The 57,671-nt window shown below is 59.6% G+C and carries 42 protein-coding genes and 11 pseudogenes (1 of these 53 running past the window's edge); 16 read left to right on the forward strand and 37 right to left on the reverse strand.

The window, feature by feature from the left end:
- Window positions 1-240 precede the first annotated feature (240 nt).
- Window positions 241-496 (reverse strand): annotated as a pseudogene (locus tag AC04SI_RS25425) (IS66 family transposase); the annotation flags it as partial.
- Here AC04SI_RS25425 and AC04SI_RS25430 point away from each other — a divergent pair.
- A pseudogene (locus AC04SI_RS25430) lies at window positions 488-1,404 on the forward strand (ISL3 family transposase); the annotation flags it as partial. The pseudogenes AC04SI_RS25425 and AC04SI_RS25430 overlap by 9 nt on opposite strands.
- A 47-nt stretch (window positions 1,405-1,451) precedes the next feature.
- On the opposite strand, the gene AC04SI_RS25435 reads toward AC04SI_RS25430, so the two are convergent.
- The 6 genes and pseudogenes from AC04SI_RS25435 to ltrA all read right to left on the reverse strand — a co-directional run bounded on the left by AC04SI_RS25435 (window position 1,452) and on the right by ltrA (window position 7,855).
- Entirely contained in the window at window positions 1,452-3,047 is a 1,596-nt protein-coding gene (locus tag AC04SI_RS25435) for a 5-guanidino-2-oxopentanoate decarboxylase (protein WP_488475087.1), read from the reverse strand.
- Between the two features lie 672 nt (window positions 3,048-3,719).
- Window positions 3,720-3,881 (reverse strand): annotated as a pseudogene (locus AC04SI_RS25440) (IS630 family transposase); the annotation flags it as partial.
- Between the two features lies 1 nt (window position 3,882).
- The gene (locus tag AC04SI_RS25445; RefSeq protein WP_488475140.1) at window positions 3,883-4,089 is read right to left on the reverse strand and encodes a helix-turn-helix domain-containing protein; all 207 of its coding nucleotides are present in this window, start codon (window positions 4,087-4,089) and stop codon (window positions 3,883-3,885) included.
- 24 nt (window positions 4,090-4,113) lie between these two features.
- Window positions 4,114-5,958 (reverse strand): recombinase family protein, encoded by a 1,845-nt coding sequence (locus tag AC04SI_RS25450; protein ID WP_488475088.1) that lies wholly within the window; start codon window positions 5,956-5,958, stop codon window positions 4,114-4,116.
- Window positions 5,959-6,168: 210 nt separating this feature from the next.
- Window positions 6,169-6,510 (reverse strand): annotated as a pseudogene (locus AC04SI_RS25455) (IS630 family transposase); the annotation flags it as partial.
- Window positions 6,511-6,595: 85 nt separating this feature from the next.
- Window positions 6,596-7,855: a group II intron reverse transcriptase/maturase gene (gene ltrA, locus AC04SI_RS25460; RefSeq protein ID WP_488475089.1), complete on the reverse strand. Its 1,260-nt coding sequence runs from the start codon at window positions 7,853-7,855 to the stop codon at window positions 6,596-6,598.
- Between the two features lie 355 nt (window positions 7,856-8,210).
- Between ltrA and AC04SI_RS25465 the strand changes: the two genes are divergently transcribed.
- The 3 genes and pseudogenes from AC04SI_RS25465 to AC04SI_RS25475 all read left to right on the forward strand — a co-directional run.
- Window positions 8,211-9,125, forward strand: coding sequence for an IS110 family transposase (locus AC04SI_RS25465; RefSeq protein WP_488475090.1), 915 nt, complete (start codon window positions 8,211-8,213; stop codon window positions 9,123-9,125).
- Window positions 9,126-10,155: 1,030 nt separating this feature from the next.
- Window positions 10,156-11,514, forward strand: a complete 1,359-nt coding sequence (locus AC04SI_RS25470) for an LLM class flavin-dependent oxidoreductase (protein ID WP_488475091.1) — start codon at window positions 10,156-10,158, stop codon at window positions 11,512-11,514.
- A gap of 342 nt (window positions 11,515-11,856) precedes the next feature.
- A pseudogene (locus tag AC04SI_RS25475) lies at window positions 11,857-12,475 on the forward strand (IS110 family transposase); the annotation flags it as partial.
- Between the two features lie 128 nt (window positions 12,476-12,603).
- Here AC04SI_RS25475 and AC04SI_RS25480 read toward each other — a convergent pair.
- Together AC04SI_RS25480 and AC04SI_RS25485 are read right to left on the reverse strand one after the other, a co-directional pair.
- Window positions 12,604-13,635, reverse strand: coding sequence for an IS110 family RNA-guided transposase (locus tag AC04SI_RS25480; RefSeq protein WP_488475092.1), 1,032 nt, complete (start codon window positions 13,633-13,635; stop codon window positions 12,604-12,606).
- 136 nt (window positions 13,636-13,771) lie between these two features.
- Window positions 13,772-14,616 (reverse strand): annotated as a pseudogene (locus AC04SI_RS25485) (D-alanine--D-alanine ligase family protein).
- A 1,447-nt stretch (window positions 14,617-16,063) separates the two neighbouring features.
- Here AC04SI_RS25485 and gmd point away from each other — a divergent pair.
- Complete coding sequence (gene gmd, locus AC04SI_RS25490; RefSeq protein ID WP_488475093.1) at window positions 16,064-17,125, forward strand: GDP-mannose 4,6-dehydratase; 1,062 nt, start codon at window positions 16,064-16,066, stop codon at window positions 17,123-17,125.
- 70 nt (window positions 17,126-17,195) lie between these two features.
- Here gmd and AC04SI_RS25495 read toward each other — a convergent pair whose 3' ends face one another.
- The 7 genes from AC04SI_RS25495 to AC04SI_RS25525 form a co-directional block, all read right to left on the reverse strand.
- The gene (locus tag AC04SI_RS25495; protein WP_488475094.1) at window positions 17,196-18,062 is read right to left on the reverse strand and encodes a radical SAM/SPASM domain-containing protein; all 867 of its coding nucleotides are present in this window, start codon (window positions 18,060-18,062) and stop codon (window positions 17,196-17,198) included.
- A gap of 219 nt (window positions 18,063-18,281) precedes the next feature.
- Complete coding sequence (locus AC04SI_RS25500) at window positions 18,282-19,292, reverse strand: 1-aminocyclopropane-1-carboxylate deaminase (RefSeq protein WP_488475095.1); 1,011 nt, start codon at window positions 19,290-19,292, stop codon at window positions 18,282-18,284.
- Between the two features lie 338 nt (window positions 19,293-19,630).
- Window positions 19,631-19,918: an exopolysaccharide production repressor protein gene (locus AC04SI_RS25505; RefSeq protein WP_488475141.1), complete on the reverse strand. Its 288-nt coding sequence runs from the start codon at window positions 19,916-19,918 to the stop codon at window positions 19,631-19,633.
- 65 nt (window positions 19,919-19,983) lie between these two features.
- Window positions 19,984-20,301 (reverse strand): ferredoxin III, nif-specific, encoded by a 318-nt coding sequence (fdxB, locus tag AC04SI_RS25510; protein WP_488475096.1) that lies wholly within the window; start codon window positions 20,299-20,301, stop codon window positions 19,984-19,986.
- Window positions 20,298-20,501, reverse strand: a complete 204-nt coding sequence (locus AC04SI_RS25515; protein WP_023731885.1) for a CCE_0567 family metalloprotein — start codon at window positions 20,499-20,501, stop codon at window positions 20,298-20,300. Before AC04SI_RS25515 ends, fdxB (AC04SI_RS25510) begins: the two co-directional genes overlap by 4 nt.
- A 25-nt stretch (window positions 20,502-20,526) precedes the next feature.
- Entirely contained in the window at window positions 20,527-20,997 is a 471-nt protein-coding gene (locus AC04SI_RS25520; protein WP_488475097.1) for a NifX-associated nitrogen fixation protein, read from the reverse strand.
- A 338-nt stretch (window positions 20,998-21,335) separates the two neighbouring features.
- Complete coding sequence (locus tag AC04SI_RS25525; protein WP_488475098.1) at window positions 21,336-22,514, reverse strand: TlpA family protein disulfide reductase; 1,179 nt, start codon at window positions 22,512-22,514, stop codon at window positions 21,336-21,338.
- 349 nt (window positions 22,515-22,863) lie between these two features.
- Between AC04SI_RS25525 and AC04SI_RS25530 the strand changes: the two genes are divergently transcribed.
- A complete protein-coding gene (locus AC04SI_RS25530) occupies window positions 22,864-23,121 on the forward strand; it encodes a hypothetical protein (RefSeq protein ID WP_488475099.1) in 258 nt (85 codons plus the stop codon).
- A 731-nt stretch (window positions 23,122-23,852) separates the two neighbouring features.
- Here AC04SI_RS25530 and AC04SI_RS25535 read toward each other — a convergent pair.
- The 9 genes from AC04SI_RS25535 to nifH all read right to left on the reverse strand — a co-directional run bounded on the left by AC04SI_RS25535 (window position 23,853) and on the right by nifH (window position 33,736).
- Entirely contained in the window at window positions 23,853-24,740 is an 888-nt protein-coding gene (locus AC04SI_RS25535) for a universal stress protein (RefSeq protein WP_488475100.1), read from the reverse strand.
- Between the two features lie 107 nt (window positions 24,741-24,847).
- Window positions 24,848-25,552, reverse strand: a complete 705-nt coding sequence (locus AC04SI_RS25540; RefSeq protein WP_488475142.1) for a response regulator transcription factor — start codon at window positions 25,550-25,552, stop codon at window positions 24,848-24,850.
- 108 nt (window positions 25,553-25,660) lie between these two features.
- A complete protein-coding gene (locus tag AC04SI_RS25545) occupies window positions 25,661-26,140 on the reverse strand; it encodes a NifX-associated nitrogen fixation protein (RefSeq protein ID WP_488475101.1) in 480 nt (159 codons plus the stop codon).
- A 17-nt stretch (window positions 26,141-26,157) separates the two neighbouring features.
- Window positions 26,158-26,655, reverse strand: a complete 498-nt coding sequence (nifX, locus tag AC04SI_RS25550) for a nitrogen fixation protein NifX (protein ID WP_488475102.1) — start codon at window positions 26,653-26,655, stop codon at window positions 26,158-26,160.
- Window positions 26,621-28,003 (reverse strand): nitrogenase iron-molybdenum cofactor biosynthesis protein NifN, encoded by a 1,383-nt coding sequence (gene nifN, locus AC04SI_RS25555; RefSeq protein WP_488475103.1) that lies wholly within the window; start codon window positions 28,001-28,003, stop codon window positions 26,621-26,623. The genes nifX and nifN overlap by 35 nt, the downstream gene beginning before the upstream one ends.
- A 9-nt stretch (window positions 28,004-28,012) precedes the next feature.
- Window positions 28,013-29,503: a nitrogenase iron-molybdenum cofactor biosynthesis protein NifE gene (nifE, locus tag AC04SI_RS25560; RefSeq protein WP_488475104.1), complete on the reverse strand. Its 1,491-nt coding sequence runs from the start codon at window positions 29,501-29,503 to the stop codon at window positions 28,013-28,015.
- Between the two features lie 62 nt (window positions 29,504-29,565).
- Window positions 29,566-31,107, reverse strand: coding sequence for a nitrogenase molybdenum-iron protein subunit beta (nifK, locus tag AC04SI_RS25565; RefSeq protein WP_488475105.1), 1,542 nt, complete (start codon window positions 31,105-31,107; stop codon window positions 29,566-29,568).
- Window positions 31,108-31,239: 132 nt separating this feature from the next.
- Window positions 31,240-32,742, reverse strand: coding sequence for a nitrogenase molybdenum-iron protein alpha chain (gene nifD, locus AC04SI_RS25570; RefSeq protein ID WP_488475106.1), 1,503 nt, complete (start codon window positions 32,740-32,742; stop codon window positions 31,240-31,242).
- 100 nt (window positions 32,743-32,842) lie between these two features.
- On the reverse strand, window positions 32,843-33,736 hold the full coding sequence (gene nifH, locus AC04SI_RS25575) for a nitrogenase iron protein (protein WP_488475107.1): 894 nt from the start codon (window positions 33,734-33,736) through the stop codon (window positions 32,843-32,845).
- 1,060 nt (window positions 33,737-34,796) lie between these two features.
- Between nifH and AC04SI_RS25580 the strand changes: the two genes are divergently transcribed.
- From AC04SI_RS25580 to AC04SI_RS25605, 6 genes and pseudogenes are all read left to right on the forward strand, one after another.
- Window positions 34,797-35,951 (forward strand): efflux RND transporter periplasmic adaptor subunit, encoded by a 1,155-nt coding sequence (locus tag AC04SI_RS25580; RefSeq protein ID WP_488475108.1) that lies wholly within the window; start codon window positions 34,797-34,799, stop codon window positions 35,949-35,951.
- On the forward strand, window positions 35,952-37,898 hold the full coding sequence (locus tag AC04SI_RS25585) for an ATP-binding cassette domain-containing protein (RefSeq protein ID WP_488475109.1): 1,947 nt from the start codon (window positions 35,952-35,954) through the stop codon (window positions 37,896-37,898).
- Between the two features lie 625 nt (window positions 37,899-38,523).
- Window positions 38,524-38,649: pseudogene (locus AC04SI_RS25590) on the forward strand (IS6 family transposase); the annotation flags it as partial.
- 1,173 nt (window positions 38,650-39,822) lie between these two features.
- Window positions 39,823-40,356 carry a redoxin family protein gene (locus AC04SI_RS25595; protein ID WP_488475110.1) on the forward strand — a complete coding sequence of 178 codons (534 nt, stop codon included), beginning with the start codon at window positions 39,823-39,825 and terminating at the stop codon, window positions 40,354-40,356.
- A 68-nt stretch (window positions 40,357-40,424) separates the two neighbouring features.
- On the forward strand, window positions 40,425-41,861 hold the full coding sequence (gene rpoN / locus AC04SI_RS25600; protein WP_488475111.1) for an RNA polymerase factor sigma-54: 1,437 nt from the start codon (window positions 40,425-40,427) through the stop codon (window positions 41,859-41,861).
- A gap of 57 nt (window positions 41,862-41,918) precedes the next feature.
- Window positions 41,919-43,136 (forward strand): MFS transporter, encoded by a 1,218-nt coding sequence (locus AC04SI_RS25605; protein WP_488475112.1) that lies wholly within the window; start codon window positions 41,919-41,921, stop codon window positions 43,134-43,136.
- A 21-nt stretch (window positions 43,137-43,157) separates the two neighbouring features.
- Here the strand turns inward: AC04SI_RS25605 and AC04SI_RS25610 are convergent, their stop codons facing one another.
- From AC04SI_RS25610 to hemP, 12 genes and pseudogenes are all read right to left on the reverse strand, one after another.
- Window positions 43,158-43,391, reverse strand: a complete 234-nt coding sequence (locus AC04SI_RS25610; protein ID WP_488475145.1) for a hypothetical protein — start codon at window positions 43,389-43,391, stop codon at window positions 43,158-43,160.
- Window positions 43,358-44,099 (reverse strand): annotated as a pseudogene (locus tag AC04SI_RS25615) (ABC transporter permease); the annotation flags it as partial. The pseudogene AC04SI_RS25615 and the gene AC04SI_RS25610, both read right to left, overlap by 34 nt.
- Before the next feature lie 147 nt (window positions 44,100-44,246).
- The gene (locus AC04SI_RS25620) at window positions 44,247-44,867 is read right to left on the reverse strand and encodes a nitrogen fixation protein NifQ (RefSeq protein WP_488475113.1); all 621 of its coding nucleotides are present in this window, start codon (window positions 44,865-44,867) and stop codon (window positions 44,247-44,249) included.
- A gap of 29 nt (window positions 44,868-44,896) precedes the next feature.
- Window positions 44,897-45,210, reverse strand: a pseudogene (gene fdxB / locus AC04SI_RS25625) (ferredoxin III, nif-specific).
- Between the two features lie 305 nt (window positions 45,211-45,515).
- On the reverse strand, window positions 45,516-46,547 hold the full coding sequence (locus tag AC04SI_RS25630; RefSeq protein ID WP_488475114.1) for an LLM class flavin-dependent oxidoreductase: 1,032 nt from the start codon (window positions 46,545-46,547) through the stop codon (window positions 45,516-45,518).
- Between the two features lie 308 nt (window positions 46,548-46,855).
- Entirely contained in the window at window positions 46,856-48,457 is a 1,602-nt protein-coding gene (locus AC04SI_RS25635; protein ID WP_488475115.1) for an SDR family oxidoreductase, read from the reverse strand.
- Between the two features lie 226 nt (window positions 48,458-48,683).
- Complete coding sequence (locus AC04SI_RS25640) at window positions 48,684-49,268, reverse strand: nuclear transport factor 2 family protein (protein ID WP_488475116.1); 585 nt, start codon at window positions 49,266-49,268, stop codon at window positions 48,684-48,686.
- Between the two features lie 211 nt (window positions 49,269-49,479).
- Window positions 49,480-49,686 carry a ferredoxin gene (locus AC04SI_RS25645; protein ID WP_488475117.1) on the reverse strand — a complete coding sequence of 69 codons (207 nt, stop codon included), beginning with the start codon at window positions 49,684-49,686 and terminating at the stop codon, window positions 49,480-49,482.
- Between the two features lie 40 nt (window positions 49,687-49,726).
- Window positions 49,727-50,944, reverse strand: a complete 1,218-nt coding sequence (locus AC04SI_RS25650) for a cytochrome P450 (RefSeq protein ID WP_488475118.1) — start codon at window positions 50,942-50,944, stop codon at window positions 49,727-49,729.
- 1,484 nt (window positions 50,945-52,428) lie between these two features.
- A complete protein-coding gene (locus AC04SI_RS25655) occupies window positions 52,429-52,833 on the reverse strand; it encodes a TroA family protein (protein WP_488475119.1) in 405 nt (134 codons plus the stop codon).
- Between the two features lie 11 nt (window positions 52,834-52,844).
- Window positions 52,845-53,901, reverse strand: a pseudogene (locus AC04SI_RS25660) (hemin-degrading factor).
- Between the two features lie 22 nt (window positions 53,902-53,923).
- A pseudogene (gene hemP, locus AC04SI_RS25665) lies at window positions 53,924-54,052 on the reverse strand (hemin uptake protein HemP); the annotation flags it as partial.
- Window positions 54,053-54,693: 641 nt separating this feature from the next.
- Between hemP and AC04SI_RS25670 the strand changes: the two are divergent.
- The 4 genes in view from AC04SI_RS25670 to nifV are tightly spaced (at most 52 nt apart) and all read left to right on the forward strand, a layout consistent with a single transcriptional unit that may run on beyond the window.
- Window positions 54,694-55,014, forward strand: a complete 321-nt coding sequence (locus AC04SI_RS25670; RefSeq protein WP_488475120.1) for a HesB/IscA family protein — start codon at window positions 54,694-54,696, stop codon at window positions 55,012-55,014.
- 17 nt (window positions 55,015-55,031) lie between these two features.
- Window positions 55,032-55,733, forward strand: a complete 702-nt coding sequence (locus AC04SI_RS25675; protein ID WP_488475143.1) for an iron-sulfur cluster assembly scaffold protein — start codon at window positions 55,032-55,034, stop codon at window positions 55,731-55,733.
- A 52-nt stretch (window positions 55,734-55,785) separates the two neighbouring features.
- Window positions 55,786-57,003, forward strand: coding sequence for a cysteine desulfurase NifS (nifS, locus tag AC04SI_RS25680; RefSeq protein WP_488475121.1), 1,218 nt, complete (start codon window positions 55,786-55,788; stop codon window positions 57,001-57,003).
- Window positions 57,000-57,671 carry the 5' portion of a homocitrate synthase gene (nifV, locus tag AC04SI_RS25685; RefSeq protein WP_488475122.1) on the forward strand. The gene runs 576 nt beyond the window's last position, so 672 of the gene's 1,248 nt are visible here — the first part of the coding sequence; the start codon lies at window positions 57,000-57,002; the stop codon falls past the right edge of the window. The genes nifS and nifV overlap by 4 nt, the downstream gene beginning before the upstream one ends.

Genomic DNA, 57,671 nt, shown 5'->3' on the forward strand with positions numbered 1-57,671 from the left:
TCGCCCGCGATCTTGGCCTCCACATCTATTCGCGTCGCGCGGCGAGCGGAAAGTTCGGCGAATGGTTCATGGCGGCTCCGCCGCTCATCATCACCGAGCCGGAAATCGACGTCTTCATGGAACTTCTCACCGAGACGTTTCGGATTTTCCAGAGCGAAAGCCGATGAGCCGAGGCGTAGTCAATCGGGCACAATCCGGCTTGGCTAAATTTGGCATGTCGAAACCCCTCCCTCTCCCGCACAGGATGTAATCAGCAAGCATCTGCAGCTCGAAGAACAGATGCCCAATCCACTGCGCCATCAGCGATCGGCTGTGTTCGACGCCATCACGGAGATGGATCGCCTCCTGCCGGTAAAGCGGAAGGCCATCAGCGTATTTCGACACGGCGATATAGGCAAGCAGCCGCTCTGTCGGCAGGGGCGCTTTCGATGATGTGCGCCGGCGCCAGTGCCTGGACCACGCCGTCCCGATCCCGGAAGGCATATTTGGGACTGCGCTCGGCGGCCGGCCGGCGGCTAGTTTCGCAAAGCGGCCGATGGCTCCGGTCAGCAATGACACGTCGTTGCGGGTGGTGCGGCAAGGGGCGCTGTTTACGACAGACCCAATCAAGATTGTCCGCATCGACGACTGGGCCTATCGCCGTAATCATCGCTACGTCACAATCGTCTGCGATCTGGAGCGACGGCGGATCGTGACGTTGTTGCCGCGCGACCGCGGCGGCGGTTACGGCGAAGCCACCGCCAAGGCATTACCAAATGCGGTTCAGGTCGCCGACCGCTGGCATCTCATGGAGAATGCGAGCGCGGCTTTCCTCGACGCGCTCGCAAGTCGATGCGGATAATCCGAATTGCGATCGGCACTATGATGATCAATCCCGACTTGCTCACCTACGTGGAGAAGCTGCAATACGAAGGCTAACCGCGGCGTGAAGAGACAAACGAGGCAATCATGAAACTTGCCGGCGAAGGCATTCCCCATCAAGGAGTAGTGCGCCGCACCGGTCACAGTCGCAAACTCGTACGCCAAGTAATCCGTGGCCAGCGTGGCTCGTGATCATCTGAGCAAAGCCGACACGGTCATGATCGCCGCCATCGAGGCGGGCATGCCCCTGCTGGTGGAAGCACGCAACCTGATCGCCGGTTTCAATTCCGTGATCCGCAAGAAGCTTGCCGATGATCTCGAGCTGTGGATCGGCGCCGGCAATAGCCGCATCGCGTCTTTCGTAAAGGGCATCATTCGCGACCGTGCCGCCGTCCGCGCCGCGATCACGGAAGCATGGCCAATGGTCAAACAGAGGGACAGATCACCAAGCCTAAGCTTGTGAAGCGGCAGATGTATAGACGCGGAAAGCTCGACCTCCTGCTAGCCAGCCTGATCGTGACGTATGATCCCGAACTTCATTGAGAGTGCGTCAGACACAATTTTGCACGCCGATTCACAAGAGCCAGCGACTAGAGGTACGACGCCTCTACAATCTCGATTAGAGAGGGCTTGCTGCGCGCCCTGGCCGCAGCCAGACGCGCGCCAAGGGCGTCCGATCCTGCCAGTATCTCAGCATGCCAGTCAAATGCCTGCGCGAGCTTCTGAAAATCGGGTGTAAAGAGATCGACACCGATCGGCTCGATCCTGGCATTCTCCATATATGTCTTGATCTCGCCATAGCCATTGTTGTTCCAGACGATCATGATGATGGGACAACCAATTTCGGCCGCAGTCGCCATTTCCGGGAGAGTGAATTGAAGTCCACCGTCTCCGATGACACAAACGACGGGCCGGTCCGGAGCGGCGATTTTAGCGCCTATAGCAGCGGGCAGCGCATATCCCAGCGTCCCGTAGCCGATCGCCGAGCAGAAGAAGGTGCCGGGCGCATCGGTCCCGAATGCCATGCAGCCGCCATAGACTGGTTGATTGGAATCACCCACGATGATCGTGTTTGTTGCCTCATCGCGCAACGCCGATAGTAGAGACAGGCCCGCCCGGTTCTTGGGCGTAGTTAGAGCCGCCATCGCTGTCCGCGCCGCAGCGGCGCGTGCACCCCCGCTGCGGCCTGGATCGGAAGGCGCGATCAGCGCAGCGATCTGTTCGGTGGCTTCGGTCGCATCGGCTACGATCGCCAGATCTGGAAACATGCCACGCATCGCCTGTTCAGGGTCGAGATCTATTCTGATGAGCTTGCCAGGGAAGCTGACGCGATCGAGAAGCTTGAAATCGGTCGGGCCAATCTCAGTGCCGACCGCTAAAATTACGTCGGACTTGCTGAGCAGTTCGACTGCGGGCGCGCTGGCCGGAATAATGGGAACAGCAAGCGCGTGCCCCCAAGGCAAAATACCGCGACCGTGCACTGTCATCAATACCGGTGAGTCTAGGACTTCGGCTAGACGCCTGATGGAAACACTGGCACGCCTGGCTCCTCCGCCGGCCACTATCACCGGCCGAACGGCGCTTCCGAGCAGTTCTGCCGCTGCAGCCGCTGCTGCCGTTGCGGGGCCGGGGGCGGCAGGCAGTTCAAAGCGGCGGGCGATGCCCAGGGAAGTGCTGTCGCATCCCAGCAAGTCGACGGGGATCTCTATGTGAACTGGGCGCGGCCGAGCGGAAGCAAAAATCGCGAAGGCTCTCGCAAGAGCCAGTTCGAACTCGCCCATATCCAGAACGGTATGACTGAACGCACTAACTTGCCGCATCAACTGGCGTTGATCGGGCAGTTCGTGAATATGGCCGGCGCCTGAGCCCATCGCGCCGACTGGATTCACCGCGGAGATCACCAGCAGCGGAATCGAGTCGCCATAGGCCTGCCCCATGGCAGTCGCGATGTTAGTCAATCCCGGGCCACTGATGATGAAGCAGACCCCAGGCTTGCCGCTGACCCGGGCGTATCCGTCGGCCATGAAACCGGCGCCCTGCTCGTGGCGGGACGTGACGTGCCGCAAGCCCGTTTTTTGTAGGCCACGATAAAGCTCGATCGTGTGCCCTCCGGGAATGCCGAACACGAGTTCGACACCGTTGGCGGCCAGCAGCTCAACGATGTAGGTGCCAAAGGTTCTTAACATCACGGAGCATTCCTCTATCCGTTTGAAGCTGGACTGGTCCTGAGGCTAGTCAGACATGCCGCAGGTCAGGCGTTCTCGCGGCGCAGTACCGCGTTTAGAAATACGTTGACGTCCGAAATTGTGTAACTCAGCTCGATACTCTGGTTGTCGTTATGACGACCCCTGCGCCATGATCCCGTACTGGTGGGGAGACACCCGTTGCGACCATCTGCCGGGAATGCGCCTTCTCACCTGATGAAGGCCATGACGCCGGACCGCTTCGATGAATAGCGACCAATACGCCTGTGGCTCTGCAATCATGACGATCGATCCTCTTGTCGTTAATTAACCCTTCGTAGTGTGCTGTACAGTGGTCTAAGCGTAAACAGCCATCAGCTTCTTATCCGTTCCTGAACTCCGACTTCTGGTGAAGGTAGCACTCTTAGCGGGCAGCGGTCGCAAAGATTCTGTCAATTAGTTTGAAGGATCTGTTGCAACGTTTGCTTAGCGGCAATGTGGCACGGAGCGTATTGCGAATTTTGGAGGGTTTTTCGATGTTTAAAGGACACGGGTTGGAACAGCTGTGATCATACTTGAGTCCTGGCCTGCAGTCTCAGCCTGCATTAATTTGGATACGATGATGGCGGAATGCGGCATTGCTGCGTTCGAACACCGCAATAGAGCACGTCCTGTTTAATCCGGTTCATATCCTGCGGCTTTGAAGTAGTTGGCACATTCGGCTGGGGTGAAGAGGTCGACGACCGCGCCGACCGCGTCCCATAGAGCCTTGATGGTTCTCTCGGCCTTTGCTCGCAGCAGCGCCTTGAGTTTGGCGAAGGCGTTCTCGATCGTGTTGTCATGATGACTCTCCAGTCCGGATTCCTGTTGAGGCGTGAGATAGGCTGACGAGCCAGATACGTTGTGTCCCCACCTTGGCGATGCGGCCCTTGAGCTTTCCGCGCCGAAGCCAACCGTAGACGGTCTGACGATGGACGCCGAGCTGTTCGGAGAGTTCCTGCAAGGTCATCTCGTCGTCATTCCGACGAACGTTGCCTGACCAAATGGGTCGCTTCTTTCCAAGTCCCTTTCACACCAGAAGCTTCTGGACGATCAGGGCGTCGAACATGGCTTTCTTTGCGGGCGCCCAGCCTTTCGCATTGAGATCGTCAGCAATCTGCCGAGCGGTCGCTCCCTCAGCACGGAGCGCCGCGATCCGGTCCAGTATTTCGTCGTGATGCTCGAGTTGTTCAAAGCGTCTCACGGTTCGAATGATCGGATGTGTCGTCACGACCTCGCCTGCCCAGTGGCATTTTATTTCGGCACGTTCGGTCTCTCCGAACACCCGGATGACCACGCGATCGAGCATCATACGGGCGATGGTCTGTCGGTCTCGCGATGTAGTGGACTGCGCCTTCCACAGGGAAGGCACATCTTCTGCCAACTGGCGAACCGCGTCCTTTTCCTGCGCCGTTAGCCGCTCAGGTTGTCGCGCAAGGGCTCGCTGGTGGTCATCCGCGAGCGCCTGTTTCGTCGCCAGTGCTGCTTCCCAGTCTCGTTCCAGCGTCCGCGCGACCAGGCGGTTGTCAGGGTCGACAGCTTCGTAGCGTCGGCGCGCGAGCGCCGTTTCATAATCCGCGCGTTCCAGTCGCTGCTTCCAGCCTTCGTGCAACTGCTGCCGTTCGAGTTCGATATCCTCGGCAACTTGAAGACTGACGTCGATTGCCGAGGGTGAGAGGGCTTCGAGCATCAACGCGGTCACACAGGTGTCCACCGGACGAGCGCTGATCGACTGGCACCGTGGACCGCCGTAGGTGGTGGCCTCATAGCTGCAGCTATATCGTGCTTCCCGCCCGTCGTCATTGTAGCCGGTCACCATTTTTCGGCTACACACGCCGCACCAGATCAAGCCGCCAAGCAGTGCTGCGCCACCACGCGGGACGCCAGTATATCGCGAACGGTTTGCCGCCATCAACTCCTGGTTCCGCTCATACGTTTGCCAGTCAATGTACGCCGGAAGTGCGCTTTGGTGCAGCACCATCCATTTTTGCGGATCGCGAACAAAGCGTCGGCCGCTGTGAGGTTTGCCAGGAACCCGGAGCCGGCCGTCGTGGCGTCGGCGCCCAAAGACATAGGCGCCGGCATAACCAGGGTGACGAAGCATGTCACCGAGCGTCGCTGTATTAGGCCGGTTCCAGCACACGTCGCCCTTTTCAGGTCCGCTCCGGATTCGATCAGGAAGCGCAATGTCATGGTCCACGAGGTAACGCAGGACACCACTGATCGAGCGACGCTTTTCAAACAAGGTGAAGACCAGGCGTAGGACCCTTTGAACCCCCTCGTCCGGGTCCAATGCCAATTCGCCCGAGGGCTTCAGCACGTAACCGCGCGGTAGACCGAGAATGAGTTCGCCGCGCCGCGCCTTGGCTTTGCGCCCTTCGTGCATACGGGCTTTCAGGATATGGAGTTCAGCCTCACTCATCGTACCCTTCAGGCCGAGCAACAGCCGGTCATTGTAGGTGCTCGGATCGTAGATGCCGTCGGCATCGCCGATCAGCGTGTCGAACAACGCACACATTTCCAAAAGCTGATGCCAGTCCCTGCACGATCGTGCGAGGCGAGATACTTCGATGCCAATGACCATTCCGACATGGCCGAGCCCAACCTCCGCGACGAGGCGCTGGAAGCCCGGCCGATCAAGGGTTGATGCGCCCGAGCGGCCCAGGTCGTCATCGATCACCGTTATCTGGTCACGACGCCATCCCAGTCGGAATGCCCGATCCGCCAAGGCGTATTGAAGCAGCGTTGACTCGCGGTTGTGCTCGACCTGTCGAACCGTCGACTGCCGAACGTACACGATGGCCTGGCGATCATTGTGGCGGCTGTGGATCTTTTCCGGCAACGCGAAGGTGAGCAGGCTCGGTTCCGCATTCATGACCGATCTCCCGATCCGTCGACACACTCCGTTGTATCAGACTGCTGATCATCGCCACGAGGCGTCGACGCCGGTCTGCCGGCAAATCCGTCCATCGGATGTGTGTCCGCTTCTGGTTCATCGCGACTCACTATCCATTGAACCAACAGAATCAGCGCTTTGTGGCCAATGCGTGGTATCAACAGAACCTCACTTTCAGAGGTTCCCTCAATATGCGTTTTCAATCGGATTGAAGTCGGGACTGTAAGGCGGCAGGTAGAGCAGGCTCGCGCCTGCGGCCTCAATCGCGTCGCGCACGCCGGCGGCCTTGTGGGCGGGCAGGTTGTCCATGACGACTACGTCGCCCTCCGACAATGTCGGGACCAGCACCTGCTCGACATAGGCCAGGAACACGTTGCCGTTCATGGCGCCGTCGTAGACGAAGGGCGCAGTCATGCCCGTCAGCCGCAGCGCTCCGGTGAAGGTCGTGGTCTTCCAGTGGCCATGCGGCACGCCGGCCCGGCAGCGCTCGCCGCGCGGCGCTCTTCCACGCATGCGGGCCATCTTTGTGGAGAGGCCGGGGTGGTAGGCCGGAGGGATTTCACCTGCCGGCCTCTCGCAGAACGGTGCGTGAACCTCTCGATTCACACCGCTCCCATCAGGCAAACGTATTCGTTCCGAACGCCTTCCAGTGCACAAACAGTCCTGGATTTTCCCGCGCCAGCTTTCTCACGAAGAGGCTGGCACGCGTCTTATGGGACTGAAAGCGCTTGAACTTCCGCATGATCCACGCCCTGAGCTTCCGGTTGACGTAATCAGCCAGAGTGGACAGGGCCGAACGGCTGTAGCGGCCATAATAGGCTATCCATCCGCGAAGGAGTGGATTGAGCTGTTGGGCGATTTCAGCCAGCGTCCCCGGCGTCTGCCGCGGGATGTTCAAGCTTTTAATCGTGGCCCGCATCGACTTCATTGCCGTTGGGCTGGCCGCAGGCGTGTAACCACAGAAGAACTCATCTCGCCGTGTGTTCGCCACGCGTCGCGGCCGGAACTGATACCCGAGGAAGTCGAACACGACATTCGGGTATTCCCCCCTGCGCCTTTGGTCTTTGCAATAGACGATCTCGGTCTTTGTCGGATGCATTTGAAGCCCGCATGCTGCCAGTCGAGCACCAAGCTCCGCCTTGAGGGCTTCTGCCTGCTGCTCATTCCGGCAATGCACAAGGCCATCGTCCGCATATCGACACCATGGAAGGTCAGGATGCGTCCGGGTCATCCACAGATCAAAAGCATAGTGCATGAAGAGATTCGACAAGATCGGGCTGACAATGCCCCCTTGCGGGGTACCGCGTGTGCGCTCGACGACTTCCCCGTTCTTCTCCATCGGCGCTGCCAGCCATCTTTCGATGTAGAGCAGAGCCCACTTGCATGTGACGTGCTTTCTGACCGCCTTCAGCAGGAGATCGTGCGGAAGATTGTCAAACAGCCCTTTGACGTCGAATTCCAGAACCCAGTCATGCTTCCAGCATCGCTGAAGCGTGACGCCAACTGCATCCAGAGCCGATTTTCCCGGCCTGTAGCCGTAGGAGTCTGGAAGAAAGAGGATATCCAAATCCGGCTCAATCATCTGCTTGACCACCATCTGTGCGATCCGATCGCTGACGGTGGGCACACCCAAAACCCTTTCGCCCCCACTCTTCTTCGGAATGGAGACAGCGCGAACCGGCGGTGGGAAGTACGTCCCTGAGGACATCCGATTCCAGACCTTGTAGAGGTTTCCTGCAAGGTCCTTCTCGAACATCTCCAGGGTCTGCCCGTCCACCCCGGCTGCGCCCTGGTTGGCTTTGACCGCTTTGTAAGCTTCGTACACTTGTCGTTTCGCAATTCGAAACGGCTTGTCTGTCGTATCTTCTGAAGTCATCCTGTTTCCAGTTGTTCCAAACAATACGACCACCTGATCCGGCCCCTTTGCTCCGGCCCCATTACAGGGCCTTCAACGCTCACTGGTGCACCTTTGGGCTGGCGGGTGCGAAGCGATCAAGTGGCGTAGCATCCGCCAGCCCGAGCATCTGCAGTGACGGCCAAGCGCGCTTGCCGGTTGACGGCCCGTATGAGACCCGCCGCACGGCAGGTGCCGGGAGACCGCGACGGACCACAGGGTGAAGCGCCAGTGCTGGCCAGCCAGAGCGCCTGTCAGTGAGCGATCCGTACGATCTCCCAGCTCGGGTGAGTTTATCGCAATCCGAGGAGATCAGCATATGCCATTTCACGCAGGTTTGGACTGGGGCGGCGCAAGCCATGCCCTGTGCGTTATTGACGGCGTCGGCCAGGTCATCGTCCGTCTCGATGTCCGCCACGATGCGGCTGGGTTGGCCGACATGGTAGCCCGGCTCAAGTGCGTGGCGGCGCCGGCCGAACTGCCCATCGCCATCGAGCGACCATCCGGTCTGGTCGTCGATACCTTGGTCGAGGCCGGGTATCCCGTGATCCCGATCCATCCGAACGTCGTCAAGGCCTGCAGGCCGCGCTACCGCGCCGCCGGTGGCAAAAGCGATCCGGGCGATGCCTTCATGTTGGCCGACATCTTGCGCACCGACGGACATCGCTTCCGGCCTCTTGTGCCGGTCTCCGATGACATCCGGGCGTTGCGCGCCCTGGTCCGCGGCCGCGACGACCTGGTGGCCCAGCGTGTCGCATTGGCCAACCAGCTCCGCAATCTGCTCGAAGGCTTCTGGCCAGGGGCAGTCGCCATCTTCGCCGCCATCGACAGCCCGATCGCGCTCGCCTTCGTCGGCCGCTATCCCACTCCCGACAGCGCCAGCCGCCTGGGCGAGAAACGCCTGGCCAGCTTCATGGCGCAACACGCCTACTGTGGGCGCCGTTCGCCTGCCGATCTCTTGGCCCGACTGCGAGCCGCGCCGACAGGGCTGGCCGGTGACGCCGAGGCCGACGCCAAAGGCGAACTCGCCGGCGCATTGGTCGCCATTCTCGAACGCCTCGTCTGCGAGATCGCCAAGCTGTCCTCGCACATCGAGCACGCCGTCGCCCAATTGCCCGACGGCAAGATCGTCATGTCGTTCCCGCGCGCAGGCCGCATTTGCGCCGCCCAGATCCTCGCTGATGGCTTGCGCCGGCGTTTGAGCGGCGGCATGACCGAGCATGGCCGCATTATCGGGGAGGCCAACCAGTGATTGCACTGCGCATTTGTCGAGACGGTTTCGCCGGCCGTCGCTGTTGGTCCGCAACTGCGAAATCTTTATTAGCGCGCCGAAGCCCTCGGCACCAACAAGGCCAAGGCGGCAATGGCGCGAAAACTATGACAATCACGTTCCAATATCTGCGCGCCTGGCGCCCTCACGTCGTGCCGCGAGCGGGCCGGGAGGCCTCCGGATATCCGATTGTTCTGAGGCTGCCTGGCGAGCCCGCCAGTGCCGGGCTGCGCTCCTTCCTGTTTCCGTGAAGGTGGGCTACTCGCGGCAGTACCATCATTCTCTCGTTGCGAGTGTTGTAGCGGAGCGTCGCAGCAGGCGGTGCACTTCCTGCCGGCGCCGGCCGCTTATCGAGAATTAATGCAATCTAACCGTTCTCTTGCACTGATCCCGAAAACGCCCGGCCCCCATAGCGACGCTGCCCAGCTCACCATTATTGAGCCAACTTGGAAGCGCTTCGATGTTTTAGCGCGAAACTAGCGGCTCCGAACCTACATGGTTTCTGCCATGTGAGAAACCCGCGTCGCATCTCCACGAGTCAGGCAGCTTAAGCGTTCCCGGCGCTTCCTGTTCCCCGGTTTCCGCAGCTCGGAAATGGCCTCCGAAACAGTGAAGGCTTTGAGTTTTTCTGAATCGGCGGCGCTACATATCGGGGACACACGAAGCTCTGATGCGCAGAATACTACCACACTTAGTAGGTTCTCGGTTGTCGGTTCTCAGCTAAACGTGTCGAACCATTTCGGGAGACAAGCTCCTAAATAAGCGGCATCCGCCGCAAGTTAGTCTGTCTTGGAAAAGGCGAGGTGACGATGACTTGGAACGATTTGCTAGAGCCCCTCAGCATTGGCTTCGGAGGGAATCAGTGTCGCAGCGAAGTGGTATGACTGTCGTCAAGATCTCGGGTGACCATGAAGAATTGCGTGTTGAGGCTCGTTGTCCTGTGGCGTCAACGAACACAGCCCACCAGCTGAGCCTGTAGCGCGAGGATAGTCCAATTGAACGGAGATGCTGCATGCGACGCAATGATGAAATGACGCTCGGGCTATATCTCACTCGCGGGGCGGGATATCATCCAGGTGCATGGCGCGATCCGAGCACGCCTGCGAACCGCGGAGTTGATATCAACCAATATGCTGATCTAGCAGCACTTGCCGAAGGCGCGGCGTTCCACTTCGTATTTCTCCCCGATCACCAAGGCGTGATAGCTGATCACGCAGCCATAGCTCGTGTAAGTGGTATCGATGGGTTCGAGCCAATTACGCTGTTGTCGGCGCTTTCATCGAGAACACAAAACATCGGCCTTGTCGCGACAGCGACGACGACCTACTCCCAACCCTATCACCTTGCACGCTTGCTCGCATCACTTGACCATCTATCGCGAGGACGCGCAGCCTGGAACATTGTCACCTCCGCAAGTAATTCCGAAGCCCAGAATTTCGGTGAAAAGGAACTTCCAGATCATGACACGCGCTACGATCGAGCGAGGGAATTCGTAGAAGTCGTCAAAGGTCTTTGGGATACGTGGCAGGACGACGCTTTCATTCGCGACAAGCGAAGTGGTATTTACGCTGATGCTACGAAGCTGCATCTGCTTAACCACCGAGGGACCCACTTTTCAGTTAGAGGGCCACTCAACATTGCGAGGCCGCCGCAAGGCTACCCCGTGTTGGTTCAGGCTGGCACATCCGATGCCGGTATTGCGTTCGCTGCAGAAGTGGGTGAGGTCGTGTTCACTGCCGAACCCTCTTTAGAGAGCGGTAAACGATACTACGCGACTCTTAAAGAGAAAGCGCGCGCACTTGGACGAGAGGACGATCAGGTACTCGTGATGCCGGGCATTGTCCCGATCGTTGGGAGGACTAAGCAAGAAGCGTCTGAGAAGCTTCAAAGACTACAATCAGATACGCACATCGATGTTCTAATTGGGGAGGCCTCTGTTTGGCTGGGATCTGTAGTCGACCTGCGTTCAATGGATCTTGACTCGTTAGTCCCCGAGGCTTTACCGCAGACGAATTTCATCCAGAGTCGTCAGAAATTGCTCCTCGACCTGGCTGCGCGCCAAAAATTCACCTGGAGACAACTAATCCGCTTGGTATCGGACAGCCGTGGCCATCGGCTGGTTGTTGGCACGCCGGATGAAATTGCAGACACCATGGTTGATGTATTTGACGAAAATGCGGCTGACGGATTCAATGTATTGCCTGCCACCGTTCCTGGCGGACTCAAGGATTTTGTTGAGCTCGTCGTTCCTGAATTGCGCCGCCGAGGAAAATTCAGATCCAGATACTTCGGAGAAACGCTAAGAGACAACCTAGGTCTCAAGCGGTCACTCAATCGATTCACTCAGGCAAGTGTAAGCAGACGTCCGTGAAAACTGCTAAACGTTGGGCGGGGTTGGGCTTTGGGTTTTGACATTGCAAGCTTTCGGGGTGAGGCTCGGAGCTTGAAATCTTAACTTCGAGATCGAGCGAAGTCGCTGACGAGGTCCTTTGAGGAAAGGTGTAAAGGAGGATCGGATTTATCGCGGCTTCGAGCTCGATCCGCTCGACCAGATCCTCGGCGGCCGCCCATCACCATTCCTGGGATCCGCTAGATGGGGTAACGGGCCTCTGGCGCCTCAGCCAGACTTTCGGTCGAGGCGGTCGTCCCTCACAATGATGGTGTGAACGGCGTCATGGCCGAAGCCAGCGCCAAACATCAACGAGAGACGACCGTGGATTATTATGCCGGGATTGATGTGTCATTGGAATGCTCAAGTGTTGCGTCGTTGATGGGCAGGGCAAGATCGTGCGGGAAGCGAAGGTGGCGAGCGAGCCGGAGGCGCTGATCGCCTGCTGTCGCAATGGCTATTTGCTGGGCTGCAGGCGTCCGGCCTGGCAGTGGAGCTTCTCGAGACGCGCCACGTGCGCGACGCCTTCAAGGCGATGCCGGTGAAGACGGATCGCAAGGATGCGCGCGGCATTGCACAACTCATGCAGCTTGGCTGGTTCCGCCCCGTGCACTGCAAGTCACTGCCGGCACAGGAAGTCCGCGCGCTGCTGACCACGCTCAAGCTCCTGCAGTCGAAGCGGCACGATGTCGAGATGAGCATCCGCGGGGTCTTGCGCGGCTTTGGCCCGACGACGCCGAAGACGTTTGAGCGGCGGGTTCGCGAACTGGTCGCCCATCATGACACGCTGGAGCAGATTGCCGAGGCTCTTCTCAAGACCCGAGCCGTGCTGCTGTGCGAGTTCAAGACGATCGAGAAGCGTCTTGTCGGGTTGGCACGTCGCGATGCGCAGGTGCGCAACCTGATGAGCGTGCTGGGGGTCGGGGCTTTGGTAGAGCTGACAGGTCAATCTAGGAAGCGTGGTTTGCCGAAGCATTCACAGCACTACACACGACCTTGCCAAGCCCTCGTCCCGGCGACGGGACCTCAGGAGAGCGCTGCCGTTTCGGCTCGCTCCGAACGCTCTATCTCCTATGCCATCCCTGCGGCCTTGCTCCAGCCGAAGTCGGTCGCATCCACCCACATGCGATGGAGCACGACGCCCAACTTGCGGGCAAGGGCCACCTTGGCGCGCTTCATGCCCCGGCGTTTCGCCACGTCGAGCGCCCAGTGCTTCAGGCTCGAGAAGCGGGTCGCCCGCGTCAGCATGATGTGCGCCGCTTCAAAGAGCGCGGTTCGCACCATGGCGTCGCCGACCTTGCTGACGCCACCGTCCCGATCGGTCTCACCGGATTGATATTTTTTGGGCGTAAGCCCGAAATAGGCTCCGACCGTACTGGATTTTCCAAACCGCGTCGGGTCGTCCACCGCCGAGCGATAGGTGAGCGCAACCAAGGCCCCGACGCCAGGTGTGCTCATCAATCTCCGGCAAACCTTGTCAGCGCGCGCGATCTTCAGCATCTCGCTATGGAGCTTGGTGAACTCGCACCACAACGCCGTCCGCGCCGTCAGCATCGCACCAATCATCGTCTCCAGAGTGACGTGCCCTGCTGTCAGCTCCCGGATACGCGCCTCAAACCTTCCACGACTGACTTCTCCGACCTTTAGCCCATAGCCGCGCAGGATCCCGCGGATGCTCAGTTCAACGTCGAGAAGCTTGCCTTGCAGAAGCTTGCGTCCAACAGGAAGGGCTCGGCTATCCTTGCAAGTCACCGATTTGGCATGAACCGGACGGTACCATCCCATCCGCAGCAGTTGGGCGATCCCGCGTGCATCTTTCCGGTCGGTCTTCACCGTCATCGCCGAGAGCGCCGCCTTCACGTGCCGCGTCTCGAGCAAAACCGCATCGCGTCCGGCGGCCACAAGCCCGGCATGCAGCCATTGCGACAATGGCCCGGCCTCGAGCCCAATGCGGCCGACAGACAATTCCAGTTCGTCGAAATAGCGGACCAGTGCCTCGGGCTCGCTGGCGATCTTGACCTCGCGCACGATCGTTCCGCTCGTGTCCACAATGCACACGCTGCTCTCTTCCAGAGAGACATCGATTCCCACATAGTGTTCCATGGCTGTTCCTCTCATGATGCTTGGAGCCGATCGCTCGGACTCCGTTTCAACACCATCATTCTGAGGGACAGCCACCCAACCTGGCTATGCTCGCCAAGGCCGGCCCATTACGGCATCTAAACTAAACTAAGGCACCTTAAGTAGGGCGTCGGCTCGATGGGTGTTCAGCCTTGGGAATCCCCATTCCAAAATACCGCGCGTGGGCGACATCGAGGATGCGATTGACCAAGCTCGAGAAGCTGTGTCCGGCGGCCGTCGCGGCCAAGACATAAGTGGTGCACATACCGAGCGCCGGCATCGAGTTAATTTCCAGGACAAAGGGCTGGCCAGAGCGGTCGATCCGGAGGTCGACGCGGGCGTAATCCCGGCACTGGCAGGCATGGAAGGTCGCGACCGAAATATCCCGCAGCTCCCCCGCAAGCTTACTCCCGATTTGCGCCGGGCAAATCCGCTGGGGCGCAGCGACCGCCGTGTTCTTCGCTTCCCAAGTCATCAGACGCATTTCGCGGTCGCCGAAGTCCTGCTTCACCAGAGGCAACACCTCGAGTTCTTCGTTCCCAGCAGCGCGACCCAGATTTCCCGCCCTTCGATGTATTCTTCCACGAGTGCGTCCTGCCCATACTGCGTGACGATCACTTCCACGGCGTGCCTCAACTGAGCGGGCTCATGGACGAGCTGCAATCCGCGGCTGGCGAATCCGTGACGCGGCTTGACCACCACTGGGAATCGCAGGTCGCTTGTACTCTCGGTGCCGCGGCGCATCACGCGAAAGTTCGGCGTCGGCACGCCGGCATCGCGGATGAGCTTCTTGGTGATCACCTTATCGAGCGTCAGCCCACACCCGAGCGGGTTCGATCCGGTGTACGGAACGCCGGCCATCTCGAGCATCGCCGGAAGGTGGGTGGAACGGCACTCGCCCTGAATCCCGTACGCCATATTGAAGACGATTCCGGAGGGACGGGCTCGCGGATCGGGTCGCATGAACCGCTCGAGCGCAGCGAGCAGTTCTTTATCGCCTTCGCACAGCAACGTCTCGTGGCCGCCCTCTTGCAGTGCCGCCACCACGCTTTCGACTGTCACGCTGTCGTAGAGCTTCGGATAACTGACCGAACCGGTTGATCACGCCCGTACGATGATAGTTCCACACGACGGCTACTCGCATGAGCTATTCCCTGGATGTTTGCCCGCTATCACGGTCATATGCTTAATCTGGTTGATCAGGGGAACAGCTCGTCTGGACCCGCGCGAAATTGTTTCTAGAGTTTTCGAGCAAGCGGCGATACTACGGCGTCTGGTAGTTGACGCATCTGCTCGTCGCTCATGAAAGCGCCTGCCAACCAATAAAATCACAAGCTTAGCGCCCGCGCCTGCTCATGTGTGACAGGCGCATACAGCACAGCATATTGGGTGTTGCAGGTCCCATCGGCCGCAACACGAACGTTTCCATGCCTTGGTGCGCGCGCACAGCGTGCGCATACAGCCCGACCTTTCTTACTTTGCCGCGCATCAAGGCGGCTAACTGTCTAACGCAGAAAGAGCCGCCATCGCGATCGACTAGAATCTACAGGAACATTTGACCAATCACCGCTAGGTGCACAAGAGGATGAATTCCGGCGCGCCAACAAAAACATCGGTAGTCGGCGCCCCTTCGCTCTCGTTCGCACTCCCTTAATGATAGAGTTTCATGCCGGACGGAGAGCTAACAGTTCTACCAAAGATCAAATGAGGGAATGTTGACGTTGCCTCCAGTTTTTATACACATTTTGATCTCATTCCTGGCGTTGACTTTGCCCTGATGAGCGGTGTACGCGACGGGCGCTGGCGCGGAGTCTTTCGTATTGCGCGGCGCGAGCGAATATCGCAGTTTGAAGGTCTGTGCAAACTGGGCGTGTTGTAGTCGGCGCCACAGGGCCAGGGAGGCGCGGATCCGAACGAAGTGAACAGCATCTCATTCAACAGTTCGTCCCGCAGGCGGCTAGCGAATCGGGCACTTCCGTCAATGCAGTTTTTATCGATCTGGCGGAAGGAAGTGGCTCTCTCAGCGCCGCCCGATCGTTATTTGGCAATTCGAGGGCGCTGAAAGCTCCTTATGGTCATAGCTATCGATTGTGTGAATGCATTGGATCAATACAATCGATTTTACGAACACCGGCTGACATGAAAAGACTTCGCTCGGAAGGAGGCGCCTACCGCAGGTTTGTCCGATCGTAAGATGGAGGCGACGTCCGCCTAGAACTGATGCTGGCGGTACACCACATCCGCTGTAATCCGCTCGCCTTCTTAATATCATTCGAGGCACAAATTTCAGCTAAGGCGCTTCATACTGGACTGATTGTAGCGCACGCAGTCATCCGTAGGCGCCACTATCTATCCCTGTCAAAACGTTTCATCCCCCGAAAAATCAGGGCTTCATCCACGGAAATCAGGAATGAGTTTACCTCGGCGTACTGCGTTCATTACAGGTATCACCGGCCAGGACGGCGCGTTGCTTGTTGAACTGCTGCTTTCGAAGGGCTACATGGTGCATGGCCTGAAGCGGCGGGCCTCGCTGATCGGGAATACCAAGCGCATCGACCACCTCTATCAAGATCCTCATGAGGATCATCCCGACATGGTTCTGCATTACGGGGTTATGACGGACGCGACAAACCTGATCCGCCTCCTGCAGGAAACGCAGCCCGACGAAATCTACAATCTGGCTGCGCAAAGCCACGTGCAAGTCTCTTTCGAGACCCCCGAATATACGGTCAATGCCGACGCTCTTGGCACACTGCGGCTGCTGGAAGCGATCCGCATTCTTCGCCTCGAGGAAAAAACACGGTTTTACCAGGCCTCTACGTCCGAACTCTTCGGTTCAGTCCAGAGCGTCCCACAGGAGGAGACTACTCCGTTCTATCCGCGCTCGCCTTATGCGGTGGCGAAGCTCTACGCCTACTGGATCACCGTGAACTACCGCGAGGCATACGGGCTCTATGCCAGCAATGGGATTCTGTTCAATCACGAAGGGCCGACGCGGGGCGAAACCTTCATCACGAGCAAGGTGACGCGTGCGGTAGCTGCGATTATGGCCGGGAAGCAGGACTGCCTCTATCTCGGCAACCTGGAGGCAAAGCGCGACTGGGGTTCGGCGCGCGACTATGTCGAGGGCATGTGGCGCATCCTGCAGCACCATGAGCCTGACGATTTTGTGCTCGCGACCGGCGAGACGCATTCGGTCCGTAGCTTTGTCGAGGCTGCCTTCAGGCGGGTCGGCAAGGAGATTGTCTGGGAAGGCGAAGGCGTCGACGAGGTGGGCCGCGAACGCCGGAGTAACCAGGCGCTGATCCGGATAGACAAGCGTTATTTCCGCCCGACCGAGGTTGACCTGCTAATTGGTGATGCCTCGAAGGCGGCCACCAAGCTCGATTGGAAGCCGAAGACCACTTTCGATGAGCTCGTTTCGGAAATGGTCGAGGCCGACTGCCGCGCGTACGGGATCACGCTCGCTTGACGTGAGAAGACAATGATTTCGCCGGACGGCATTGGCGGTCCAAAGCAATTCGCCTCGCTGGCCCGGCCTTTCAGGCGGTCCGTCGGCATCCAGTCAGCATCCGGTCCTTTGGATCGGCATATTCGCACATCCTACAGAGCAGAAAGCCATCCGCTCCATTCATGCGATCGACGATTTCGCAAAAAACTGGGCTTTCAAAGAGATCAGCGTATTCGTCGCATAGAAGGTTGCCCAATACGTGACGCCGTTCAAAATCCATGGAGCAGAGAGTGACGTCGCCGTTTGGTAGGAGAACATTCCGATACTGCCGTTCGTCCACGCATATCAGCGCTCCGACCACTGGCTGCCGTGGTTCAACGATCTTGGGGTCGACGCTTCCACCCCTGCTACTCACTGGTCGTGAGCGAACTAGAGCTTCGGCAGGGATAATGTCGACGATATCGGGATGGGCCTCGCCTAAAACCACGAATCGAATCGAGGGGATCTTCGCGTCGACGAGTTGACGAACCAAATCGCGATACTGGTCTCCGACAAGGCGGCTATTCATGTACGCGCCATCGTCGAAAACATGGACCACGAATACCCGCAAGCGCAGCGCTTGCAAGCGTTGTAGATCCCGCTCCTTCATTCCCACAAGCGTCGTGAAAATCCTGATGCCGTGGCCTCTGGCGGAAGCGTGCTCGACCATTTCGGTGCAGTCCGGATTGAGCCAAGGCTCGGAGTATCCGGCGAAACTAATGTCGACGGAAGTTGGTACGCGCGCCAGACACCGCTTGAAATCTTCAAGACTAAGATGCTTCGAATTAGATACCTTTCTTTGCCGGTCCGCGAACTTGTCCTGCGGACAATATGAACATCCGACGATGCATCCTGTGGTCGTCGTTATCTCCAAAACTCTGCCGGCTGGGATGGCAGAGCGCAGTTCCGGTAAAATCATCTGTTATGACTCCCACTTCTCTCTGGTCCTGCATAACGTCCAGAATGGTGTCGTTCGGCTTCTTGACACCGCCCGTTAGGACGTTGCGAATGAACTCGGCCCATCTTCGCCTTGGCAGCAGTCAACAGCCAGCTTCCTCTTTTTGCCGAGCGGACTCTCAAACGAACTTTGAGCGCGTCGCCGGCACGGCAGGACAGCGCAATCTCAATCTGTCGAGCGTCAGCCATTGCGGAAGGTGTAGCTGTAACCGTTGATCGCCGGCGCGCCGCCGAGATGCGCGTAGAGGACTCTCGATCCCTCCGGAAAGAAGCCCTTCTGGACGAGGTCGATCATCCCTTGCATCGATTTGCCCTCGTAGACGGGATCGGTAATCATACCCTCGAGCCGCGCACACATGCGGATGGCCTCCTTCGTTTCCTCCGACGGGATGCCATAACGCGGATACGCGTAGTCCTCGAGCAACACCACGTCCTCGACAAGTTCCGTTTCGAGATCGACGAGCTCCGCTGTATGCTGGGCAATCTTTAGCACCTGCGCCTTGGTCTTTGCGGGGGTGGCGGAGGCATCGATACCGATCACGTTGCGCTGTCGACCGTCCTTGGCGAATCCGACGAGCGTGCCGGCATGCGTTGACCCGGTGACCGTGCAAACGACGAAATAGTCGAAGGCAAACCCAAGCTGTTTTTCCTGGGTGCGCACTTCCTCCGCGAACCCCACATAACCGAGGCCGCCGTTCGGGTGAACAGACGCTCCGGCTGGTATCGCATAAGGTCTGCCGCCCCTTGCCTTGACCTCATAAAGCGCCTTTTCCCAACTGCGGCGGATGCCGATGTCAAAGCCATCGTCGACCTGATGCACCTCTGCTCCCATGATGCGGCTCAAGAGAATATTGCCAACCCGGTCGTAGACGGCATCTTCATGGGGAGCCCAGCTCTCCTGAACCAGGAGACATTTCATGCCGATCTTGGCGGCGACTGCGGCGACCATTCGCGTATGATTGGACTGGACGCCGCCGACGGTGACGAGCGTATCGGTATCTGACGCGATCGCGTCCGGGATGATGTATTCGAGCTTGCGCAGCTTGTTTCCGCCGAACGCGAGACCGGAGTTGCAGTCCTCGCGTTTGGCGTAGATTTCCACCTTGCCCCCCAGATGCTTGCCGAGGCGGTCGAGCTTCTCGATGGGCGTGGGTCCAAAGGTGAGCGGATAGCGTTCGAACTTTTCCAGCATGTTTTCTCCAGCAACAGATGATCGAAGCTGACCAGCTACGCACCGGTCATTGCATGGCTTTTTTGATTTGAAGCCAGCTGTGTTGTCGGATGTTGCAGCAGGACCCCATCATTATTTCCAGCGCCGACGGTTGTCATCGAGACGAAGCAGCCCGCATGCCGGCCTGCTGCGACGGCTATTATGGCTGCGGAACCCAAGAGCTGCATCTCGCGCCATTAGACGTCCCGGGATGCGGTCACCTCCGCCAAAGCCAAGCACACCTGTTCTTGAACGATCAGCCCAATGTCCGTGGTTCATCGAAGTGGCGTTAACCTGGGCACTGACCTTGTCATGGCCCCTCAAGGGAGTAGCAGCGAGATGGCCAGCATTTGATTGCGCTGGAGCAAATCTGCGGATTCATTCGTCACCTCATTAAGGTCTGGCGGCTCGGATCCAACTTCCTTGCAACTGCCGAAATGCTCAGCCCTTTGGCCAGCTCGGCCAACGCAGCCAGACCGCCAGCTCAGAAAGAGCACGCTTGCGAAATACGCCAGCTGAAGGAGCAGCGAACAAGCCAGCGTGGTGACGACTACTGTGCCGATGGAATGAGAAGCGAAGTAGACAGTCAGTGCGGTGCTGCACAGCACCAGCCCCAGGACGCGACAAAAGATTCTAAAGGGCAACGCCGTTCTCCTGGTTTTGTCTCCTCAGATCATGCTGCGACCTGGTCGGCCGCAACATGGGTCTGGCAGTTCTTCGGGCAGACGCGGGCGCAGGCTCCACAGCCAATGCAGCGGCCTGCATGATCGACGACCATGATCATGCGATTGAGCTCGCCATCGAAATCGTCATCCTCATCGTCGCAGGCGCCGAGGATTTCACCCGCGTCATCGACGCCGTAAAGATGCATGACCTCGCGCGAGCAGACCTTGAAACAGCGGCCGCAGCCGATGCAGGTCGCGCCGTCTATAGTGGTGAGATACTCCGGCATCCATCCGGAGCCGTCGCGGGTGGTGAATGTGCTCCTCATCGTAATTTCTTCATTGCAGCGAGCTCTCTCTTGGCCCCATCCAACTCGGCAAAAACGGCGGACGTTTCCTCGGCAACGTCCTCTATCTCCGTCCATTTTCCCGGGAGATCCTCTGCAAGGTCGCGCAATTTCATCTTGGCAACTGCCGCGCGCAGCTGAAGCTTTCGGACTTTCTTCCCCATCTCATCTAGCTTTGACATAGATCCTTCCTCGAAATCGGTTTCATCACGCCGGCGCCACGTCGGGATAGGCTTCAATGGCTGCGGTCGCATCGTCGACCAGTTTCGTGCCGGCCTCAGCGAGTTTCCGAAGCGTCTCGAAGCCGAACCGGTGGATGTCTCGACAAAGCGACCAACTGCCCGGCCGTGGAAAGCACGCGCCCCAAGTCCTCGTTGATTTCCTCTCCATCATTGGCGATGTTCTCAGGCCGGAGCGCTCCTCGATCGCGAGCCCGACGGCGGTGTAGAACATGTCGAGCCTCCACAGCATGTCCGGATCGGGATCGCCGATGATCGGGATCGCACGGCGCTGTTCCTTCGTGATGACAAAGTCGGCCAGCAGTTCGGTGTCCGATCCGCCTTCCCATGAGCCGTAGGAATCCTGAGCACGGATCAGCCGCACGAGGCATTTGACGAACGGTGTGGCAAGGGCCGCCTCGTCCTCGGCGACAGCAGGGCTAGCCGCGGCATCAGACACTTCGCCTTCTCCTCATCAGTGCTCTACCTCGATGGACGATTTCTGTTTTCGTGGGCGTCTACTTCGGGCGCATTTGCGCAGCCGACGCCCGGCTCGGGGCAGCCGATTCCACGCGATTGATGTCCCCGTGGCCGACCTTGAAGACGTCCTAGACTGCGACGTCTTCCACTGCGGTGCGAATTCGCGTCGAACATCACTCCTGCCGCGATGCGGCTGCAGGTTATCGCAAGATTCGAGTCTCGAACCCGCTGCAAAAGATCCACCTTGTTCTGCATGGACCCTGCTTGCAGCGGCCACGCCTGAAAAATGGAAGAATTGGCCAGTAGACATTCCGACCATCACCCCTTTTTTTGTTTTCTCCTCGGCTTTATCTTTTTCCTCGTCCGGACACGCTTTGGCACCTCGCGAAAATTGTTCTGGGGAGCCGCACAGAGAGCGCCGTAGCAGACGTTTCCACCCCTGTAGTTGGCGAGGGCCTGCAGCAAATCCGGCAGATGCTGCTCTTTCAGTTCAGGCTCCGGACTGTCGAGCGACGTCAGTGCCAGTTCGACCAACTCGATCGCGCGATCATCGTTGCCGTTCTCGTGATAGTATCGGGCGACCGCGGGATACGACCGGAACTTAGGGCTGTCGCCTTGCGGGGGATTCAGCGCCAGGATGTGTTCGGACAGTTCCTTGCCCATGGCGAAGCGCTCAGCAGGGGGAAGGCGCGAATGGTCATTGGCCGGATGGAAAAGTTGGTCTAGCGCCGAAACCATCCAATCCTCGGAATTTTTGTCGATCGCGTCGCGAACCAATTGGCGCATCACGGGCAATCCGGTCCACATGTCTTGTATTTTGTGAAGCAACAGATGTGCATGAGCCAGGCGGAAATTGAGGTCGTCCGGCATAAAGGCGATGCCCTCTTCGATCGCCGTGAGCGCTCTCTTCCAATCCTCTTGCTCTACCGCCGCCCAGAACCTGTCATCGATCGGCTTCTTCAACGCTTGTTCGCGCGCCAGGGGTCCGCTTGTGGCGATCCGCTGCTGATCGGCGGCTTTCGCTTTGTTGCTGGTACGCCAGCTGCCGTTGAGCACTTTCGGCAAAACCTCATCGAGTTGGCTCGGATGACCGATAAAGGCGATGCAGCCGTCTCGGTCGACCACGAACGAGGTCGGAATCCCGACAGAAAAGCTGGGCTCCCTCCAAAGCTTCTTCATTTCGCCTGTGAAGTCGAACGCGATCCGATAGTTCAGATCCGGGCACTTTTCGGTCAGCCATGCGTCCAGCTTGGTTCGGGCCTGAAGGGCCGTTGGAGCGTCTTCATCAGCGGCCACTCCGACGATCTCAAGTACGCTGTCCTTGTATGTCTCCTGCAGATGCACCAGATGGAGCATCTCCGCCACATATCGTCCGCACCAGGTTGCCCAAAATTCGACGATATAGACTTTGCCGGGCTGGAAGTTCGCGAGAGGCTCGCCACGCAGCCAGTCCTCCACTTTGATCGAAGGAGCCGGTGACCCCATCTGCAATACCATGTTGCTCTCCAAAGCTGTTGCCAAAGGTTGCGTGACCTTATGCGTGAGCTTGTTCCCCCTTTCAGACGGGACACGAGGGTTCGAGGAAGGGAGAGCATCGGTCGTCTTGCGCATCTGCCTGCAGTCAGCCTTCACTCAGTGTTGCTGAATCTCAAATCGCAAAGGCCGTGCCAACGCGCTAGCGCGCTCTAAACGCATGATTACACCTTAAAAAACCTCCGGGTGCCCAAGTGGCCGGTTGTATTGGACGCGACATGTTTTCTGCCACTGTCAGGTCTTGGACACGCTTCGCGTCGCCAGAGCGTGGCCACGGACGACTCGACATATATTCGGGCTAAGGGACGAGCAGATGGACATCATGACTGCGTTGGCTACCGCCAGGCTCGTCATCATCCCTCCTCATGCCTTGCTTGAGCTTGCCGTTTCGGTCGCTCAGGCGGTAGCGGAACGCCATGTGCGATTGCAGGGGCCGCTCCATCCGGGCATCGCCTCTGCCCTGCCTTCTTCCGCTTTGCGATTGAATTCCTGGCTAGCGACGCAGGAGTTCTTCACGACGAAGCCGGTCATGTCCGGCTGCGGGTCGCGAATGCCGCCATCGTCGGATTGACGATGATAATCGTGGCGAAGAGGGCCAGCATGAGTGCCGGCATGTGCCGGCACGGTAACCTCTCCCGGATTCCTCCTTTTGTCGTTCTGTGTCCCTGTGCACAGCCGCTACAGGGACCGCCTGGTGCGAATGTGAGCGTTGTCGGAATTGACCAGCCAAAAGACCGTGCGGTCGCGCCACGCGGCTCGGGCCGGACCGACTGAAAACGCCGAAGATGCGGCCGTCCTCGCCGCCAGCCCGGCTACCATTCCGTGATCTTTACCGTCGATTCACGCCCACTACGCCCAAGAGCACGACCGTTCCGACTCGAAGTTGATGGCCTCGGCCACGGCACGGCCATTTCGTTGTTCAGCTCCCAGCCAGGAGTGAGGGAGATCGTAATAGCGTCCATGTGATGCCGCTTCGGGTCCGAACTCGGCCTGCCGCTCTGAAACGACTCTCTTTCTCGGCCTGACGCCGACCTGCGAAGCCGTGGTTTTGACAGCATTGAGGAGCGCCTGCACCTCTGCGCGGCCGTTGGTCTCCGCGTTACGGATCATCTCGGGTGAACAGAACCCCCGAGACCGCGCTAGAGACGTTCGGCAAGTTCTCGGCGACGGCATGTCGCTGATGGGCTCCGAGGAGCTTCGCGAAATTTGCGCATTTGCCGCGACCTTTCTGCGAATTGGCATCGCGATAGATAGACCCAGCAAGTAGAGCGTCGAACAGCATCGGCGCCACTGCGGAACCAGTCAGCGAGCCAAAAACAGCGGCAGTGACGGCTTCCCAACTATCCATCTCGTCACGCCGCCGAAGAGCCGTTCACGCAATCGGCGATTGCCATAAGCGCCCATGACGATCATGTCGGCAGACGTGTCAATTGCGTGCTGCGCGAGCACCGTTGCCGCCGGTTTGCCGGCGCTCGGCAGCAGGTCGACCGACACCCGAGCACCGTGCCGAGTAAGATAGGCAGCGATGTCGGCTCCAGGCTCGGCGCAGTTTCCGTTGCACGTCGCCTCCGGATCGACCAGCGTGACACGAACGTCCTCAGCACCACATAGGAGATCCAGCGCTTCGCGAACCGCGCGGGACGCCTCGACTCGCGAATCCCAGCCGACCAGCACGCGCCGCGGTGAGAGCGTCGCCTCGGCGCCCTTTGGGACGACAAGCACCGGCTTTCCTGTATCGAACAGGCTGCCGTTGATAGCAAAAGGTCCGAGCCTATCGTCGTTGAGAAGCGAGGGGCCGACGATTGTCAGGTCGGCGCAGAGAGCCCGTCTTCGCACCACCTCACCGATGGTGGCCTCATCGCAGTAGTTGGTATCGACGTCATAGCAAAGCCACGTGGCTCTCAGCAGTGTCTGAATTTCCCTGGATGTTTTTTCCAGTCTGGCCATGTCCTGTGAAAATCTCTCGATCTGCCTAAACCGTTTGTCCAGTCTGGCGATGGCCTGTGCGCGTTGTCGAGGCCACTCGGGGATGCCATCGCCGAGCAGCGGAGACGGCATAACGAGCGGGGGAGGCGAAATTACCAATACGGAAAGATACGCGCCGACTTCGGCACACAAGCTGGCAGCTGTTCTGACATCCTGATCGGAGTGATCAGACCCCGTCACACAGAGTATGCTTCTGAAAGCCATTTGACTGCTTCTTTCTGGATATGTCGTCCCTGCCGGCGCGTTTCGAAGCCGCAAGACTTGCCCTCGGCACGGCGGAAATGGGGAGTGGCACCACATTGCTTATCTATTCAGCCGTCCGGCCACTCGAGCGAGTAGCCGGCCGACCTGATCGTACGAATGACGCTGGAGGGCGAGGCCGCCTTCAGCGCCTTTCTGATCCGGCTGATATGGACGTCGACAGTGCGTGGTCCGATATGGATATTGTTCGGCCAGGCCGCGGCGATCAGCTCATCCCGGCTGAAGACCTTGCCGGGAGCCTCAAGAAAATGCCGCAGCATGTTGAACTCGATCGGTCCGAGATGGATGTCGTGGCCATTGCCACGAACCCGGTGGGCGTCGAGCCTCATTTCAAGGTCCCCACAGGAGAGCCAGCCACCGTTTTCAACCCCGTTCGGACCCCGCTTCGTCAGCGCCAGCCTCGCCCGTAGACAGTCGAGCAGCTTGGCCGGGGCGATCGGCCGCACGAAGCTTTCGTCAATGCCTGCCTTTAGGAGATCGAGGTGCTGGTTCTCGGCGCCGGGCGCGATCAGGGCAATAATGGGCAGGCGGCCGGTCCGAGGCTCCCGCTTGAGCCGGGCGCAGATTGCGGACCCGGTTATGCTCGCCGGCCCGCAGTCCAGCACCACGGCCTGGAATTCCCGTTCGTCGGCCATTGCAAGTGCTTCCTTCGCGCCACCTGCCGGTTCACTGGAGAAGCCGTCCACCTCCAGAATGTGGCTGAGGAACAGATAGAACTCCGCATCTTGCGAACAGATCAGGACGAGTGGCTTCATCAGCGCTACCCCAAGAACCGCATCGGCCTGGACCGCGTCGGCTGCGTGGGCTGGCCATTGCTGCTGCTCAAGACCTGACATGACCCCTTTGCTCGAAAATCCGTTTCATCACGCCCGCGCCACGTCGGGATAGGTTTCGATGGCTGCGATGCCATCGCCGACCAGTTTCGTGCCGGCCGCCGCGAGCTTCCAGAACGTCTCGAAGCCGAACCGATGGACGTCTCGCAGGGTCTTCGACAGAACGACCAACCGCCCAGTTGTGAAAAGCACGCGCCCGAAGCCCTCATGGCTCATCTCCATCATCGGCGATGCCATCAGGCCGCAGCGCTCCTCGATCGCAAGCCCGACAGCGGCGTAGAACTTATCGAGTCTCCACAGCACGTCCGGATCGGGATCGCCGATGATAGGAATCGCACGGCGCTGCTCCCTGGTGATGATGAAGTCGCCCAGAAGCTCGGCATCCGGTTTGCCTTCCCATGATCCATGGGAATCCTGAGCACGTACCAGCCGCAGGAGGCATTTGACGAAGGGGGTGGCAAGGGCCGCCTCGTCCTCGGCGACGGCAGGGCTAACAGCGGCGTCAAACATTTCGCCTTCTCCTCGTTTCAGTCCTCGTCCTCGAAGGACGGCTTCTTGTCGGCGACGCCTGCTTCCGCCAGCACCTTGCGCAGCCAGGGCGGAGGACACGTCCTGAGCATCATCTGCGTGCGCAACAGCACCTCTTGGATGCTTTGGGGCTGCGGGACCTTGATTGGATGGATTTTTGCCGAAACAACCTTGGCTGCCGAAGGTCCGCCGATCGCCAGACAAAACAGGAGATGACAGCCCTTCAGCGCCTTCACCTTCGGCGTGATGCGGTCATCGCCCTCAGTCCGATGCTCCCCGCTCTCATCGGAAACGTCATCGAAGGCCACGACTTCCACGAGATCCCACTCCTCGCGCGTCACGTCGTAGATGGCAAAGCGCTTGGCCGACCCGAAATGGGCATTAAGGTCCTTCATGTCTTGCGTAGCGATCGCCACGCGCAATGCACCAGCTTGTCGTTCAAACATCAGACCGTGAACCTCGTCAGTGACGAGTGAGAGGCGGCGGACGGGGCCCATCTGGCGTTTCTCGCTTGCGGAGGGGATCAAGTTCTTCAGGTGTCGGCGCCTGCCGGTTAGACTGGAAAATATTGGCAACCTCGAAAACCAGGTCGCGGGTACCTCGATAGAGGATCGAGAGCTTGTGCTGGCTGCCGAGCCGGTCGAAGATCGGGAAGCCGACGCGCATGAGCGGGATGCCAAGGCGTTGCGACGCCTGGCGTCCATGGGAATGAGTGACCAGAAGATCAGCGCAGTCGGCAAGAGCTTCCAAATCGCCGAGATCGCCGATCTGAACCGACTCCGCCGGTACTTTTTCCAGAATTTTCGACATATCGGTCGTGGTGACTGCCGCCGCGATTTCGGAGCCCATGCCGATGAAGAAGGTCGCGAGTTGGTAGAGTTGGTCCGGTTCAGCAGCGATCGCAATTTTCTTGCCTCCGAAATGGAAATGTCCGTCGAGCAACGCATCCTGCAATTGCGCCCGGCGACGGCGCACCCGGGCCGGCACCGCGGCGCCCGAAATCGCGGACAGCAGCGAGACGAAGCGGTCACCCTCCTGCAGTCCAGTCAGCGACTGGAACAGCACGTAAGGCACGCCGGTCAACCTCCACAGCAGCTCGGCCGGGCGGCGCATATGCTCACCGATAGCGATGCACTGCTCGGCCGTGCCAAGCGCCCGGATATCCTCGACGCTGGTGCCGCCATAGGTGGTCGTGACCCAACGGTCACGAACCGTACCGTCGAGCGAGCCGGAGATATCAGGCAGAATCACGGGCTTCAGTCCAAAGCTTTCAACCATCTCACGCAAATGCTCGATATCAGCCACAGTGAGGTTCCAGCCGGGCAGGATCACGATCTTCTTCGACTGCCGCGCCTGCTTGCCAGGCCGCGTAATCCTTTCGATCATCGCGGTCACAGCCTTAGCCCAGCCATCTTCGATCGCACCGTCGAAGTCCGGTGTGTTGGCTAGCACCACCTCCGTACCCGCGAGTTCTTCCGTGCGCCTCAGCCTGATATTGGCGATATCTCCTGCGCAGTCTTCGCCCCGGGTTTCCACCAGCGCCGTCGTGCAGACCCCGATCAGCTTTGGCTTTGTGCGGGCCTTGAGGTTGAGGATCGCCTCTTCCAGATGCTCTGCCCCGCCGAGGATCGTCGCCACTTCGTCCATCGCGGTGGTCTGCAGGGGGATGGCTTCCTTGAAATGCCGCACGAAGAGCACGAGCGCGAAGCTGGTGCAGCCTTGGCTGCCGTGGAATAACGGCATCGCACCATCGATCCCAAGAAAGGCGAAGGCGGCACCCAGCGGCTGCGACGACTTCAGCGGATTGACCGCGGCGGATTTGGTCTGGGGAAGGATGCCGACCATCGGCTTTCCTCAACACTCGCCGAAATCGTCGGCCGTCGTGCCGGCGAATTTCTTGAGAGCCCGGACAGTCGCGGTCTCGCTCTTCGTGCTCGGCGGTTCATGCTCCACAGCAGGCTGGCAATCCCACGGTGGCGGCTGCCGCACCTGGCACCAGATCGGGTTATGAATGGCGAGGTCGATCTGGCGCACGAGTTCCACCATACCGTCATAGCCGGCATAAGGGTGTTGGCGCTCCTGGTTGATATCGAGCCAGGGTGTCTTGGCTTTCAGCGCGATGAATTGCGTGCGCCCGCCCGACAGCATGATGTCAGCCTTGTGTTCCGAGAGCATGGCGTAAAGCTCGCGCGGTGCCATCTGCTCGAACATGTGGTTGTCGTCCTTCAGGATCTGCTTGATGCGCTCCTTGTCTTCGACAGTGGACTTCTTGACCGAGGTGCCGACGATCTCGATGCCGATCTCCATCAGCGCATGGACGACCGACCAGGACTTCACACCGCCGGTGTTGAGCAGCACGCGCTTGCCTTCGAGCCTAGGCCGGTAGGCCGCGAGCTTCTTCCAAGCGATCGCCTCCTCCTCTGCAATCAATGCCTCGGTGCGGCCGAGGATCTCCGGATCGGCACCCTTGTTCACGAGCAGCTGAGAGATTTGTCGGAGCGCTTCCGAGGTGTCGGTGATGCCGTAGAAGGAGCCCTCGAAAAACGGGATGTCCCAGCGCTGCTCCATCTTGCGGGCGAGATTGATGAGCGCGGTCGAGCACACGATCATAGTCGCCCGGGCGCGGTGCGCGCAGGCAATGTCGAAGTACCGCGCGTCACCCGGAATGCAGGCGCGCACCCGGATCCCGAGCCGATCCAGCAGCGGTTTCACCAGCCAGAATTCGCCCGAGAGGTTGAATTCGCCAAGGATATTGATGTCGTAAGGGCCGGCATCGTCGGGCTCCACCGTGCCGATGACATGATCGAGCAACGCCTCGGCGGCGAGCTTGTTGCCGAGGTTCTTGGAGCCGACCAACCCGGGCGCATTGACCGGCACAACGGCCAAGCCGAATTTTTCCGCCGCGCGCTTGCAGACGGCCTCGATGTCGTCGCCGATCAGCGCCGTCACGCAGGTCGAATAGACGAAGATTGCTGGCGGCGCGTAAGCTTCCTTGATCTCGCGGATCGCTTTGAAAAGCTTCCGCTCGCCCTGCCCCATCACCACGTCGAGTTCGGTGAGGTCGGTTGTGAAGCTCGTGCGCCACAGCGTTGGCCCGGACGAAGCCGCACCGCGGTTGTCCCAGGAATTGCCCTCGCAGGCGAGCGGCGCATGGATCAGGTGCGCGACGTCGGTGATCGGCTGCAGCACGATCTTGGCGCCATCGAAGGCACAGCCGCCGGCTGCCGCTCCCGGCGTCAGCGGCTTTGAGCAGCCCTCTTTACGCGCCCTGGCATCCTTGCCGCGGTTCTTATCGCAGGCGGGCTCGTTGAAGACATCCTGGATTTTCGCACTGAGCGAGGACATTGCGTCGGTCTCCAAAGTCCATTGGGCAATGGACGGCCTCGGCAAAAAGCCGGCCGCCGCTCTTAGCGGGTCAGGTCATAAGAATAGTCCGTCACCCCCGTCACGCTCGTCTCGCGATCGAGCTTGTCGAAGATCTTGTCGAGGATCGTCGTCAGGACGCGCAATCCGCCTTGGTAGCCCATGAGCGCAAAGCGATGGTGATGGTGCCGGTCGAAGATCGGAAACATCAGCCGGATCAGCGGCGTGCCGGTGTCGCGCTCCAGATACTTGCCATAGGAATTGCCGATCAGCAGGTCCACCGGCTCGGTGAAGAGCAGCGAACGCATTGCCCACAGGTCCTTGCCCGCCCAGACTTGAGCGTCCTTGCCGAAGGGCGAGGATGCAAGCAGTTCCTTCAACTCGGCTTCCCATGCCGGGGTGCCGTTGGTGGCGAGGCAATGGGTTGGCTCGCCGCCGGTCTCCATGACGAACCGGGCCATGGCGTAGACAAAGTCCGGATCGCCGTAGATGGCGTATTTCTTGCCGTGCAGCCAGGACTGGCTGTCGGCCATGGCATCAACCAGTCGGCCGCGCTCCAGGCGGATTGCCTCGGGGATTTCCTTGCCGGAAAGCGCCGAGACCTTCATCAGGAATTCGTCCGTCGCCTTGACGCCAAGCGGGTAATGGAACGAGGCTGTCGCGTGTCCGACTTCTTTGCAGTAGTCCAGCGTTTTTCGGGTGTTGTAATACTGCAGCGACAGTGTCGCCTCGGCGTTGAGCGCCTTCTTGACGTCTTCGATCTTCGTGCCGCCGTCATACATGCGGTATTCGCCGTCCGACGGCGTGTCGAACTGGTCAGAGGCGTCCTGGATGAAGGTGTAGGACACGCCCATCAGGTCGAGTAGGCGCTTGAGTTCCCGGTTGTTGCCGACGCAGAAGCCGTCGAAACCCGGAATGATGTTGATGGTTCCCTTGGCTTCCGTGCGCTCCTGGCCTTTCCAGAAGTGCTCCAAAATGCCTTTGACCATGCCGTCATAGCCGTCGACATGGCTGCCGACGAAGGCCGGCGTGTGGGCAAAGGGCACGTCGAAGTCGCGCGGGACTGAGTTTTCGTCCTTGGCGTTCTCGATGAAGCTGTGCAGGTCGTCGCCAATGACCTCCGCCATACAGGTGGTCGAGACAGCGATCATCTTCGGATCGTAGAGCTGGTAGGTGTTGGCAAGCCCGTCGACCATGTTCTTCAGGCCGCCAAATACTGCCGCATCCTCGGTCATCGAGGAAGAAACCGCCGAAGCAGGCTCCTTGAAATGGCGCGACAGGTGCGAGCGGTAATAGGCCACGCAGCCCTGGCTGCCATGTACGAAGGACATGGTTCGCTCGAAGCCCGCGGCCGCGAACACCGCACCGAGCGGCTGGCAGGCCTTGGCGGGGTTCACCACAAGCGCTTGGCGGGCGAGGTTCAATTCGCGGTATTCCCACGTCTTGGTGAATTCGCGTTGATCGGTAACGATCTGATCCGGGTGCGGACATTCGAAATTCAGCTTCTTCTCCGCCAGCATCTGCCTGTATTCCGGCTCGCGGAACAGGGGAGCGTGGTCGAGAATTTTTTCAGCCGACTGCGGCATGGGTGGTTACCTCTTTCATCTGGCCGCGCCATAAGGCAGCTCAGGGACGTCGAGACGTTTCAGGTGTCCCGCGGATCACGCGGCCGCGGGCGTTCGTCGTCTCCCTGGGGAGACTAGGCTAAGGTCAGGCGTTTACTCGGCAGCCAACGCTTGCCCACGGCTCGGGCTCTTTTTCCAGGGGGCCTCGAATAGGTCCCAGACCGGATTGTTGATGGCAAGATCCACGTCGCGGGCGAAAATGGCAAAGCCGTCATAGCCGTGGTACGGTCCGGAATAATCCCAGGAGTGCATTTGCCGGAACGGTATGCCCATCTTCTGCACCGGGTACTTTTCCTTGATGCCCGAGCCGACCAGATTAGGGCGAATCCCCTCGATGAACTTCTCCAACTCGTAACCGGTCACGTCGTCATAGATCAGCGTGCCGTTCCTTACGTAGTGTCCGGTGCGCTGATAGTCGTCATTGTGGGCGAACTCATAGCCGGTGCCGACGATCACCATGCCGAGATCTTCGTAGGCCGTGATGACGTGACGGGGTCGCAGGCCGCCGACATAGAGCATGACGGTATTGCCTTCGAGGCGCGGCCGGTACTTGGCAATGACCGCATCAACAAGCGGTCTGTACTTGGCGATGACCTTCTCGGTTTTCTCCTCGATTTCAGGCCCAAAATGCTTGGCTATCTTGCGCAGAGAGGATTCGATCTGAGAGGGGCCGAAGAAATTGTACTCCATCCAGGCGACGCCATACTTTTCCTCCATGTGCCGGCAGATGTAGTTCATCGACCTGTAGCAATGGATGAGATTGAGCTTGGCCTTCGGCGCGCGCTCTATCTCGGCGAGTGTCGCGTCGCCCGACCAGTTGCCGACCACGCGCAGCCCTATCTCCTCGAGCAGGATGCGCGAGGCCCAGGCGTCGCCGCCGATATTGTAGTCGCCGATCACGTTGACGTCGTACGGGCCGGCCTCGAACTCCACGTCCTTCTTCTCGAAAACCCAGTCGCGGATCGCATCGTTGGCGATGTGGTGGCCCAGCGATTGCGAGACGCCACGGAAACCCTCGCAGCGCACCGGCACGATCGTCTTTCCGTGCTCCTCGGCCTTTTTACGGGAGACCGCTTCGGTGTCGTCGCCAATCAGGCCGATCGGGCATTCGGATTGCACGGTCATGCCGTTGTTGAGCGGAAACAGTCCCTCAATCTCGTCGATGATCTGTTCCAGCTTTTTGTCGCCGCCGAAGACGATGTCCTTCTCCTGGAAGTCGGAGGTGAACTGCATCGTCCCGAACGTGTCGATGCCGGTCGTGCCGACATAGTAGTTGCGGCGCTGCGACCAGGAATACTGTCCGCAGCCGACCGGGCCGTGCGAGATATGGACCATATCCTTGACTGGACCCCACACCACGCCTTTAGAGCCGGCATAGGCGCAGCCGCGAATCGTCATCACGCCGGGAATGGACTTGATGTTCGATTTGACGTCGCATTCGGAGACGACCTCGCCTTCCTCGCCAGCCTCGTCCCCGCTCTTTGCGACGCTGAGGTGCCTTTTGCGGCGCTTCGCCGCCTTGTCGGGATATTGCGACAGCACCTCCTCGATAAGCTTCGCATGGAGAGTGCCGTCATTCTCGTATTCCAGGCTCATGGGACCCCTTTAAAGGTTTGGGTGACGCCTCACTGACGAGTGGCGCCGTTCTTTGAAACGCGAGTCAGCTCAAGGCCGCGCCTTGTGGCGGCAGGGAGGGTTACTGGGCGACCGCCTTTGCGGCTTCCTTGGACTGAAGCTCGGCAAGCATCTGCTCGTCGGTCTTCATGATGCCGAAGTCGAGCAGCATGTCCTCGAGCTCCTCCATGGTGATCGGGGTCGGGACGGTGCCCTGCCCCGAATTTCCATGGATCTTCTCGGCCAGCGCGCGGTATTCCCCCGCCTGCTTGGAGTCCGGCGCATACTGGATCACCGACATCTTCCTGAGCTCGGCGTGCTGGACGATGTTGTCGCGAGGCACGAAGTGGATGAGCTTGGAATTGAGCTTGGCAGCCAGCGCTTCGGCGAGGTCGAGCTCGCGGTCGGTTTGGCGCTCGTTGCAGATCAGGCCGCCGAGCCGCACACCGCCCGAATGGGCATATTTCAGGATGCCCTTGGCGATGTTGTTGGCGGCATAGAGCGCCATCATCTCGCCGGACATGACGATGTAGATTTCCTGGGCCTTGTTCTCGCGGATCGGCATCGCGAAACCGCCACACACCACATCGCCGAGCACGTCGTAGGAGACATAGTCGACATCGTCGTAGGCGCCGTTCTCCTCGAGGAAGTTGATCGAGGTGATCACACCGCGCCCAGCGCAGCCGACACCTGGCTCGGGGCCGCCCGACTCCACGCACTTGATGCCTTTGTAGCCGATCTTGAGCACGTCCTCGAGTTCGAGGTCTTCCACCGAACCTTCCTCTGCCGCGAGGTGCAGGACCGTATCCTGCGCCTTCGCGTTCAGGATCAGTCGGGTGGAGTCGGCTTTGGGGTCGCAGCCGACGATGAGGATTCTCTGCCCGAGGTCGACAAGGGCGGCGAGCGTGTTTTGGGAGGTGGTGGACTTGCCGATGCCGCCCTTGCCGTAAAAGGCGATCTGACGCAAACCTGACATGTAGCTTTCCTTCCTTCGTTCCATCCATCGCGGCTGCCCGCGACATGAATGCCGGTCGGGCAGCTCTCGCCGCCTCGCACTTAGGGTCTCAAGACTCGTGCCAATTTGGTTGATTGGACCAAGGAAAAACTTAGTGTTTGCTTTTCAACGGTTTAGGCTGAGGGCAGACAAGCGATTGCCTGAACAAGCCTGTGTAGCGGACCCGACAAAAGCGACAGAAGTGTCGGATGGCGCTGATCGAGACCGCTACGGGTCGGTAACCGGAGCATCTGAGATGACTTTCGTCGAGAGACCTGCAGCAGGGACCTCGGTCCACGCGTACCTGTGTATCCCTCCAGGCTGCTATTGAGCCCGCGCGGTTCGACGCCCGCAACATGGATACACAAGTCCTTCGCCTTCGGCCGGGCCACAAGCACAACCCTGTCGGCCTGTGGGAGAATTTGCCAATCGAAGCTCGGGTGAAATCAGCGAGCGGAAAGCGCAGAGCACGCGGCAAATCACGGCGTCGATTGCGATCTCTATGAACTTATTCCCACGTCGGCGAGTCCAGCAACCTGCACCAAATGCGCCGAAGAATCCCATATGTTGTCGCGTTTCAGCCATAAAGTTGGCATGCGCATTGCAGGGCAATCAGTGAAGGGTTCGTAGTGGGCTCGTGGTGGCAACAAACATTGAAACCTTTGAGGTGCGCTTGGGAAGACGAATTTTCTGAAGTCGATGCGTCTTTTCGCCAACATATAGACGGAGTGCTACACAAACTCTTGGGCAAATCATATGTAAACGTCATTTACGTGTTGACATGTTGAACAATTTCTACTTTTGATTTTTATCAAGTATCTTATGCTCCATGTTTCTTCGTATTCCGTATTGTTACCAAGCGCACTTCGTAAACTCACGTATCGCTCGGTCAAGAAATTGAACTCACTCACATAACATTTTTGCTATAGATAAATGAGTTCCATAAGTCAAATTGGCGCTTAATATTCCATCCTTGGGTTAGAAAGTGTTTGAATGTTACTTACCGTTATCAAGCGTAAACGGAGAGAATTAGGGAATCTAGATGGAAAAGAAGTCAACATATGCTCCAATGGCGATCGCCTCGATGGTTTTATTTGCAGCGTATCTTTCTTTTTTTTCGGCACATTCTGCGGAGAGCTCGCAAACCGACGAAATGACGGCGATTGTCACGCGAGGTTCAGTTGAAGAGGTCGTATTAGCCCAAGGCACTCTAGAGCCAGTCTCAATGGTCCGCGTTGGCGCCCAGGTATCAGGCCAGATCAAGTCGATCCGTGTTCGAGCCGGCCAGACCGTCATGCCCGGAGACCTTCTGGCGGAGATCGACTCTATTCCACAGCAAAATGCCCTTAGAATCGCGAAGGCGAAGGTTGAGGACATGAAGGCCCAGCGGGATGTGAAGCAAATAACGCTACGTCTAGCGGAACCCGACGCCCGGAGACAACGTGGCCTCACTGAGAATAGATTAGCCCCTAAAAAGGCGTTCGAAGAAGCTGAAGCAAAATACCAGACGCTATTGGGGGAACTGGCCTCGCTGGAGGCCAAGATTAAGCAGAGCGAGGTCGACGTTGAGACAGCGCAAGCCACGCTGGCATACACGCGGATAACCGCACCCATGAAGGGGAAGATCGTAGCAGTCCCGATCGAGCTTGGACAGACGCTCAATTCTGTGCAGACTTCGCCAACGGTCGCCGTGATCGCGACCCTTGACGAGATGGTGGTAAAGATCCTGATTTCCGAAGTCGACGTCTGGCGAACAAGGCCTGGTCAAGACGCCTGGTTCACGATCCTCGGAGATCCACAGACTCGCTACCACGCTCCGCTTGAGGCGGTTGAATATGCACCTCCGTCGATAGCCGAGGAGAGGACGCAGGAGCAGAAAACGCAGGATCGCTCGGTCTATTACCACGGCGTGCTCAGGGTGAAGAATCCAGAAGAAAAACTTCGAACCAAGATGACCGCCCAAGTGCGGATTTCAATAGGGCGTGCTGATGATGTCCTACTTGTGCCATGGGCGGCGCTTTCGCTGCGGCAGGCGGACGGATCATATTTAGTCAAGGTGAAGGGTATAAACGGCAAGGTGACAGAGCGAACGGTTCGGACTGGCTATACGGACATGATTCACGCTCAGGTGCTTGAAGGCCTTGGTCAAGGAGAGACCGTATTGCTCGATGTATCCGCGCCAAAGAGCGCGAGCTGAATGATGCATCTGGTAGAGCTCCGCGATCTCGGCCGTTCTTTCACCGTAGGAGGAGAGACCGTCGAGGCGCTTACGGGAATCAATCTCGAGATAAAGCGCGGCGAATTCGTTGCGCTTGTGGGGGCGAGCGGTTCCGGCAAATCGACGCTTATGAACATCCTGGGGTGCTTGGATGCGCCGACGGCCGGCACTTACGTTTTGGCCGGGCAGGATGTGTCGGCTCTTGGTCAGGACGCGCTCGCAGGACTCAGGCGCAGGCATTTCGGCTTTGTGTTTCAGCGGTATCACCTACTGAACTCACTGAGCGCAGTATCGAACGTCGAGGTGCCGGCGATCTACAACGGCGTTTCGAAGTCGAAGCGGCAAGCCCGAGCCCGGCGATTGCTAACCCAACTCGGTCTGGAAGATCGGCTCCATCATCGCCCTATGGAAATGTCGGGTGGGCAGCAGCAGCGCGTATCGATTGCCCGAGCGTTGATGAATGGGGGAGAGATCGTTCTTGCAGATGAGCCGACAGGGTCGCTCGATTCGAAGAGCGGGGCGATTGTTCTGGACCATCTGAAGACCCTTCATGTGGAAGGACACACCATTGTCATGGTTACACACGACATGGGTGTAGCTCGACACGCCGACCGGATCGTCGAGATCAACGACGGACAGATCGTCTCCGACCGACGCAACGTCGCGACCGTAGCACCTCTATTGCCCGGTCTCGTCGATTTCGCGGAAAAGGCCGGTTTCCTGACAAGCTTCCTCAGAAGAACGTCCGAAGCCGCCAGAATAGCATTCCGATCGATTGCTGCACATCGGCTGCGTAGCGCCCTTACTCTGCTCGGAATCGTCGTGGGCATCATGTCTGTAATCGCCGTCGTTGGTCTCGGTGAGGGTGGCCAGGCGGTCGTTGTCGATCAGATCAACAGCCTTGGCGCAAACTCGATCAGCATCTTCCCTGGCGCCGGCTGGGATGACCGCAACCGCGGAAATGTCGATACGCTCACTCCCCACGATGCGGCCGCCCTGGCAGAGCAATCTTATATAGACAGTGTCAGTCCGCTGGCTTGGGATACCGGGCAGCTCATGTTCGAGAGCAGGACCGTCGACGGAGTAATCAAGGGAGTGAGCAACGCCTACTTCGACATCGCGCAACTTCCTTTGACGCAAGGCAACCGATTCACCGGCGGTGAAAATCGCGCTCTGCAGGAAGCGATCATCGATAACAACATCCGACGAACGTTCTTCGGAAATGCAAGAAGCCCGATTGGTGAGATCCTGTTCGTGAAGGGTGTGCCCTTTGTGATTGTCGGCGCCATTGGAGAGCTGGGCGGATCCTTAGGGCAGGACGAGCGCCCGCAGGTGTTGATTCCGCACATGAGCACATTTTCCCGCATCTCGGGCTCGCAACGGCTGCCCGAGATAATGGTCCGAATCAACGAGAGCGTTGGCACGGACGTCGGCGAGAAAGCCGTGATAGCGTTCTTGGAGAAACGTCACGGGACACGGGATTTCTTCACATACAATAGCGATCGTATACGACGGTCGATTGAGAAGACGACGCGAACTCTCTCGATGCTCTTGGTGTCTATCGGAGCTGTTACGCTGTTGGTCGGAGGTATCGGCGTGATGAATATCATGCTGGTGTCGATCACCGAACGCACCAACGAGATCGGCTTGCGGATGGCTGTCGGAGCCCGGGCGAGCGATATTATGTTGCAGTTTCTGATCGAGGCCCTTGCCATCACTACCATGGGGAGTTGCGCGGGCGTCGCCCTCGCCTTCGGCCTTGGCGCGCTCGCCGACTCCTTTGGAACACCTATTCCAATGGTGATCTCGTTGCACGCAGTCAGCGTCGGTTGCGCCATGGCTGTTGTTGTCGGTGGGGTCTTTGGCTTTTTTCCTGCGAAGAAAGCGGCGCGTTTGAAGCCCATCGAGGCATTATCTCGCGATTGACTGGCGCTTACCACGACAAGGACGTTTCTTCCGCGCACGTCAACTGGTCTCGTCTTGCTCTGAATGGCCCAGTTTGCGGCATTAGATCCCTCGGGGTGGAACGCCGCCGGAGCTCCGCCAGAGTGAGGCGGCTAGACCCCCCACGCATCGCGCTGGACGGCATTCTCAAAAACTGCATACGCAATTTTGAGAACGCCGCCACACCAGCCGGACCAGTTTCATCCCTCCCAGACCAGGTCCGGCAGGCTTGTTGCCCTGCCACTAGCCGCAGAGATAGCGCGAGGTCGGCCGTTCCAGGGCTTGCCCAGAACCTGGAAGGCCTGGCTTCGGTTGGATCGCTCCCGACTGTCCTCGCGCCATGCCAGCTCGGCGACGTGCCAGTCGGTGGATGCCGAAATAGGCGCGCTGGAGATCTTGGATATGATTCCGGGTATCTGCAAGAGGTGGGAATGCTCGCGAGCAGACGGGTTCTGGTGGGCGTGGAGCTGCGACGAGCCGAGTCCTCCGCAGTAGGAATTACGATGGTGGGCACGTCACGCGAGACGCGCCGATGCAGTCATAAATTCCGCAACGGCGTTGTCACAGTATCTTCTTGAGGGGTAGGGGTCGACGCCGGTTCATATAGATCAGCTACGAACGCCACCGCTTTCGCGCCGAGATCATTGCCCATGCGGTGTGGCTTTATTACCGGTTCCCTTTGAGCCTGCGCCTGGTCAGGAAATGCTTTCTGGAGCACGGGATCGTCGCCGCTCTATCCGGCGGACACGCTTGTCATGCCTGCCGCACGAAGCGCTTCATCATGATCCGCTCTGCGGGCCAATTGGCGATCTGCCATCGCCGTCCGCGGCGACAGAACCATCGAAGCAGGATGGGTGCCGAGGCGTATCGTCTGTGTTGCACCGCCCCACCCTCTCGGACGTTTGGTCGGGCTTCCGACATCTTGTCCAGCTTCGGACAAAAGAGGGTCATCAAATTACCTGTTCAAAACGGCTTTCGTCTTTGCCGAGTATGAACCGAGGCGCAGGCCGCGACCGCAAGGTTGCGGAATAACGGGTGATCGATGCAAGCATTGTTGATGCCGGAATCGCCGCGGCGCACGCTTGCGTCGAAATGATGCCCGAGAAGTTTAGCCTGACGAGATCGCCATCTTAGCCGGCTACGCTTGGCTCCGTAGCGACTCCTCGTCCGTTGCTCGTGACCACCGGCGGCGTCAGCGCCGAGGAACGCGCCAGCCTGTAATCTGGTCGGCACGGAAGTGCTGATTGCGCGACATTCAGGTGCGATTTGGAAGCGGAAGCGCGCCGTCCGTCCATGACACAGCCGGCGATTACCTCTTGGATCTCCAACGGAACACCTCAGGCGATGCAGTTGGGGTCAGCACCTTTGCTCGGTGCCCGTGAGGCAGCGACTACGGCGCAGACGCGCCTTGGCGAAGGCAGGGCCTCCTGCTCAAGCAAATTGCTGCGAAAGAAGTGTGATCCCCGCTTTCAAGTCAAATGGCATGGCGCTTGCGCCACACGAATTAGAACCCATCACGAAGCACACCGAACGCTACGAACGAAACCATGGCTGACAGGCGAAGCTCCAGACAAGCACCTGAGAAGACCGCGTCCATTCCGGTTCAAAATCGGGACCTTGTCCGCTCCAAACGTCCGTGCTGGGCAGATCTTCCGCGCGCGGCTGGTCCGAGCCCGTCACCCCAATGCGTGGCGCCCCCCCAAGCGGTGCGGAGTCACTCAGATCACTCTAGTGATTTCGTGCGGGTGACGCAGACGAGGAGCCGAGACGTTCCCATGCACCCGGGATGGAAAAAGGAGGTGGGGAGCCGAAGGCCTTATCTCATGCCCGGCATGCGAGCCTTAGCTCGGTACTGCGCCAGCCCCAGCCAAAATCCAATGCGCCATTTTTTTAGAGGAGCAAGTTGATGACCGTTCAAAAGAAGGTTCCCTTCGTCACCTTTCTCACGCGTGTACGCGATGAGTCAGTCCAGGGGCCAAATCCATATCGCTGGGAAGAAAAGACATCCGACGACTACTTTGTTGGCAAGCGCGTCATCCTGTTCTCGCTGCCTGGCGCTTTCACTCCGACCTGCTCGACCTACCAACTGCCCAATTTCGAAGACCTCTATGATGAGTTTGAGAAGGCGGGAATTGACGCGATCTACTGCGTCTCCGTGAACGATGCCTTCGTCATGAATGCATGGGGGAAGTCCTTGGGCCTGCAGAAGGTCGAGCTCATCCCCGATGGCTCAGGCGAGTTCACGCGCAAAATGGGCATGCTGGTCGCCAAGGACAATCTGGGCTTCGGGATGCGCTCCTGGCGCTACGCCGCCCTGATCAACAATGGCGTGGTGGAGCAGTGGTTCGAGGAGGAAGGTTTCTCCGACAACTGCGAGGCCGATCCCTACGGCGTCTCATCCCCGCAAAACGTGCTCGAAACGCTGAAGGCCGCCGCATGACCTAGCAGACGTCTCACCGATCCCATTACGCGCGGCCAAGAGCCTCCTCGACAGGATCATCGCTCACCATGCAATCCTCGGCAAGCCTGCTTCAGCGCCAGAAGCAATCCATGGTCGCATCGCCTCAACTCATTGAGTCGATTCGCTTGCTGCAACTGGCGCATACTGAACTGCATCAGTTCGTGGAGCGGGAAATCGAGAAGAACCCGCTCCTGGAATCCGCGTCAAACGACGGCGGACCTTTCGGCGACGTTTTGAATTCGGGAGCGGATCAGCCGATCGGCCCACGCGCAAACGCCGTTGACGGACCGACCGGGACCGGGTCGCCTGAACGGCTCGGGCAATGGAAATCACTTCGCAATACGACCAACAACCCGCCGAGTAATGGCCCTTCCCTCGACGAGTTTGCCGCCCTCCCCGAAACATTGCACGACCATGTCGCTCGTCAGATCGCCCTCACTGCGTTCACACCACAGGAGCGGCTGATCGCTGGCCAGCTTGCCGCTGATCTGGAAGACACTGGCTATCTTCGGGCAAACCTTTTGGAGCTGGCCGACAGCCTGAATGTCCAGCAGGCTGATGTGGAACGGGTTCTCGCAACCTTGCAGCACTTTGATCCACCGGGAATTTTTGCGCGAACTCTCAGTGAATGCCTCGAGATCCAGTTGCGCCAGCGAGACCGGTTCGACCCGGCGATGGCCGCTTTGGTAGCCAATCTTGGAATGCTTGCGCGGCGCGATTTTCAGGCATTGAAGCAGCATTGCGGCGTCGATGAAGAGGACCTTCTCGACATGTTGCATGAGATTCGTGCGCTCGATCCCAAGCCTGGAAACCGGTTCCAATCCGGAGCGTCGGATTCCATCATACCCGACGTCTGGGTCACGCCCTCACCAGGAGGCGGATGGCAGATCGAACTTGATCCGGCCACACTGCCCAAGCTGCTGATCAACCAAGCCTACTATGCCGAAGTCTCGCGTCACACCGTCCAAAATTCGAAAGATCAAGCATTTCTCAACGAATGCTTGCAAAACGCGAACTGGCTAATCCGCAGCCTCGATCAGCGCGCCAAGACGATTCTTAAGGTTGCGGCTGAAATCGTGCGCCAGCAGGAAGCCTTTTTTGAACATGGCGTCGCCCACCTGCGGCCTCTCAATCTCAGGACCGTCGCTGACGCGATCAGCATGCACGAGTCAACGGTAAGCCGGGTGACCTCGAACAAGTACATGCTTACCCCGCGCGGAGTGTTCGAACTGAAGTATTTTTTCACCGTCGCGATCGCCTCCTGCCAAGGCGGCGATGCGCACTCAGCCGAAGCTGTCCGCCATCGGATCAAAGCGATAATTGCCGCAGAATCGGCTGGCGACGTGCTTTCCGACGATGACATCGCTGTCCGGCTGAAGGAAACCGGCATCGACGTTGCGCGCCGCACCGTCACAAAATATCGCGAGGCAATGAACATCCCCTCCTCCGTGCAACGCCGCCGGGAAAGGCGCTTGTGGCTTTAATGTGGGTCAAGGCAGCCAACGTCATGTTGCAGTGCATCCAAAGTGGAGACTTCGTTCATGACCCAATCCGCGGCAGGCGTCATGGACGTTGTTGTGCACGACCCAGAAAAGCCCGATCAACCGTCTGGTCCCGCATGGGGTGCGGTCATTTCGCTTTCCTTGGGCACGTTCGGGCTGGTTACGGCAGAATGTCTGCCTGCCAGCCTGCTCACGCCGATCGCGCATGATCTCGGTATCACCGAGGGTGCGGCTGGACAGGCGATGACGGCGACCGCCATCGTCGGGGCGATCTCGGCGCCAACGATGGCCATCATCACAAAGCGCCTGGACCGCAGGATCGTCATGTGGGCGATGACGCTGCTGCTGATCCTGTCGGACGTTCTGGCGGCCGTCGCGTGGTCGCTGGAGGTTCTCCTGACGGCACGCGTTGTGCTCGGCATAGCGCTCGGAGGCTTCTGGTCGATGTCGGCAGCACTGGCGATGCGGCTCGTTCCAAGCCACCTCCTGCCGCGCGCTATGTCGATTATCCTCGCCGGCGTTTCCGTCGCTACCGTTTGTGCAGCTCCAATCGGCGCTTATGTCGGCGAGATCTGGGGATGGCGAAGCGCCTTCATGCTCGCCGCAGTCGTCGGCGCGGCTACACTGCTGGTGCAACTCATAACCATTCCGAGGCTACCTCCGGTTGGAGTGGCTAGCTTCCGCAGCCTGCTGGATGTGGCCAAGAATCCGACGATCAAGGTCGCGCTTTTGGTCATCCTGCTAGTCGCTTCCGGCCATTTCGCCGGCTTCACCTATATCCGCGTCTTCCTCGAGAAGGTTCCCGCGCTCGATGTCGAGACGATCTCGCTAGTATTGCTTGCTTTTGGCATCGGCGGCTTCTTCGGCAATTTAGCCGGCGGGCTTCTGGCCGAATACAGCCTCAAGGCAGTCGCGGCCCTGGCACCGCTGCTCATAGCGATAGCCGCTATCTCGCTGCTGACGGCGGGAGCATTGGCCTCGGCCTCGGCGATTGCGGTTGCCGCATGGGGCTTTGCCTTCGGCGCGGTGCCGGTGGGATTGCAGACGTGGGTAGTGCGGCTCGCCGCTCCCGAGCAGGCCGAAAGCGCTGGTGTGCTGATGGTCGCAGCGTTCCAAGTGGCCATCGCAGCCGGCGCGACCTTCGGCGGACTATTGGTGGACAATGCCGGGATTACCAGTGCTGTTGCCTACAGCGCGGTTACCACGTTCCTCGCCGCCCTGACAGTGTTCCTGCTCGGCCCGAAGCGCGAAACCTAGACCGCCTGACAGAAAAAGCCCTCAGCAGCGCAGCGCGACGTGAGATGCAATCGCATCAAAAGCGCGGCGCGATCCTCCGCACGTTACTTTGGCGGTTGCAGGCTTCGTTTCGCCGAGCGCATAGGCCGACTGGATCGCCGCCGCGTCAGCCTGTTCCGTGTCGGCCTCCGACGCCAGCGCCTCGCCGGCTTTCCCCTCCGGGCCATGGAGACCTTCGCCGCCAGACAGGCGAACATTGCCGGCACCGGTATCCATTTGGCGACGATGAGCGATGCCAGCGGGATGGAACCCTTGCCGGCGGTCATGTCCTTCACGAAGCCGGCATTCTGGGCGAGCGACAGGTACGCGCCGGCCATGCCCGTCAGAACGCCGGTGAAGATGCCGCGCGGTAGCGCAGCCAGTCACCGAAATGCCGGCGGTCGCCGACGGCGCGAAGCCTTAGGCCGAAGCGCGGGCGAAACAGCACCCGACAGGTGAATGGCACCATCAGGACGCGACATAGGCCAGCAGCGAATGCACCGAGATCAGGCCCGAGCACCGGCACGCCGCGCACCGCTTCGGCGCCGGGCAGAATGATCGCCTCGAAGCGCGAGTCTTCGGAAAGCGACGGCGCGCGCCCGCCCTGCCGGAACCAGGCCTGGCCGAGAATGACGGTGGAGCCGGCAGCGATGAAATTGATGGCGACGCCAGAGACGATCTGGTCGCCGCGATGGGTGATCGAGGGGAGCCGTGCACCAGCGCGAAAAACACGGCGGTGGCTACGGCGGTGCCCAGGCCGAGCCAGGCCGAGCCTGTAGCCGACGGCCGCCGACGCACCGGCAAAGCTGCCGGCCGCCTCTTGCCCTCCAGCCCAGTGTCGAAGACGCCGGCCCGCTCCGAATAGAGCCCGGCCAGGCAGGCGGGCAGCACGGAGAACACCGGTTGCTCGGCGGCGATGGTGCTGGTCGAGTCCTGCGCCGTCATTATCACGCCAACCGCCGAAGCGAGCATCGCGAGCAACCGGACAGCAGGCACAGCCTTCAAATCCTCGAAGGCTTCGGTTCGACATTCGACAAGAGACATATGGCGCGGGGCGACCCCTGGCGGCTTGCACGACTGCGAAAGCGGCTCTTAATCCAAGGCGATGCCGTTCTTGATCCGTGTGAGGCGGCTTTCGCCTTCCTCTGGGCCGAAGCAGCTTTCGAAATCATTGCATTCCCGGCAACTGGGCGCGCTGCACAGCGAAAAACCTTCGGCCTCACAGAGCTTGCGGTAAAAGTACTTCTTCCATTTCATGTTTTGGGTGTTGCCGGCCGCCAGCATCGGAAAATGCGAAGCAAGCAAGCGGCTGAGCTCGGCCCGATTAAAAAGGCCAAGGTCCTGCCAGAGATGGTCATTGTGCATGGCACGGCGGGCGATGATCGTAGCGAACCGGGCGCTCGCCGGGTCGCCCGGCCGGGCATACGCCAACAGCAGGCCGCGCAAAAGTTCTTCCTCCAGATCCGGCTCGGGCTCGCTCACCTCTTCCAAGGCAAACGCGTTGATAGGGATAGCAGGGAAACTGCGGGTCAGGACATTGCGCAGCTCGGCGCGCGAAAGGCCGGTTGCCTCCGTCGCCGTCGCTTCGCCGGCCTCGACCTCCTCGAGCGCACGGGAAAGCACACAGGCAAGCACATGCTGGTCGAACCCCCTCTCCACCTCGATCCGCGGCCATTGGCCAGTGCTGAGCCGGGCATAGTGTTGGGCAAACATGGTGCCGTTCTCCTGGTTATCCCATCAAGTCATGCAGCGACCCGGTCGGCCGCAACATGGGTCGGGCAGTTCTTCGGGCAGACGCGGGCGCAGGCTCCGCATCCAATGCAGCGGCCGGCGATGGTCGAGAACCCTGATCATGCGATCGAGCTCGCCGTCGAGATCGTATCCTCGCCGTCGCTGAAGCCGAGGATTTCTCCCGCATCACCGACGCCAGATGCATGACTCCGCGCGAGCAGACCTTGAGACAGCGGGCGCAACCGATCCAGGTCCTGCCATCGATAGCGGTCAGATAATGCGGCATCCGTCTGAAGCCGTCACGAGTGACGAAAGGGGGTGTCATCGTGAATTCGCCAACGCAAGCGAGCTCTTGCAGCTGCTGAGCGCCATGCCAGCGCCATGCTGAAGCGGCATCCTCACTGTGCGAACAGCAAGGTGAACGCTGCGCTCCGGCCGGAGGCCATAGGAACAGCGATTGAAGCCTGGGCAAGGCATGTCTAATCGAATCTTCGACCAGGTATTCCGAACCTATCGTGAGGCGGTAGGCTCCGTGCCCTGCTGTTGACCGCGCGCTTATGCCTTTTGAAACGATCAAGCAGCTGAGGTGAGCGTTCGAGCCGTGGGAGATTTCACCCCGGCATGAGCGAGCTACTTGTTGATCGCTGGAATGATCTTGTCTCCCCAGAGCTCGATCTGACGCAGCATCGTCTGTTGGTCGAAGTCCCCCAACTGGGTCTGAATTGCGATCTGGTCCGGTTTCAAGATATCGATTTCTTGTAGGAGGCGATCGATCACGCGATTCACGCTGCCGACCGGCAGGTTCTGGCGCATGGTCTCGAAAGAAAGATCCTGCTGCGTCGGCGTTTCCTTTAGCAGATAGCCATCCAGGCTCTGCTGGCGGCGCTGATGCAGTGCTTCAGACAGCCGGCGCTGGAAGCGGGCATTGTCGAGATAGCTGTTGATCTCAGCCTCGTCGTCGCTGGCATAGCAGCAACGCAGCAGTGATATCTTGGCGTCCGTGACGTTCTTGCCTTCGGCAGCCGCCACCTTCTCGATTGCTTCGCGCAACGTGCTCAAAGTCTCCGAGCCGTTGTGGAATGCTGTGACGAAAAAATTGTGTCCCTCACGATAGGCCCGGGCCATGCGCGCGATCCCGCCGGCGATCCAGATCGGCGGGGTCGGCTTCTGGAGGGTTCGCACCGAAATCGCCGTCGGGGGTATGTTCTCATACTGGCCGTGGTGCTCGAAAATGTTTTGGTTGAGGCCCTTGAGAAGGATGTCCAAGTATTCCGAAAAGACGGTCGGCGCCTCATCGATGTTGACACCGAAGCGCTCGAACTCGAATTGCTGGTATCCTGAGCCGACGCCGAGCTCGAGGCGGCCGTTCGCAACGATGTCGGCGAATCCGATCTCGGAAAGCAGGCGCTGCGGTTGATAAAGCGGCAGCACGCAGACGGCAGTGCCAAGGCGAATGGTGCTCGTCACGCCGGCGCAATGCGCCACCATCATCAAGGGCGAGGGAATGAGGCTGTAATTGTTGAAGTGGTGCTCCGCAAACCACGCGGTATCGAAGCCGGCCTGCTCTGAAACGACGGCCTGTTCAATGGAGTTGCGGATAACACTCTCGCACGACTGATGATAGCCGCGCTGGGCGGCCAGGATGAAGGTCGCGAATTCCATGGTGTTTCCTTGTTTACAGAGGGAGTTTGCCGATTAGGAGGATGTGCTGGGCACGCGCACAAGGCATTGGCCGCGGTGTCGATCCAGCCCTTGGCGGCGGCGTGGCCTTGCGGCCCCATTCGTTGGTTGCAGGCGTATGGAGCGGTTGGAGCTGCTTCGACAGCGATGAGGACGGTGGCTTTCGTCATCGCCGAAGATGACATCTTCGCTCACTGCAGTGCGGGCGCCGCGTGCAGCCGGACCCTGAAGCCTTGGACGTCCTCGGCTTTTCGATGAGCCGCAGTCCGTCGTCTGTGGAAAATCGGCAGTCAACACCCTGCCTCCGCAAAATACTCGTTATCGAGTTCGCTGGCGTTTCCCGCATCACCGAAAGTGGTCCAGCCGCCGTCCACGTAGAGAATGGAGCCGCTGACATACGAGGCGGCAGACGAAGCCAGGAAGAACGCGGCCTCAGCAACGTCTTCCGGCTGTCCCATCCTACCCATTGGAATGCGTCGTCCGATCGTTGCCGTATCGATGCGGCTGACCTTCGCCAACTGAGCAACGCCAGGCGTGCGGATGTAGCCAGGGGCGACGGTGGCTGTCCGAATGCCAATCGGCCCGAGTTCGGCCGCCATGCATCGCGTCAGTATGTCCATCCCGGCCATGGAGGCGCCATAGGCATGGTGCGGCACGAACGGCAGAAAGCTGCAGATCGATCCGAGGTTGAGGATCACGCCGCCAGGACACATCGCCTTGATTGCCTCGCGCGCGCAGGTGAAGGCGGCGGTAAGATTGACATCCAGGACGTGTTCGATGTGTTCCGGCATTTGTTCGATTCCCGACAAAAAAGTGTCGGCGACAGCAGCACCGTTGACGAGGACATCGATGCGCCCGAAGCGTCCCCGCAGTTCCTCGAACAGCGCCACCACCTCGCCCTCGACGGCCACGTCCACGCATTTGGCCGGGTTCTTGCCGCGGAGCCACGCAGCCAGCTCTGCCGCTGCAGCGCCATCTCTGTCAGCAATCACAACGGTATCGCCGTTTGCGGCAAAACGGCGAACGACGGCCGCGCCTATGCCGCTCGCGCCCCCCGTGACGAGCACGATCCGCGTATCGATGCATTCGGGCGGACAGCAGAGTTCGGCTTGGGGCGTCCCATCGACCGGCGGGTGCGCATCCCCCGGCTGGTTAAATGACATCCAGCCTCCGTCGACAGCCAGCACCGAACCGGTGATGTAGCGGGCCTGCGTGCTGGCTAGAAAACGCACGGCGAGGGCGATCTCATCCGGGCGCGCCAAGCGCCCCAGCGGCACGCGGCGGCGCACCGCCGCGAGGTCCATATCGCCAGCGCGTTCCAGTTCCGAGACCATCGGGGTGCGCACGTAGCCCGGCGCTACCGCCGTCACGCGAATGCCGCGAGAGGCCCACTCGCATGCGAGCGACTTCGTCAACGAGATCAGGCCCGCTTTCGAGGCAGCGTAGGCGTTGCGCTTGGGATTGCCGACGATCCCCGCCATCGAGGCGACATTGACGATGACGCTGCCCGGCCTCATGCGCCTCGCCGCTTCACGGGCCATCACGAATGGTCCAATCAAATTTACTGCCAGAGCGAGGCGGAAGGCATCGACACCGGTGTCGACAGTCGCAGCCATGGTGGGTCCCGTCGCGGCGTTGTTGATGAGGACGCTGATGTGCGCGAACTGTACTTCAAGTCGACGGTAAAGCGCGAGAACATCCTCCTCCCGCGAGACGTCGCACTCGAGTCCGAGGTGCGGGTGGCCGAGACCACGGGCCAGTTCAATGACGCCGCTGCCAGGAAGGTCTACCGCAACGACTGTGTCGCCATCCCTGGCTAGAATTTCGACCAGGGCACGGCCGATCCCACCCGCGGCTCCCGTGATGAGGACGATGCGTCCCGTCTGCATCATGAACACTTCCCTCGCGCTCCCTCAGCGATCTCAGCCCATCAATTTTGAGCGACAAAATGATGCGTCGAGCTAAAGCAGCCAGTCCGCGCGACGGCCAGTTGCAGACCTGGATAGACGGCGCGATGGCTCACGCCGCCGCGGGGCAGAAAGGGAATCCTATTTGGCGCATCCTCACCGGGCAGTCTGTCGCCGTGATCGCTGTGGCATTGCAAAGTTGTCATAGCCTTTACTCCCCACGGCCGACGGCTCTCGCGTTCGAAGTCTCTGAAAGGTCATGGCGAGAAGGAATGCGACGCTTGCCAAGCGTGTAGACCGGGTCGTTCGGATGTGGTGCTCCAATCGGCCTTCGCGGGCCGAACCGTTCTGCCTCGCCGACCGCTGGTGGGATCTGCTCCTCGAGCCAATCGTAGACAACTGTCCGTTCGGCAATCCGCCACTCCCCTTCCCTCTTCTGAAACAGATCGCAGTAACGGCCGCAGAGGAGCGTCTGGCGTACTTCTCCGTCTCTGTCCGGTCCGCGTTGCAGCGCGGTGAAATAGCTCTCGACCGCGGCCTCTGCCGAGCTGATGAATTCGATCAGGATGTTCGTGATGTGATGGATGTTGCGGGGTCCGGTCTTGAAGACACCGAGCGCAAACCTGATAAAGCCCTCTGCCGAGCCGCAATAGGCCCCGTGATTGTCATGCGCATCAGGCCAGTACGCGCTGCGCAGGGCCGCTTCATCCGCGCGGTCTATCCCGCGGCAGTACCGATAGAGGCAGTCGCGGATCCGCTCACGGTCGAATAGTTCGGTATTTTTCGTCTGGTCCATCGGCTCTGTCGCAAATTCTGAGATTGGAAGAGATGTTTCGCGAACCACCGCCCTGCCGTTTGGGCATCAAGGGAGCACCTCGATGCCGGAGATGCCCCGTGCCGCAGGTGGGCGAGGAGGGTGGTGGGACATGGGTCGCCTGCCATCTCCTCCAGTGTGCGGTCATCGTCGACGCCATTCTAGCTCGACTGTCGGTTGAATGACGTCCGGTTCAACCCGTAGCGGGTGTACGGTCGAGTTCCAGCGCACGTTCGGGGCAGGATCGCGCGCCTCGCGATGCAGGCAGTTCCTCCCCTTCCGCAACTTGAATGTCACCGGGCAGGATGTAACCCTCGTCATCAAGCTTGAAGATGTCCGGCGCTTGCGCCGCGCATCGCGCGTGACCCTGGCATTTGGCATTTTGGACGATAATGCGCATGGCGCTGCCTCCATTGTCTGTGCCCCGGCGCGGGGCGGGCCTAGGACCAGTCCAGGATCAAATTTTCGATCCCGAACACATGGCCGCCAGAGGCGATGGGTGCCGTACCCTTCTTGATACGGAAGGTCGGGATGCGCGCCAGCCACTCCTCCAGGCCAATGACAATCTCCCGCCGGGCAAGGTGTGAGCCAAGGCAACGGTGGGGACCGTAGCCAAAGGCGGCGTGGCGGTTGTCCTCTCGCGCCAGATCGACCGTGTTGGGGGATTCGAATTCCGCCGGGTCGCGATTTGCAATCATCGTGGCGCAGGAAACATAGTCCCCCTTTCGGATCGGCGCGCCTTCAAAGTCGATATCTTTCGTAGCCACCCGAATCAATTGAATGGGCGGATAGGCCCGCAGCAATTCTTCGGTTGCGAGCAGGATGCGGTCCGGTTCGCTGCGCAGCAGTTCCTGATCCTTGGGGTTGCGCGCTAGATAAGCCAAGTCAAAGCCTATAGCTGCTGCGACGCTATCGAGTCCCGCGACGAATACAAGCACTCCGATGCCACGGATCTCCTCGTTGGTCAGCCGGCGGCCCTCGACCTGTGCCTGCACGATGAAGGTCATGAGATCGTCGACCGGCTCCTTGCGGCGATTTGTTGCAAGTTCATCGATGAAAGTCACAATCTTCCGGGCAGCCACAGGTCGTTTCACATCGTCACCGTGGAGCAGATCTTTCGCCCAGCCGACAAATGTATCGAGTCCCTGATCCGGCAACCCCAGAAAGCGAAGGAAGATGCTGACTGTGAACGGAAAGGCAAAATCCTTCATGACGTCGCAGCTTGTGCCCGATGCGACGATCCTTTCGATCAGCTCGATCGCCCGCTCGCGGACAGCCGGCTCCAACACCCTCACCCGCTTTGGCGAAAGCAGCGGACTGAGTAGTGAGCGAAATGCGCCATGGGCCGGTGGATCGAGCTCAAGCGGGATCGTCGGCCAGGTTTCACCCAGTATGGAGGAGAAGATGCTGCGATGGCTGGAAAAAGTTTCAGGGTCCTGCAGCACCTTACGCTGGTCTGCGGCGCGGGTTATGACCCAGGTGCCCCGGCCATCTTGCGTGTTGTAGGGGGAATAAAAGATCGGCGGCCCGTCATGGGCGCAAGCGACAGCTGCGTGTGGATCCCCGTTGGGTGTTGGTGGCATGCCTGGCGATGTGAACAGGCTGAAGTCTCTCACCATTTCGGGCGGGACATGATCTGGAACGGGGTTGGTCGTCATTTTTGCTTCTCTACATCAGGCGTTCATGCGCTCCATTGAGATCGCACCGCTGTTCATAAAGTCCTTTACCAGTAGGGATACGTCCCGGCTCAGGCGCCTTGAAATTCTGTGCGCGACACAGCCCACCTGCGCACCAGCGCGTATGAGATCGGTTGCGAATTCAATCAGAAGGGGCATCTCCGTCGCGCTGCGGTCATAAAGCATAGCCGCCGCTTATCACCGTTTGGGTTAGAGACTGGTCAATCACCGCTGAGCTCGTGACGCACTGCTGACGCCCCGCTGATAAAATTGTCGTAGCAAGTCGCGTGCCGGATAGGCGTACCGATGCCGCTGCACAAGCGATGCCCAGCTTGCACTGGGCCCGCCGCCGTTAAGTTGATGACCACCTGTCCATCATTCTTAGGACAACGTCCGACAACCGACATCCACGGTCGGTTTTGTCGAGTCCGCGACACCGGGCTGTTCGGCCTGGCTTCTGCTGCACTTGATTTAAGCCATTGCGTCGATGGCCTGGCGGGTGATGGCGAGCACACGATCGCCGCGGAGATGAATGAGGAAGAGATCGCGGGCTGCATGAGGTCGAGGTTCGCGATGCCAAGGGCAGGCCTGAGACGCGGTCGAAATCAAATACCGCCGCATCCATGTCCTGCCGCCGATCGGCAAACAGAAGCGCTATCCCGCGCTCGACCTCACGTGCTGTACGCCCAGGAGCGTGAGGACCCAAAGCATCGGCCAAGGATCGGCTGGAAGCTGGTCACCGACCTGCGCCGTGCATTGCCACGACGACTCGCGAAGCTCGACTGGTAGGCCATGCGCTGGAAGATCGAGACCTTCCACAAGATCCTGAAATGCGGTTGCAATGCCGAAGAGGCACGGCTGCGAACTGCCGGGCGCTGGAGCTCATTGCTGTCTTCTGCATCCTGGCTTGGCGGGTGTTTTGGATGGGATCAGGCGTGCGTTTTATCTTTTCTCGCCTTTGGCTGATGGGGACGGGCCCGCAGGTGTTGCCGGGCGCCAGCGTCGGAAAATGCGGGCAAGCAGGCGGCTGAACTTGGCCCAATTAAAAAGGCCAAGATTCTGCCAGAGATGGTCAGCCGCCGTACATGCTGATCAGCGTGCGGACTATGCCAGTGGGTCGAGGCGATGGAGGGGTTCGCGAACAGCTCGTCCTCCGAGATCGGCGCCCCGGCATTCTTCATCGGCAGGATCACATCTGGCCTGGCAGTGACGATACCTCCTCGGACATCTGCTTGTAGCCGGAGAGACCCTCGACCGCATTGACAGCTTGATGATGGCCTCGCCTGCTGTGTCGCTGCCCGCGGCAAAGATCTTGCCGTCTTGCGCCGGCAGCACGAACGCTATGCGCTTGCGTTCCTTGATCGATTGCGGTCTGCTTTTTCGGCTGCCTTCAGCTTTGCATCCATCTCGACCGCCAACTTTTCGGCCTTTGGCATCGACGCTGAGCGCCTGGCAGACGACGCGGATCATTCAAGGATGCCTTTATGGCGGTGGTGCTCGGGCAGCTCGATGAAGGGCCCGATCGATTTCGTCAACACAACGACCGCTTCCTTCGCGCCCTTGCCATGCAAGGCCCGAATGTTGGACGGACTGACCGACAGAACACCCTCCGCCGGCAGCTGACGCATGTAGCCGACATCGGGTACCTTCAGCGTGGCTTTCGGGTAGTAGCTCGTCGAATTACGAGCGACGAGATGACTTTCCTCGCTAAGCGCGTAGACGATCTCGGTGATCGAGCCGCCGATCGGGCGATCCGTGACGGATGGGAAAGGGACAGCTATGCCCTCAAAGGCCTCGGCAGGCAAAGCGACGGCCAGCAGAACGAAGAGCACCGGCGCAAGCGCCGAATGAAAACGGAAAACAACGTGCATTGGATCTTACCTTACGCGGCTGACGGGGTTGGGATACGCGGCAGGCTCTCAGCGAGGAACCGCCAGTCGCCGCGCTCTCGTTCGCCTTCCTTGCGCGTGCCGAAGAACTGGATGATCATGTTGCCGTCGGCGCCATAGGCTTCGAGTGACGTGACCGTCCCTGGTCGGCTTGCGCACGGCCCAGACCTCACGAATGTGGTGGGTCCTGAGATGCAGGTGGAAGGTCTCGTCGAGCACATTGATCCGCGGGCCGATCTGCTTGACCGACTTGATCGGACCGGAATGGATCTGGATGCAGCCACGATTGCCGACAAAGCACATGATCGGCATTTCGTCTTCGGCAGCGTGATGGAACATGGCGCCTACGGCAGCATTGTCGAGCAGCCAGGCGTAATCCTGGCCGACCATGCGCATAGCCTGACAGCGGCTGAGCTTCAGCATCTTGAGCATGCCGAAGAACTGATGCACGTCGGTCAGCTGGCTCCAGTGCTCGCGTAAGTCCTCGACCGTGGCGGCTTGGTCCGGAACCTCTGCGTCACTGTCAACTCCGCTCGCCCCAACCGACACGATCGGCTCCTGGTTCGAGGATTGGAGCTCGTCTGTCAGTTTTTGATAGGCATAGAGGTTGGAGGCCGGCCTTAAATGCACTATGTGTATCGCTTCGCCGGTCGCATCGAAGAATTGCAGGCTGCGGCGGATCTCCCCGCCATCGCGCTTCTCCACGGCAAAGCCATGCGCCCACACCTTCGGGAAGATGCGCAGGTCGATGTCATCGCCGAGCACCATGGTATGATGGTTGCCGGTGAGCACCCTATCGTAGATGCCTATCTTCTCGTGCACGGCACTTTCATTGCGGGTCAGCGCCATCACCTCGCCGACCGCCTCGAGACCGGTCAGCACATCATTGACGCGCGGCTCGACGCGCACCGTGCCGAAACCGCAATGTGCCGCGACCAGCTCCGCTTCCGAAATGCCCAATAGGGCGGCGAAATCGCGGTCACGGATTTTGGGGCTGTCTTCGCGTGCTCGCCGGATTTCGTCCGGCGAGGGTCTCTCGCGCTGGTCCATGTCTTACCCCTGCTTCCACATACTTGTTGAGGATCAGCTTGCTCTGCCGGGTGATCTTCAGCCGATAGAGCGCAACATGATGCTCGATGACGATCTCATGCTCACCCAGGAACAGAGTATTGCTGGAGAGCGTGCGCACCGCCGTCAGCACCCGCTCGAAACCGGGCGTGCTGTTTGAACGGCGGACGCCATGACGGTAGACGGTAAATGCACATGCCGGTCGAATCTCATCTCAAGTCGATCGACGGCGCTACCAGGTGGTGAGCGATTGTGGATGTAGATGCCAATCGGCGGATCGGGCGTTCCATGGGCGGTGCTGCGTTCCCGCAGAAAGCGGATCGGACCCAAACCTGACATTTTGCTTCCCTTCCTTCGTTCCACCGATTGCCACACCCACGAAATGCGATCGGTCGGCAGTTCTGCCGCTCCGCCAAAAGTGAGCTTCAAAAGTCGTGCCAATTGCCCCAGAAGCGACCTCGGAAGAAATCTTCTGCATACTGGTCAATGATTTGCGTGAGAGTGCAGCAGGACTCAGGCCGAGCGCGACTGTGTCGCGCATTCGACAAATCGCACGGTCGTGTCGGTTGCCCGGCTGTTTTCGGATGAATGCGGACAGCATTGCTCCGGCGGAATTCACGTATTCTACCGGCTTGCACACTCCCAATATCCGACAATGTTGCACACCCGACATAGGAATGCTGGGGCAAAACACTGTTTGAAAAAGGTTTTCCTTTGGCACGGCACATGCACGCTCATCCTCAATTACGTCACGCATTGAGGAGAAATCGAGCCATGGTTACGCTCACCGACAACGCAGTTGCCGCCGTCAAGACGGCTCTTTCCCGCGCCAGCGAGCCGGCGGAGGGCTTTCGGATCATGGTCCAGACCGGCGGCTGTGCCGGCTTCAAATACCAGATGGGCCTCGAGAGCGTCTTGCGCGAGGGCGATGCGATCATTGAGACAGATGGGGTCAAGGTGTTTGTGGACGCAGACTCCCAACGCCATGTCGCCGGCATGACCGTCGATTTCGTCACGGGGCTCGACTCCTCCGGCTTTGTCTTTGACAATCCCAACGCGCGGGAGAAGTGCGCTTGCGGCAAGTCCTTCGGCTGATCGCCCGAGACATGCGCATGTGGAACTGTAGCGAGAAGGCCAAGGACCACTTCAACCGGAAGCATGCCGGCGTTCTGGTAACAGCCAATGCAGGTGAGGTCGGCGCCATCGCCTGTGGCGACGCGCTTAAATCGATGATCAGCATCGATTCGATGATCGCAAGGATCACTGCTGCCAAGCGTCAAACCTTCAGCTGCGGCCCCGTGATCGCTTGCTTGTCGGCGCTTACCGAACTCACCATCGACAAACCACTATCGAGCAAATCACTCGCTAGACAAAGCCTGGCCGCGGCTGCCTCGCATGCTTCGAAGTCATCGAGGAAGTGGTTGCGTGAGCCCATGCAGCGATGGCTGCCGAAGGCTGCATTACGGCAGAGGACACGGCCGGCACATCAGATGTCCGCGCCCTCAAGAACAAGACAAGATCAAAGCCGATTTCGGGACCGGCAATCGCTTCGAAGCGGCATGCGAACAACATTGCCGCCCAGAACAGCCCAGGTCCTAGCGGGACCCGAAGCTGCCGACCGCCAAAACGACGACGACGCAGCAAATCCGGCTGATCGAAATAGGGGCCGCGGGCGTTCTTACCTGCAGGCTCGCGACGGGGATTGCGAACTTGTCGTGTCGAGGGCGACCGAGTCTACGTCAACTGTCGGCCACCTACACCGGCTCCCAATTCGCCCCCTTCACCATCGACGGCATGCGCCAGAGGCTCAATGAGGGGTACCGGCCTCGCGCTTCGCGTCATTCCGATCAATTGAGGATCGTACCCATGAGACCTGTCTATCTCGACAACAACGCAACCACGCGGGTCGATCCTGAGGTCGTGCAAGCGATGTTGCCATTCTTTACGGATCAATTCGGCAACCCTTCGTCGGCGCACGCTTTTGGTGCCTCAGTCAGTGCGGCGGTGAGAAAAGCGCGGCGGCAGTTGCAAGCGCTGGTCGGCGCGGCGTTCGACGATGAGATCATCTTCACCTCGGGTGGAACAGAAAGCGACAATGCAGCGCTTCTTTCGGCGCTCGAAGCGATGCCCAACCGGACCGAGATCGTGACTTCTGCGGTCGAGCATCCCGCCGTGCTGACGCTCTGTGCGCATCTTGAGAAGACCCGCGGCGTCAAGGTGCACAGGATCCCGGTGGATCGCCGTGGCCAGCTCGACCTCGACGCCTACATGGCCGCCCTCACCCCACACGTGGCAATCGTCTCGATAATGTGGGCGAACAACGAGACTGGCATGATCTTCCCCGTGGCCAGGCTTGCCGAGTTGGCCAAGGAAGTGGGCGCCCTTTTCCATACCGATGCTGTGCAGGCGGTCGGCAAGCTTCCGATGGACCTGAAATCGACCGCGATCGACATGCTGTCGCTCTCCGGCCACAAGCTGCATGGCCCGAAAGGGATCGGCGCACTCTACGTAAAACGTGGCGTCAACTTCCGCTCGCTGATCAAGGGGGGTCACCAAGAGCACGACCGGCGTGCTGGCACCGAGAATACGCCCGGCATCGTCGGGCTCGGCATGGCGGCCGAACTCGCCCTGAAATTCATGGACGACGCGACCACACGGGTAAAGTCGCTCCGCGACCGCCTGGAGGGCGGGATCCTCCAGCGCATCCCAAACACCTTCGTCACTGGCGATCCGCTGGAGCGGTTGTCGAACACCGCAAACATCGCCTTCGAACATATCCAGGGCGATGCAATCCCACTTCTCCTCAGCCGCGCGGGCATCGCCTGTTCGGCCGGCTCCGCCTGTACCTCCGGTTCACTGGAACCGAGCCATGTCTTGAGGGCGATGAACACGCCATACGGGGCAGTCCGCTTTTCCTTCGCGCGCGACAACGGCGAAGAGGACGTCGATCGGGTGCTCGAAGTCATGCCCGCGATCGTGGAGAGGCTGCGTGGCGTTCGCAATTCTGGGCCGGGCAAGCGAAGTGCCGAAAACCTTCAATCGGGTCTATGCTCCGGCGCCGGAAGAACCGGTAGTCACTCATGAACCGTCGGGTCTTTCTCAACGATACAACCTTGCGCGATGGCGAGCAGGCGCCCGGCGTCGCCTTTACGACGGCAGAAAAGCTGGAGATCGCCGAGGCTCTTGCGGCAGCCGGCCTCCCAGAGATCGAGATCGGCACGCCGGTCATGGGCGCCGATGAGATCGAAACAATTCGCGCCGCGGTCGCGCGGCGGCTTCCGGTTCGGCTCACGGCCTGGTGCCGGATGACGTCGCAGGATCTCGATGCAGCCATCGAGAGCGGCGTCCCCGCCGTCAATCTGTCGCTGCCTGCATCAGACATCCAGCTTGCCGCCAAGCTCGGTCTCGATCGGCCGGGAGCGCTCCAGGTCGTCGAGCATATGGTCAGGCGCGCGGCTGCTGACGGCTTATTCGTCGCGGTGGGCTGCGAGGATGCCTCGCGGGCCGATCGGGATCATCTCGCGCGCGTCATCGAGACAGCCGCGCGCGCCGGCGCAAGCCGCGTCAGGCTGGCCGACACGGTCGGCGTTCTCGACCCCTTTTCGACCTTCGAACTTGTCGCCCAGCTCGTGGCGCGGTCTTCAATCGACCTTGAATTTCATGGCCACAACGATCTCGGCCTCGCTACCGCCAACACGCTGGCCGCGATCCGCGCCGGCGCGCGCCATGCCTCTGTCACCGTCCTCGGGCTC

The sequence above is a fragment of the Mesorhizobium sp. CNPSo 4689 genome, from assembly GCF_057784325.1.

Bases quoted from the DNA above. Each gene is read 5' to 3' on its own strand.
- AC04SI_RS25435 (WP_488475087.1), bottom strand. From the start codon at position 3,047: ATGTTAAGAACCTTTGGCACCTACATCGTTGAGCTGCTGGCCGCCAAC.
- AC04SI_RS25450 (WP_488475088.1), bottom strand. From the start codon at position 5,958: ATGAATGCGGAACCGAGCCTGCTCACCTTCGCGTTGCCGGAAAAGATC.
- ltrA (WP_488475089.1), bottom strand. From the start codon at position 7,855: ATGACTTCAGAAGATACGACAGACAAGCCGTTTCGAATTGCGAAACGA.
- AC04SI_RS25470 (WP_488475091.1), top strand. From the start codon at position 10,156: ATGCGACGCAATGATGAAATGACGCTCGGGCTATATCTCACTCGCGGG.
- AC04SI_RS25480 (WP_488475092.1), bottom strand. From the start codon at position 13,635: ATGGAACACTATGTGGGAATCGATGTCTCTCTGGAAGAGAGCAGCGTG.
- gmd (WP_488475093.1), top strand. From the start codon at position 16,064: ATGAGTTTACCTCGGCGTACTGCGTTCATTACAGGTATCACCGGCCAG.
- AC04SI_RS25495 (WP_488475094.1), bottom strand. From the start codon at position 18,062: ATGATTTTACCGGAACTGCGCTCTGCCATCCCAGCCGGCAGAGTTTTG.
- AC04SI_RS25500 (WP_488475095.1), bottom strand. From the start codon at position 19,292: ATGCTGGAAAAGTTCGAACGCTATCCGCTCACCTTTGGACCCACGCCC.
- fdxB (WP_488475096.1), bottom strand. From the start codon at position 20,301: ATGAGGAGCACATTCACCACCCGCGACGGCTCCGGATGGATGCCGGAG.
- AC04SI_RS25515 (WP_023731885.1), bottom strand. From the start codon at position 20,501: ATGTCAAAGCTAGATGAGATGGGGAAGAAAGTCCGAAAGCTTCAGCTG.
- AC04SI_RS25525 (WP_488475098.1), bottom strand. From the start codon at position 22,514: ATGGTATTGCAGATGGGGTCACCGGCTCCTTCGATCAAAGTGGAGGAC.
- AC04SI_RS25530 (WP_488475099.1), top strand. From the start codon at position 22,864: ATGGACATCATGACTGCGTTGGCTACCGCCAGGCTCGTCATCATCCCT.
- AC04SI_RS25535 (WP_488475100.1), bottom strand. From the start codon at position 24,740: ATGGCTTTCAGAAGCATACTCTGTGTGACGGGGTCTGATCACTCCGAT.
- AC04SI_RS25540 (WP_488475142.1), bottom strand. From the start codon at position 25,552: ATGAAGCCACTCGTCCTGATCTGTTCGCAAGATGCGGAGTTCTATCTG.
- AC04SI_RS25545 (WP_488475101.1), bottom strand. From the start codon at position 26,140: ATGTTTGACGCCGCTGTTAGCCCTGCCGTCGCCGAGGACGAGGCGGCC.
- nifX (WP_488475102.1), bottom strand. From the start codon at position 26,655: ATGGGCCCCGTCCGCCGCCTCTCACTCGTCACTGACGAGGTTCACGGT.
- nifN (WP_488475103.1), bottom strand. From the start codon at position 28,003: ATGGTCGGCATCCTTCCCCAGACCAAATCCGCCGCGGTCAATCCGCTG.
- nifE (WP_488475104.1), bottom strand. From the start codon at position 29,503: ATGTCCTCGCTCAGTGCGAAAATCCAGGATGTCTTCAACGAGCCCGCC.
- nifK (WP_488475105.1), bottom strand. From the start codon at position 31,107: ATGCCGCAGTCGGCTGAAAAAATTCTCGACCACGCTCCCCTGTTCCGC.
- nifD (WP_488475106.1), bottom strand. From the start codon at position 32,742: ATGAGCCTGGAATACGAGAATGACGGCACTCTCCATGCGAAGCTTATC.
- nifH (WP_488475107.1), bottom strand. From the start codon at position 33,736: ATGTCAGGTTTGCGTCAGATCGCCTTTTACGGCAAGGGCGGCATCGGC.
- AC04SI_RS25580 (WP_488475108.1), top strand. From the start codon at position 34,797: ATGGAAAAGAAGTCAACATATGCTCCAATGGCGATCGCCTCGATGGTT.
- AC04SI_RS25585 (WP_488475109.1), top strand. From the start codon at position 35,952: ATGATGCATCTGGTAGAGCTCCGCGATCTCGGCCGTTCTTTCACCGTA.
- AC04SI_RS25595 (WP_488475110.1), top strand. From the start codon at position 39,823: ATGACCGTTCAAAAGAAGGTTCCCTTCGTCACCTTTCTCACGCGTGTA.
- rpoN (WP_488475111.1), top strand. From the start codon at position 40,425: ATGCAATCCTCGGCAAGCCTGCTTCAGCGCCAGAAGCAATCCATGGTC.
- AC04SI_RS25605 (WP_488475112.1), top strand. From the start codon at position 41,919: ATGACCCAATCCGCGGCAGGCGTCATGGACGTTGTTGTGCACGACCCA.
- AC04SI_RS25610 (WP_488475145.1), bottom strand. From the start codon at position 43,391: ATGGATACCGGTGCCGGCAATGTTCGCCTGTCTGGCGGCGAAGGTCTC.
- AC04SI_RS25620 (WP_488475113.1), bottom strand. From the start codon at position 44,867: ATGTTTGCCCAACACTATGCCCGGCTCAGCACTGGCCAATGGCCGCGG.
- AC04SI_RS25630 (WP_488475114.1), bottom strand. From the start codon at position 46,547: ATGGAATTCGCGACCTTCATCCTGGCCGCCCAGCGCGGCTATCATCAG.
- AC04SI_RS25635 (WP_488475115.1), bottom strand. From the start codon at position 48,457: ATGATGCAGACGGGACGCATCGTCCTCATCACGGGAGCCGCGGGTGGG.
- AC04SI_RS25640 (WP_488475116.1), bottom strand. From the start codon at position 49,268: ATGGACCAGACGAAAAATACCGAACTATTCGACCGTGAGCGGATCCGC.
- AC04SI_RS25645 (WP_488475117.1), bottom strand. From the start codon at position 49,686: ATGCGCATTATCGTCCAAAATGCCAAATGCCAGGGTCACGCGCGATGC.
- AC04SI_RS25650 (WP_488475118.1), bottom strand. From the start codon at position 50,944: ATGACGACCAACCCCGTTCCAGATCATGTCCCGCCCGAAATGGTGAGA.
- AC04SI_RS25655 (WP_488475119.1), bottom strand. From the start codon at position 52,833: ATGCACGTTGTTTTCCGTTTTCATTCGGCGCTTGCGCCGGTGCTCTTC.
- AC04SI_RS25670 (WP_488475120.1), top strand. From the start codon at position 54,694: ATGGTTACGCTCACCGACAACGCAGTTGCCGCCGTCAAGACGGCTCTT.
- AC04SI_RS25675 (WP_488475143.1), top strand. From the start codon at position 55,032: ATGTGGAACTGTAGCGAGAAGGCCAAGGACCACTTCAACCGGAAGCAT.
- nifS (WP_488475121.1), top strand. From the start codon at position 55,786: ATGAGACCTGTCTATCTCGACAACAACGCAACCACGCGGGTCGATCCT.